This is a genomic window from Helicobacter sp. 23-1044 (genome assembly GCF_053654695.1).
Map to the genome: position 1 here is coordinate 114,643 of NZ_JBSIUQ010000003.1, position 42,953 is coordinate 157,595.

The window sequence follows — 42,953 nt, forward strand, 5'->3', positions numbered from 1 at the left end:
GCCCTATTTTTTGGGATAAAAAATGGTAATTGCGGAGAAAAAATATCCTTGTGCCGTTTGGGATAAAAAGAAAGTGGGATTTGCGATAAAAATGGACGGATTTTTTCAAATGCCTTTTGCGCTTTGCTTCGCGCTAATCGATATGTATGCGGAGAATCGCCCGTTTTATTTTGCACTAGCATTATAGAATCTATCCCCGCTTCTAGCAGTGCTTTATGAAGGCGCACACACGCCCTCCCCGCCCCACCAGAATCCGAACTACACAAATGCAAAACCCTCACACATAAACCTTCAATATTTTTTATAAAAGTGGAGATTTTACATAAAAATACTTAAATATTTTCTTAGATTCTGCAAAATCGCAGAATCTGGGATATTTTCGTCACTGCGATATTTTGCTTTGTAAAATCTCGCAATGACGATTTTTTTTAATTTTAGATTCGTGCGAAGCACGAATCTCAATCGAAGTAATGGCGGTGGTGCTTTGCGTTGTTTTGGCGCGAAATGAGCGAAATAGGACTTGGGCGTCCATTGAGCGAAATTTTGTGCCAAAACAACGCAAATGACTACCCCAGAACAAATTGCCCCTAAACAAATTGTCAGCGTTTATTTCGCAGGTGAATGTATAAGTGCAACACATCAACGCTTGCCATCGTTACGCCACTTATCGCTAGTGCTTCGCGCAAATTTTTGGGGCGAAATTTATTTAGTTTTTCGATGACTTCCGCACTCAAACCCGGGATTTTATCAAAAACAAAATCACGCGGAATCTCCACGCCAAGCGTCAAATCCAAATTTGCGATTTCATCATTTTGCTTTTTTATGTAGTGATAATATTTGCACTCAATTAGCACTTCCTTTAACGCACGGGGCGAGAGATTTGCGAATCGCGTGTCAAATTTTTGCAACTTTAATTCATCAAAACTTTTGCGCCCTACGATTTGAATCCCTTGCGTGGTGTCATTTATTTTATCCTCTCCCAAAGATTCCAAAAATGCCAAAAACTCCGCATTTGGCGTGTAAATTTTGCGCTCCAAAAATTCAATCGCGCCCTTTATCGCATTTGAATCCGCCAAAATCTCATCGATATTTTCAAACAATCCTAGCTCTTTTCCGCGATTTGATAGGCGAAAAATCGCATTATCCTCACGCAAAAGTAGCCGATACTCCGCACGGGAGGTAAAAACGCGATATGGCTCATTTGTGCCTTTGGTTACCAAATCATCAATCATCACGCCGATATAAGCCTCACTGCGCTTTAAGATAAATTCAGGTGCGCCTTTCACGCTTAAAGCCGCGTTAATCCCAGCCATAAGCCCCTGCGCTGCGGCTTCCTCATAGCCTGTCGTGCCATTGATTTGCCCTGCTAAATAGAGATTTTTGATTTTTTTGCATTCTAGCGTGTGAAAAAGCTCGGTGGGTTGGACAAAATCATACTCTATCGCATAACCAAAGCGCGTGATTTCGACATTTTCTAATCCATCAATCGTGCGAATCATCGCCTCTTGCACATCAAAAGGCAGTGAAGTAGAAAGCCCATTGACATAATATTCGTTTTGCGCCTTTGTTTGTGGCTCTAAAAATAGCTGGTGGCGGGACTTTTCGGCGAATCGATTCACCTTATCCTCAATGCTTGGGCAATATCTAGGACCCACGCTTTTAATTTGTCCGCTAAAAAGTGGCGCACGAGCGAAGTTTGCGCGGATAAACTCGTGCGTAGATTCGTTTGTGTAAGTGATGTAGCAAGGATATTGCGTGGGGTTAAAATCGCGCGTTTTGTGGCTAAAATGCGGAGGATTGCTGTCTCCATTATGTCGCTCCAAATGGCTAAAATCAATGCTTTTTCCGCTCACACGCGGACAAGTGCCCGTTTTTAGTCGCCCGACATTTAGCCCCAAACTTCGCAAACTTTGCGACAAAGCCACCGCGCTTCCTTCGCCAAATCGTCCATTTTGTGAAATCGATTCGCCGATATGGACTTTGCCATCCAAAAATGTCCCTGTGGTTAAAATGACTTTTTTGGCAAAATATTTTTTGCCGATAGCCGTGCGAATCCCACACGCCACGCCATTTTCTAGCAAAATATCAACTGCCATTTCTTGTGAAATAGTGAGATTTTTTTGCGCTAAAAGCATATTTCGCGCTGTGATTTTATATGAATCCATATCGATTTGCGCCCTTGTGCCTTGCACGGCGGGTCCTTTTGAGGCATTTAGTGTGCGAAACTGAATCCCGCTAATGTCTGTGATTTCGCCCATTACCCCGCCTAGCGCGTCAATCTCTTTTACCAAATGCCCCTTTGCAAGTCCGCCTATGGCTGGATTGCAACTAGCAAGTGCGATTGAATCTATAAGCAAAGTCAAAAGGTGCGTTTTTAGCCCCATTTTCGCACAAGCCAAACTTGCTTCAACTCCCGCGTGTCCGCCACCTACCACAATAATATCAAATGAATCCAAAAGCACTCCCTTAAAAATTTTAATGATTTTTTGCTACGATTTCGTTTTTAGAATTTGAAATTTTATGTTTTTTAGCTTAAAGGGGACAAAATGTCAAATTTTTTCAAAGACAAATTAGAAAAAATAAGTGGCGAAAACTTCGCTAGATACTACACAGGCGCGATTTTGGTGGCAATCGTAGCTTTAATCATCGTGCTAAATATCAAATTTTTGCTTTGGGCGGTGCTTGGGGGTTGCTATCTACTTGCCCTTGCTGAATCCTGCAAACTTTTTGATATTGAAGAGCGGATTCATTTATACGCGACTGCGGGGATTATGTGGATTGTAGCGTATTTTTATAAGGGTTCGCCTTTGTATATTGGGATTTTGGCATTGGCGATTTTTGCTGCGTATAACGCATTTCATAATCGCACAAAAAGCAAGGATTACGCAGTGCTAATCTATCCTACTATTCCATTTCTATGCCTTTTTGGGATTTATGATAATTTTGGCGCGATGGCAATCGTGTGGCTTATCGCAATCGTTGCTTTGAGCGATTCGTGTGCGTATTTTGGTGGCAGAGCATTTGGCAAGTCGCCACTCTCTCCCGTCTCGCCTAAAAAAACCATTGAAGGCGCGTTAATCGGGCTAATTGTCGCAAGTTTGGTAGGCACACTCATCGGCTCTATCATAACGCTCGACATAAATGCCGATAAAATCGGCTTTATAAGCGCGTTTTTTATATCAGTGTGCGTGGCGTTTATTTCGATTTTTGGCGATTTGTTTGAGAGTATGTTAAAGCGAATCGCAAAGCTCAAGGATAGTGGCAATATTTTGCCCGGACACGGCGGAGTGCTAGATAGAGTCGATGGGATTTTGTTTGGCGCGGTAATGATGATATTTTTGCTTGAATGGGTGAAATAAAATTTGATACTTTTGGGCTCTACTGGCAGTATCGGCACACAAGCCCTGCAAATCGCAAGGGCGGAGCATTTAAGCGTTGAAGTCCTTTGTGCAGGGGATAATATTGAGCTTTTAAATGCGCAAATTGCGGAGTTTCGCCCAAAAATTGTCGTAATCAAAGATAGCAAAAAAAAGCATTTGATTCGTGGCGCAAATCGTGTGCTTTGTGGCGAAAGCGGGATTTTGGAGGCGATAAATACCTCCGAATCAAAACTCGTGCTAAACGCGCTTGTGGGATTTAGTGGCGTGAATCCTAGCATTGAATCTATCAAATGTGGCAAAACCCTTGCTTTGGCAAATAAAGAGAGTTTGGTTGTAGCGGGATTTTTGATGGGGGGCGAAAATTTAGCGCGAATCTTGCCTGTGGATAGCGAGCATTTCGCGCTAAAAGAATTGCTAGATTCTGCGACAAAAAACGCAGAATCTGCACTAGATTCTGCGAATCGCACGAAAATCGCAGAATCAACCATCAAAAAACTCATCATTACCGCAAGTGGCGGGGCGTTTCGCGATTTGCCTTTGAGTGAAATCCCGCACCAAAGCGCGAAATCCGCACTAAATCACCCCACTTGGGCTATGGGGCGCAAAATCACAATCGATAGTGCGACAATGATAAATAAACTTTTTGAGATTTTGGAGGCATATTGGCTTTTTGGCGCGAATCTTGCCACGAATCACAATGTGCATTTTGGCGCGAATCTAAATGCGAATCTTGCCACAAAACAGGGCGCAAATCTAAACACAAATCACATTGACGCCGTTATTGAGCGCACTTCAACGATTCACGCACTGATTCAAACCGCTGACAACGCACTCATCGCGCATTTAAGTAGCAATGATATGCGATTGCCCATCGCAACCGCGCTACTAGGCGCAAAGGCAAAGCACAAGGCATTTATCAAAGAATTGGATTTGCTAAATCTAAACTTGCGATTTGAAAAAATTGATACAAGTCGCTATCCGCTTTGGACGCTCAAAGATTCGCTTCTAAAATGCCCCAAATTAGGCATTATTCTAAATGCGGCAAATGATATTTTGGTGGCGCAATTTTTGGAAAATAAAATCATTTTTGGCGACATTGCAACGCAGATTTTTAAGGTTGTGGAGCGATTCGGCGATGAGAGCGCACTAGATTCGCTACAAAATATCGGCGACATTGCGGAAATTAACGCAAACATTGCAGATTTTTTGCGCTAGTATTGACTTTTAAAAAAATAGCAACTAAAATTCGCACTTCTACTTTTCAAAACCACTAAAATCTTTAAGGACAAAAATGGCTACAAAAGACAATAACGGCGCAAGAGACAACGGCAAAGAGATTCGAGAAAATAGAGACAATCGCAAGAGCCACATTCCCGCAGACGCCTACAAAATCGAGGAATTAAAAACTTTAAGTTTAGCAAAGCTGATTGAAATCGCAAACAAATTAGGCGTAGAAAACCCGCAAGAATACCGCAGACAGGACTTGATGTTTGAGATTTTGAAAACGCAAGTAAATCAGGCTGGATATATTTTATTTAGCGGGATTTTGGATATTGCAAATGAAAATTACGGCTTTTTGCGCGGTGTAGATGAAAATTTCACCGATTCGCAAAATGATGCGTATGTGTCGCTGACACAGATTCGCAAATTTGCATTAAGAAATGGCGACTTGGTTACGGGGCAAGTGCGCCCACCACGCGAACAAGAGCGATATTACGCGCTTTTAAAGATTGAAGCAATCAATCATTTATCGCTTGAAGAGGCAAAAAATCGCCCACTTTTTGATAACCTAACGCCTTTATTCCCCACAGAGCAGTTGAAATTAGAGTATGATAGCTCAAAGGTTACGGGGCGAATCTTAGATTTATTCTCACCTATCGGCAAAGGGCAAAGGGCGTTGATTGTCGCGCCCCCACGCACAGGGAAAACGGAGCTTATGAAAGAACTAGCACACGGCATTAGCGCAAATCACCCCGAAGTTGAGCTAATGGTTTTGCTAGTCGATGAACGCCCAGAAGAGGTTACAGATATGCAGCGAAGCGTGAAGGGGCAGGTTTATGCTTCGACTTTTGACTTGCCAGCGTCAAATCATATCAAAGTCGCCGAGCTTGTATTGGAGCGCGCAAAAAGGCGCGTGGAGAGCGGCAAAGATGTGGTTATATTGCTTGATTCAATCACGCGTTTAGCAAGGGCATATAACGCCGCTACACCTTCAAGTGGCAAGGTTTTAAGCGGTGGCGTTGATGCAAACGCGCTTCACAAGCCAAAGCGATTTTTTGGTAGTGCGCGAAATATCGAGCAGGGCGGGAGTTTGACGATTATCGCAACGGCGTTAATTGATACAGGCAGTCGAATGGACGAAGTGATTTTTGAAGAGTTTAAAGGCACAGGCAATAGCGAAATCGTCCTAGCGCGCTCAATCGCAGATAGGCGAATCTACCCTGCGTTTGACATTTTGAAATCTGGCACAAGAAAAGATGAATTGCTTTTAGGGGCTGAAAAACTCCAAAAAGTGTGGATTTTACGCAACTTTATGCAACAATTAGGCGACATTGAGGCGTTGAATCTCATCTACTCCAAAATGAAAGATTCAAAAAGCAATGATGAATTTTTAAGCAAAATGAATGAGCAAGAGTAGATTTTGAAAATCGGCGTTTTTGATAGCGGTGTGGGCGGTTTGAGCGTCTTAAAGTCGCTTTTAGATTCAAAGCTTTTTGGCGAAATCATCTATTATGGCGATACGGCGCGAGTGCCTTATGGCAACAAGGACAAAGCCACCATTGTGCGCTTTTCGCTTGAATGCGTGGATTTTTTTATCCCACACAAAATCGATATGCTAATTGTTGGTTGCAACACTGTGAGTGCATACGCGCTAGATGAAATGCAAAAAATCGCGCCATTTCCCGTAATCGGCGTGGTTGAATCAGGCGTCCTTAGCATTAGCAATAAGATTCGTAATAAAAATGCAAAGATTTTAATCATCGCCACAAAAGCCACGATAGAGAGCGGAATCTACGAAAAACATTTGCGAAAATTGGGCTATGAAAATTTGGTGAGTTTGCAAACGGGGCTTTTTGTGCCATTAGTCGAAGAGGGGATTTTGAGTGGCGAGATTTTGGAGGCGACATTTAGGTATTATTTTGGCAATCGCTTTAAGGGCGAATCCGCGCCAGAGGCGATTATTTTGGCTTGCACGCATTTTCCGCTAATCGCAAGTGAGATTCGCGCATATTTTGATGATAAACCAATTTTGATTCACTCAGGGGAGGCGATTGTGGAGTTTTTAAAGCAAAAATATACGATTGATTCATCGCATTTGCAAAAGCCAAAAGTGCAGTTTTTTGCATCAGGCGACAAAGACGCATTAGAAAAAACCGCAAAATTGTGGTTAAAGTCGTAAAGCACAAATCTTTAATCTAACTATATTTCTTAAAAATATCCCTATGCCTGCCTATGCGCGAGAGATAGAGTGTGTCATTTTGGATTTTATACACTAGGACTAAATCAGAGCTTATGTGGCAGTCGCGGTAGCCCTTGTAGTCGCCTTTTAGCGCGTGGTCTTTGTATTTTTTATCGAGCGACTCTTGGTTTAGTAGTTTTTCAACTACAAATTCGATTTCATCTTGCACGATAATATTGCGCTTATAAAGCTTCTTTGTATCGCTTCTAAAAGAATTTTCAATATCAAGATTTAGTTTCATCGGCTAACTCTTTTTCAATCTCTTTGACAAAATCGCTGTAACTTGCATATACCTTGCCATTGCCACCCGCTTCACACTCTTGCAACGCCTTTATCGTCTCATCATTTGGCTCGTGGCTATATCCAAACTCACAAATATCAGATTCTGCGCTAAGTGTCGCATTCATTTTCTCCGCAAAGTCCCTAAACGCCGGGATATACTCTTCCTTAACATTATCTATAATAATTCGCGTCATCATAAGCTCCCAAAAATAAAATTTTGAAATTATATCATAAATCCACGCCATAACACTCAAAAATCCCCAAAAACCCAAATCTTTTAAGCGCATTCATAGCATAGATTCGCTACAATCTCCGCATAAATTTTTCGGGGGCAAATGGAGTTTTTATAAAAAATGGAGCATTTAAAAGAGATTACTTTTGTGCAAAATGTCGAAAATGTCGCTTATTTGCTAAATAAAATTAGCGCAGAGAATGGCATTGAGCGCGATGAATTGGTGGCTGAGATTCACGCGGTGAAGTCCTTTGTCAAAGGCGCAAATGGCGTTTTTGAAAAGGTTGAGGATATTAGCGATGAGGTTTTTGAGGACAAAAGTATCCAAATAAAGCAAAGTTACGATGTCGCCATTTTTCACACCAAAATCGAGCGCAAATTCTACATAGAAGTCCTGCATAACGGCGAATCTGTGGATATTATTTTCAAAGCGGGGTTTGAGATTCCTAAAAATATCGCAGAGTTTGAGACGCTTGCCTTTGCGGTGATTGCGCTAAAAGCGGAGCAGGGCATAATTTTGCGTGATTTGGATAATGGCAAAAATGTGCTTTATGAGCATTTGAAGGATTTGGATTCGCCACTGAAAAGCGATTTGCGCTTTTGTTTGCTAAAAAGTCAAAATTTCGTAGATTCAAAAGATGGCAAAATCGATTTTTTTATCGCGGGGGTTGATTTGGCAAAAAAAAATGTGATTGCGCTAAAAGAAAATACTAAAATTTGCACTTATGCGTTAGCAAAGCTAGGCAAAATCGGGCGCAATCTAAAAGGCGAAATTATAACCCCTGAGGCAAAAACTTCGCTCCCGCCAAGTTGTAGCGATGAGATTAAAAAAAGCGAAATAGATGGCATTTACGAATACACCACCGCCAAAAATGGCTTTGTGATTTTTGAGAAAAATCACTTTTCTTTTAGCAATGAAATTTCGCTTCAAAATGTCGAGTTAAAGGACAATTACAACTTTTTGGGCGATGTGGATACGAAAAGCAAAATTGTCGTTAGCTCTGGAGGCGAGTTTGAGGACGCGCTAAAAAGTGGCGTGAATCTCATCGCAAATCAAATCAGCATTAGTGGCAATCTAGCGGCAAATACGAATTTAGTCGCAAATGAAATCGAAATCAGCGGACAAACGCACAAAACCACAACTATGACTTGCAAAAAAGCGCAAATCGCCACGCATAGAGGGATTTTGGATTGTGAATGCGCAAATATCACCGCATTAGAGGGCGGAATCATAAATGGCGAAAACATAGAAATCGCAAAGGCAAATGGTGGCGAAATTTGCGCAAATAATATCAACATAATTGAGCTTTTTTCGGGCGCAAATGTGAAATTTAGCGCGAAATTGGTGATGGATTGCCTAAAAGGTAGCGACAATAAAATCATTTTCACGCCCCTTGCAAGTCGCCAGACAAAGCAAAAGATTCAATCGCTTTTAAATGAACTTGAATCAAACCAAAACAACGAGCAGATTTTAAAGAAAAGAGAAACCGCTTTAAGCTATCAATACAACAAATTTGCCAAAACTGCGCGAGAGCTAAAAGCACAAATTGAGGACAATAAGGCAAAAAACCGCGCCACGCCAGAATATGTGCTAAATAATTATAGGGCGTTTTTAGAAATCGTGCATAATTTAAAGGCGACAAAAAGCGAACTTGAAGCCATCGCAAAACAACACACAATCATCATAAACACCATTAGAGAATATCAGCAAAGCGTTTTTAGCGCGGAGTTTTTATGTAAAGATGGGTGGTTAAAATACAATGATGTGATTTTTGAGCTAATTTCACCAAAAGTCTATCAAAGCAAAACCATCATCAAAGGCATAGGCAAATATTGCTTTGATTCGGGCGAAAAGTGCATAGTTCATCACAAGATTTTTAGAAGTGAAAGTGATGAAGAAATCAACAATCAAGGATTTTAAAAAATGATAGCGGGGCTAATTGGTAGCGTGTATAAGCGCGGTGTAAGTGGCGTTTTGTTTAATGTAAATGGCGTGATTTATGAAGTATCAATGTCGCTAAATGCGCTCCCTAGCGTGAAAGAAAATGATACGCTTTTGATTACGCAGATTATCCGTGAGGATAGTATCGCGCTGTTTGGCTTTCTAAACAAGGACGAAAAGGATTTGTTTGACAATCTCATCAAAATCAACGGCATAGGACCAAAGGTGGCTTTGAGTATTTGCTCTGCGTTTAAACCTGCGGAATTTTTAAATATAACAAATTGCAATGACTTTGCCACGCTTAAAAAAGTGCCCGGCATTGGGGAAAAAATGGCAAAGCGAATCATCGTAGAGATTAGCGGAAAACTTGGAAATATCGCGCAACTAAATCTCCCGCAAAGCAAGATTGACGCGCTAAATGCGCTTGAATCGCTTGGCTTTAAAAATAGCGAGATTTTAAAAATGCTACAAAACGCAGAATCTACCACCACCGAAGGAATAATAAAAGAAATTTTACAAAAAATGAAGTAGATTCTGCGAAATTTATCAGATTCTGCGAATTTTAATGCAAACTTCAACAACGCTATAATATAATAAATTTTATTTTTTCGGAGGTTTTTATGCTATCTTCGCTTTATATTCGTATGCGGGTGCTTCACTTTGTCGGTATGGTGCTTTTAATCATAAATGCGCTATTTTTCACGGATAATCTCATCGGGCAAATCATTCAATTTATCGCGGTAGTCGCGCTAATTTTGCACGATATTGATGAGAAAATAAATGGCGTAGATAAAACAAAGGCGGTGATGAAAGAATTGCAAGAGATGAAGTTAGATTCAAAAAGCAAGATTGATACTTCGTGGTGCAAGGAAAATGGCGATGTGCTAGTTGCCATCGATGGATTCAAAGATAGAATAAATGCCACGATAAATACCATAAACAGCGAGGCAAACGCCGTCAAAGGGCATATCAATCGCCTATCGCTCATAAGCGATTCGCTCCACCAAAAAAGCAAATCGATGAATGACAAAGTCGCCCTAACTTCGCAAAATGCAGGACTTATACAAAATCTTTTAGGCGAGTTTAGCACCCAAGTCCAATCCACAAAGGACAAGCAAGAGGATATGATGAAGGTGTCAAACGAGATAAAGACGCTAATTGGCTCTCTGTCGCATTTAATCGAGCAGATTTTCTCGCAAAATGCGGAGTTACTCGCGCATTTTGAAGAGTTAGAGGGCAATACGCAGTCCATCGTAAATATCGTAGAGACCGTAAAAGGTATCGCCGAGCAAACGAATCTTTTGGCACTAAATGCCGCGATTGAGGCGGCGCGGGCGGGAGAGCACGGGAGGGGATTTGCCGTAGTCGCCGATGAAGTGCGAAAACTCGCAGAGCGGACAAATCATTCGCTTGGCGACATTACCACAAATATCGCGCTAATTACGCAAAAAGTCGATGACAACAAAAATGGATTAGAGCAGACAAAGCAAGTGGTGGGCGATTTACTCGCGCGGGGCAAAGTCGTAGAGCAAAATATCAAATCCTTTGATGATATTTTTAACGATAATTTCACCACCACAAAAAGCATTATTCAAAATTCGCACTCAATGCAAACGCACATAGAGGCGATAATCTGCGGTGTGGCGGAGATTGCGGAGTTTTCAAATAGTAATTATGAGTTATCGCAAAATATTGATAGCACTTCAAAAAATATCGAGCAAAACTTCGACAAACTCAAAGCACAAGTGGGAGTTTTGGGTGGATAGATTCTGCGATTTTGTGTAAAATTAACGCAGATTCTGCGATTTTAAACCAAAAACGCAGAATCTGAATGCGAAATTTGCAGAATCTAGCGAAAAAAAATTTCAAAACGCAGAATCTAAAAATTCGCAGAATCTAGCACAAAAAATTCGCAGAATCTAATTGCGAAAAACCCACATTTCGCAGAATCTAACTATTTTCCACGCATTTTTCAAAAATGAATTTATGAGTTGCAGGTATTGCTTTTAATACCTCATTAGCTAATTGCCTTATTTCCCACAGAGCTTGATTAGAATTCCTTAAAGCTAAGAAATTCTGTAAGCTTCTAGCATTGATAGTCCAAGTTAATTCAGTCTTATAGCATTCAGGCATAGCATATTTAGCTAAATCATTAGTTACCCTTTGATTAACTAGCAATCTTAAATTTTCTAATGCTTGAATACTAGCTATATCAACTAACTCGTCATTAGTCATCACAATGTATTTACTAGCTCTATCATAGTCATCAGTAGAAAGAAAAGGAACTTCTTTCATTAGTTCCTTTAAAGTATATCTACTTGATTTAACACTCAAAGAAGCTATTCTATGCCTTGCTAACTCTTGTAGGCAAGCTCTAGATATACCTTGTATATAAAAGCTGTAAGAAAGGTGTTCTAATGTGCTAGAATGCTTATATTTATTTCCTACTCTATCTATCAATGCTTTATCAATCTCTCCACCATTATCACTTTTATCAAAGCTTTGCCAGCAAGTTCTAATAGCGTGGGAACAAATATCTAATGGTGTGTAGTGTAGTAGTGTTATTTTCATTTAGGTTTCCTTTAATTTAGATTTACTGATGGATAGCACCATTCCTATGCAAATGCAGCTTGCCACAACAGCACTTCCACCATAGCTTAAAAACGGCACGGCAATGCCTTTTATAGGGATTATTCCCGCCACGCCAAAGGCATTTATTAGGAATGAAAAGGCAAAGCTCACGCACACGCCAATGCAAAATAGCGAATAAATATGATTTGGCGCGTGGTTTGCGATTTTTAAAATCCTATGCAAAATCAGCGCAAATACAATCACAAAAATCCCAAGCCCAATCAGCCCAAGCTCTTCGCACAGCCCCGCTAGCACGATATCGGTATGCACTTCGCTTAAAAATCCTAGCTTTATGCTCCCATCGCCTAGCCCTTTTCCAAAAATCCCGCCATTACTCACGGCAGAGAGCGAATAATACACTTGATATGGCTCAGGCGAGCTATCAACGCGGATATTTTCGGCTAGATTCTGCGGTAGGAAGCTAATTACATAATCTTGAATATTTCCCCACCACATTTTCACTCGCGCAATGCGATTTTGCGAGCTAGCCACCGCTGTGATAAAAAGTATTAGCGAGCTAAGCACAATCACACCAAATAGTTTCAAACTCCCCCCAGCAAACAACAGCATAATTCCAAAAATAATCGCCATCAAAACAACCTGCCCCAAGTCATTTTGCATAATGGCAATAAATGCGATAATAAATCCAAAAATAACCACAATATAAGGCAAAAGCGTTAAAATCTCACTCCACAAACTCTCTTTTTTCTGCCCCACAAATCGCCTAGAAAAGCTCCACGCCAAAAACATAATAAATCCAATCTTAAAATACTCGCTAGGCGCAAGAGAAAAGCCAAAAAGCCGTATCCACCGCTTCGCCCCGCCCGCACTTGTCGCAAAGCTCTCAGGCAAAAACTGCATCGCCACAAGAAGCAGTGCCGATGAAAACAGCACAAAAAATCCAAACTTTGTAATAAGCTTTTCTGCCGGTATTTGCGATAAAATCCACATTATCAAAATCCCAAAACTAACCGCTATAAACTGCCGTATAAAAAAGTGAAATGCGCCATATTCATAATAATCCACCGCATAAACACTTAGCGAATATGCCATCACCACGCTAAATGAGAGCAAAAATGTGACTAAATAAAATAATTTTCTATCCATCAACTTCTTAAATCCTTATTATTTTTCAAGCTAAAATTATTCCTTTTGTCGCTATTTGTCGCTCTGCCCTACTTCAACTCTGCCCAATTTTTGCCGACACTTATGCCACAGGTAAGCGGGATATTTAGCCTGTATGCGCCCTCCATAATCGCTTTGATTTTTTGCGCGACAGATTCTACCAAATCATCGCGCACTTCAAAAATCAGCTCATCGTGGATTTGCAACAAAAGCGCAACTTCGCCGTTTTTGTATTCTTGCGTAAAAAATTTATCGCATTCAATCATCGCTAATTTTATCAAATCCGCCGCACTGCCTTGAAAAATCGCATTTATGCCCTCGCGCAAAAACGCCGCCCTTTCATAATCCGCCGTGCGCGTAAAATCAAACTTGCGCCTATGCCCTAGCAGACTCTCCGCATAGCCATTTTGCAAAATCTCGCGCTCTTTGTCCGCCAAAAAGTCCCTAATCGTGGGAAATTTCGTAAAATAGCTATCGATATATGATTTTGCTTCATTTTGCGGGATTTTGAGATTTTGAGAGAGTTTTCGCGCACCCATACCATAAATCAGCCCAAAATTTATGCTTTTTGCAATATTGCGTTTTGCTTTCGCGCTAGTTTCATCGCCAAAAAGCTTAATTGCCGTCTCTAAATGAATATCCTTGCCACTTTCAAATGCCTCACACAGCGATGAATCGCGCGAAAAATGCGCCAAAAGTCGCAACTCAATCTGCGAATAATCCGCCGAAACAAAGCTAAATCCCTGCTTTGCGATAAATCCCTGCCGAATCTTGCGCCCTATGTCGCTACGCACGGGGATATTTTGCAAATTTGGATTTTTTGACGCAAGTCGCCCCGTGCTAGTGCCCGTCTGCACGAACGAAGTGTAAAGTTTGCGATTTTTATTTAGGCTTAAAAAAGGCGCGACATAGGTATTTAGCAACTTGCTAATCTCTCTATAATCAAGCAGTAGCGGGATTACCGCGTGTGAATCGCGCAATGATTCAAGCGTCTTTTCATCAGTGCTAAACGCGCTGTTTTTCAACGCCCTGCCCTTTTTTAGCCCGAGTTTGTCAAACAAAATTTCGCTTAATTGTTTGGGCGAGTTGAGATTAAATTCCGCTTCGCAAAGTGTGAAAATTTCCTTGCTTAAACGACTAATTTTAGATTCTAACTCATCGCGCAAACTACCAAAAAACTCCGTATCAACGCCAATTCCCGCGCCCTCCATTTTCGCCAAAATCTTAATTATAGGATACTCCAAATGCTTTGCGATGTCAAACATATCCGCGCTTAAATTTTCACAAAAATATTTATATAGCGCAAGGGTGCAAAGCGCGTCCTGCGCGGCATAATCTGTCGCCTTGTCGATTGCCACCATATCAAACGATGCCTTTTTGGGGACGACTTCATCAAACTTTATCGTGGTGTAATTTAGGTGCGTTTTTGCTAAAAAATCAAGCCCACAAGGCGAATCGCTACTATTAAGCCACGCCAAAAGCATAGTATCGATTATGCGCGAAATGTCAAGGGCAAAATTATGCCAAATAATCTTAATGTCAAATTTTGCGTTGTGTGCGATGATTTCGTGGGCGAAAAGTTTGCAAAGTGCGGCTTTTGCGTCGGTGTGAGCGATTTGACTAGGCGCACCCAAATAGCTATGGCGCAGTGGCACATAAAATCCACAATTTAACTCCCACGCAAACGAAAATCCCACGATATTTGCGGTATTCGAATCAAGCGAATCGGTTTCAGTATCAAATGCCACAAGTGCGTCTTTTGGGATTGAATCGATGATTTTAAAAAGTTTAGCTGAATCTAAAATGCAGATTTTTTGCGAATCTTTTAGGTGGGATTTTATAGTAAAATCGCTAGATTCTGCGATTTCGTGCGAGATTCTGCGATTCGCAGAATCTGCATTACTCTTCGTCATTGCGAGATTCTGCGTTAGCGAATCGTGGCAATCCATTTTGTCATTCTGAGCGAATGAAGTGAGCGAAGAATCTCTGTTTAGATTCTGCGATTCTGTGTAAGATTCTGCGTTTTTTATTTGAATTGCAGAATCTGCGATATTTTTGCCGTTTTTTAAATTAGATTCGCTAGATTCTTTTCGCAAAAAGGGCTGCACCCCCCGCCCCGCTCCCCCTACGCGCCAAAAAGCAGCCGCTTTTTCGCTTTTAGGGGGAGAGCCTCGCTTATCCGCTTCTAGCAAAAAATCGGCGGGTGGCACTACTGCACCCTTTGATTCCGATTTTTTGCACCACGAAGCGGGCGAGTTTTGGGTGCTTCGCACGGATTTATTTTCATTAGATTCTGCGATAAGTCCCCTATTTTTTGCGGAGTTTAAATCAGCTTGTCCCCCCTCCCTTGCGGAGGGGGCTAGGGGGTGGGTATTTTTTATTTTAGATTCTGCGAAAATCGCAGAATCTAACGGATTTTTTGTTTTTTTGCGAATCTTATCCAAAATATTTATGTTGTATTTTTCTAACTCAGATTCGATTAAAAATAGCGGATTTTGCGCAGGTTTCACGCATGAATCAAAGGCAAAATTTTGCAATAAATCATCACGCAATCGCACAAGTTTTTGGCTAAGATACGCGCTATCCTTACCCGCGCTAATTTTTGTCGCCATTTTGGGTGGGATTTTAGGCGTATTTTGCGCCAGATTCGCATAGAGATTATCAAGGCTACCAAATTCGCTAATAAGGCTCTGTGCGCTCTTTGCGCCGATTCCAATCACGCCTATGATATTATCGCTTGTATCACCCACCAAACTTTGATAATCCACAAACTGCGCGGGATTCACGCCAAACTTCTCGAAGCACTCGGAGGCGTGAATCTCACGCTTTTTAGCGGGGTCAAAAATGTGCGTGTTGCTATCGATTAGCTGATACAAGTCCTTATCCACGCTAACAATGCGAACAGCGAGATTTTCGCGCTTGGCAAGTCGGCAAAGCGTGGCAATCGCGTCATCTGCCTCAAAGCCATCGATTGCGATTTGGGAGAGATTCATCGCGCCTATCCAGCGAATCGCCACTTCGATTTGGGCGATTAAATCCTTATCCGCCTCTTTGCGATTCGCCTTGTATGCAGGATAAATGCTTTTGCGCCACTTTTCGCCCTGCCCTTCTAGCGCGAAAATTAAGTGCGTGGATTTGTCATCAAAAAGTTGATTGATGAGATTGACAAAGCCTAGCAAAACGCCTGTGGGGAAGCCGTCCTTGCTAGTTAGCTTTGGCAGGGCGTAAAAGTTGCGAAAAAAATATCCAAAAGTGTCAATTATGGCAAGTGTGGGCTTTGATTCGCTCATAGTTTGGATTCGCTTAATTTTTATTTGCTCATATTTGGTATTTACCCATATTTGCCCTAAAATGCGAGTGTGATACCCACAGGGCAGTGGTCGCTACCTAAAATCTCACTAAAAATTTCCGCGCTTTTTAGATTTGGCGCAAGGGCGGTTGATAGCAAAAAATAATCAATCCGCCAACCGATATTTTTTGCCCTTGCGTTGCCCATATATGACCACCAAGTGTAAGCGTTTGTTTTGTGCGGGTAAAAATGGCGGTATGAATCGATGAAGCCAGAATCCAAAAGTGCGGTGAATTTTTCGCGCTCTTCTTTTGTAAATCCTGCGTTTTTGGTGTTTTGCTTGGGATTTTTTAAGTCGATTTCTTTGTGTGCGACATTTAAATCGCCACAAACAATTACGGGCTTTTTAGATTCAAGCCCTTTAAGAAATGCGCGAAAATCGTCCTCCCAGCGCATACGATAATCAAGCCGTGCAAGTTCGCGTTGCGAATTTGGCACATAGACATTTACCAAAAAAAACTGCTGAAATTCTAACGCAATCACGCGCCCTTCGTTGTCGTGCAAATCGATTCCTATGCCATAAGATTCGGCAATGGGCGATTCGCGCGATAAAATCAAAGTGCCTGAATAGCCCTTTTTCTCCGCGCTATTCCAAAAGGCGTGATAGTTTGAAAAAGAAAAGTCGGCTTGCTGTTTTTGCATTTTGGTTTCTTGGAGGCAAAAAATATCCGCATTTTGCGCCTCAAAAAAATCCATAAAGCCCTTATTCATACAAGCGCGAAGCCCATTTACATTCCACGAAATTAGTTTCATTTTTGGGCTTTCGCGCTTTTAAGATTGTCGTTTTTCGATAATCTCTTTGGCGATGTTAGTCGGCACTTCGCCATAGTGGTCAAACTCCATACTATAAGTCGCCCTACCCTGCGTAGCCGAGCGCAAATCTGTCGAGTAGCCAAACATTTCAGCGAGTGGCACAAAGGCATTTACGATTTTTAAGCCCATTCTATCATCCATCGAGTTAATCTGTCCGCGTCTGCGATTCAAATCGCCGATGACATCGCCCATATATTCCTCCGGCACTTCGACTTCCACCTTTGCAATCGGCTCTAAAAGCACGGGCGTTGCCTTGCGACAAGCGTCCTTAAACGCCATAGAACCCGCGATTTTAAACGCCATCTCACTTGAATCCACATCGTGATAGCTACCATCATAAAGCGTAACTTTGCAATCTACCACAGGATACCCCGCCAAAATACCGCTTTGCATTGCCTCTTGAATCCCTTTATCAACAGCAGGGATATATTCTTTTGGAATAACACCACCGCTGATTTCATTGATAAATTCATAGCCACTACCTGCTTCTTTTGGCTCTAATTTGATATGGACATGTCCGTATTGTCCGCGTCCGCCCGTTTGTTTAGCGTATTTGCACTCTTGTGTAACGGAGGCGCGAATCGTCTCTCTAAATGCCACTTGCGGTGCGCCTACTTCGGCTTCAACTTTAAATTCGCGCTTCATTCTATCTACGATAATTTCTAAGTGCAATTCGCCCATACCAGAGATAATCGTCTGCCCCGTTTCTTCATCAGTCTTAACCCTAAAACTTGGGTCTTCTTCGGCTAGTTTTGCAAGTGCTAATGACATTTTCTCTTGGTCTGCCTTTGTCTTTGGCTCAACAGCGATTGAAATGACAGGCTCAGGGAACTCCATTCGCTCCAAAATCACAGGATTTTTCTCACTGCAAAGCGTATCGCCTGTGAGAGTATCTTTTAGCCCCACAAATGCGCAAATTTCACCCGCATAGATTTCTTTAATATCCTCTCTTTTGTTTGAGTGCATTTTCAAAAGTCGCCCCACGCGCTCTTTGGTGTTTTTCGTAGAATTATACACATAGCTTCCGCTTTCAATACTTCCACGATACACGCGCACGAAAGTGAGTTGCCCCACAAATGGGTCAGTCATAATCTTAAATGCTAATCCTGCAAACTCACCATCATCGCTTGACTTTACTTGGACTTCGGCGTCTGTTTTTGCGTCAATACCTTTAATATCCGCTACTTCTGTGGGTGCAGGGAGATAGTCGATAACTGCGTCAAGTAGAGTTTGAACGCCTTTATTTTTAAAGCTAGAACCGCATAGCATTGGGATAATCGCCATAGAATGACAGCCGATTTTTATGCCTTTTTTAATGTCATCTTTGCTTAATTCCTCGCCATTTAGGTATTTTTCCATCAAAACTTCATCTTGCTCGGCAGCGGATTCGATTAGCTTTTCGCGGTATTTCGCGCTAATTTCTTTCATATCATCGGGGATTTCAACTATGTCATATTTCGCGCCCATAGTTTCATCATTCCAAATATAGCCCTTCATCTCTACCAAATCAACGATTCCTTTGAAATTATCCTCTACGCCGATAGGCAAGGCAATAGGCACGGGATTTGATTTTAGTCGCTCTTTGATTTGCGATTCGACACTATAAAAATTCGCACCGATTCTATCCATTTTATTTACGAAAACAAGGCGCGGGACGCCGTATTTGTTTGCTTGTCGCCAAACGGTTTCGCTTTGTGGTTGCACTCCGCCAACTGAGCAAAATACCGCCACTGCGCCATCCAACACACGCATAGAACGCTCCACTTCGATTGTGAAATCCACGTGTCCGGGAGTGTCGATTAGATTGATTTGGTAGTTTTTCCAAAAGCAAGTCGTAGCCGCGCTTGTAATGGTAATCCCACGCTCTTTTTCCTGCTCCATCCAATCCATTGTCGCTGCGCCATCGTGCACTTCGCCGATTTTGTGGCTAACGCCTGTATAAAATAAGATTCGCTCACTTGTGGTGGTTTTCCCCGCGTCAATGTGTGCGGCAATGCCGATATTTCGTAGCATATTTAATGGAGTTTTTCTAGCCATTTTAAGTCCTTTTTTTCTAATGTAATATTGCGAATTTTACCAGCGATAATGCGCAAAGGCTTTGTTTGCCTCTGCCATTTTATGCACATCTTCTTTTTTCTTAAACGCACTGCCCTTTTCGTTTGCCGCGTCAATTAGCTCATTTGCAAGTCTATCAATCATCGTGCGCTCATTGCGTTTGCGTGTAGATTCGAGTATCCAGCGGATTGAAAGCGATTGCTGTCGCTCTACGCGCACTTCCACAGGCACTTGATAAGTCGCCCCGCCCACACGGCGTGAGCGCACTTCTACCAAAGGCTTGACATTTTCTAATGCCTTTTGAAAAATGTCAATGCCTTTTTCATTTGTCTTTTCCTCAATCTTATTTAGTGCGGCATACATAATCTTTTCCACAACGCTTTTTTTGCCATCTAACATCATTTTGTTGATGAATTTCGTAACGACTTTGTCGTTGTAAATAGGGTCGCCTAGCACTTCTCTTTTTTGAGCTCTTCGTCTTCTCATTTTAACAATCCTTTTATGTTATTTTTTAGCTTCGGTTGCTTTTGCTTTTTTCGCACCATATTTTGAGCGCGATACGCTTCGTTTTGCCACACCAGCGGTATCTAGCGCACCGCGAATGATATGATATTTCACGCCCGGCAAGTCCTTAACCCTGCCACCGCGCACAAGCACGATAGAGTGCTCTTGCAAGTTATGCCCCTCGCCGGGGATATAGCTAATGACTTCGATTTTGCTTGTGAGCTTCACTTTGGCGACTTTTCGCAACGCTGAGTTTGGCTTTTTTGGTGTGGTTGTATAAACCCTAGTGCAAACGCCCCGCCTTTGCGGACAATCCATTAGTGCAGGGGATTTGGACTTTTTGGTTAAAGATTTGCGCTCATTGCGTATGAGTTGGTTAATCGTTGGCATTTTTGTTCCTTTCTATAAATTAAAATTTGCCTTTAAAAAAGCTGAAATTGTATAGAATCTAATCTTTTATTTTGCTTAAATTAAGCAAAAATTTATGATTTTTTGCATTAGATTCTGCGAATCGCAGAATCTAAAACGCAGAATCTACGATTCAACGCCTTTGACTTTAAAGGCTTTATCTTTGTAAATGCCCGTGCCGACAGGTATCATTCTACCTAACACGACATTTTCTTTTAAATCTTTTAGCGAATCAACTTTTGCAGCAATACTTGCCTCCGTTAGGACTTTTGTAGTCTCTTGGAAAGATGCCGCAGAGATGATGCTATCGCTCGCAACAGATGCCCTTGTGATGCCTAGCAAAATCGGCTTTGCAATCGCAGGCTCGCCACCAAGCCGAATCTTGCTTTCGTTTTCAACCCTAAAAGCGCGCTTGCTTACAATATCGCCCTCAATAAAGCGCGTATCGCCACTATCGACAATCTCAACTTGGCGAAGCATTTGGCTAACGATAATTTCAATATGCTTATCGGCAATAGTCACGCCCTGACGGCGATAAACTTGCTGCACTTCGCTAACGATATATTTATGCAATTCTTTTTCGCCTAAAATTTTCAAAATATCGTGACTTGAAATTATGCCATCTGTGATATTTTCGCCCGAATGCACGAACTCGCCCTCACGCACCAAAATCTGCTTATTTTTGTCAATCAAATATTCTGCGACTCGCCCATCTTGCGAAGTGATGATAATCTTTTCTTTGCCACGCAGCGGACTGCCAAAGCTAATAACACCATCAATCTCCGCTAAAACCGCAGAATCTTTTGGCTTTCTCGCTTCAAAAAGCTCACTTACGCGCGGCAAACCGCCTGTGATGTCTTTTGATTTTGCAATCGCCTTTGGCGCACGAGCGATAATATCTGCCGTATAAACACTTGCGCCCTCACTTGCCACAATCGAAGTTTTTGGGTCGATTGGGTAGCGTTTGGATTCGCCGTTTTTGTTTGTGATGATAATGGCAGGTTTTGCGCCCTGTGGCAAGTATTCATTTACTACCAAATTGCTTTGCCCTGTGATTTCATCAACTTGCTCAGTTACGGTAAGTCCTGCGATGATATCCTCAAATCTCACCACGCCATCGATTTCAGCGATGATAGGCGTAGTGTAAGGGTCCCACTGCGCGATGATTTTTTGCTCTTCGGATTCAGGTTTGGCGATAATTGCGCCGATTTCGACATTTGCGCTGTCATTGATTTGCAAAATAGAGCCACGCGCAAGATAATGCCGTGTCGCTTCTCTGTCGTTTTCATCGGCGATTATTGCAAAAATGCCTTTTTCGGTTACTTTGAATCCTTTTTTCACATCTCTAATGCGCTCTAGCGTGTTGCCGACAAGTTTGTAAATTTTTACAATGCCTTTTTCTTTGGCAGTGATTACTTGCGCGATTGGCGCGTTGTCCTCGACATTTAGCTCGCTTGCATAAGGGATTCGGTGTGGGATATTCCACCCGTCTTTGATGATTTCAATGATACTGCCATCTTTTTTGATATTGTAACCATTGCCGTGTGCGATAAAGAGTTTGCCTTCAATTTTTCCGCTAACCCCTGCAAGCTCGTTTGGTTTTGCCACATCGCTTTTTCGCACCGCATAACGCACCGTTTCTTTTTTGCCTACAATGCTTACCACCGTTTCATCGTGGATATTTTCAACCTTTACCACGCCATCAAATGGGGCTTTGACTTTTGGCTCGATAAGCAAAATCGCGGCATTTCGGCGGTTTGCGATGATATTTTTGCCTTGTTTGTTTTTATAAGTTTTAATGTTATAAAAGCGAATGAATCCCTCTTTTTCTGCGACAACTTGGCGTTCCTCTTGCGCCCTTGATGCTGTTCCGCCCACGTGAAATGTTCGTAAAGTCAGCTGAGTGCCGGGCTCACCGATAGATTGCGCTGCGATGATACCGATAGCCTCGCCAATATGCACCATTTTGCCATCGCCTAGATTCAAGCCATAGCATTTTGCGCAGATTCCATTTTCTGCCTTGCAAGTGGTAGCCGCGCGAATCACAACGGATTTCACTTCGGCTTCTTTGATTTTTCTAGCCATTGTTTCATCAATCAAAGAGCCTTCGATGATTAAAATCTCATTTGTAATCGGGTCGATGACATTTTCAGCCAAAACACGCCCTATGATTCGCTCTTCTAATGGCTCAATTAGCTCACTACCAACGGTAATGTCTGTTAGCTCAATGCCCTCGTGTGTGCCACAATCGTGCATTGTGATTTTGACATTTTGGCTAACATCAATTAGCTTTCTAGTCAAATATCCCGCGTTTGCCGTTTTAAGCGCGGTATCGGTTAGCCCTTTTCTTGCGCCGTGCGTTGAAGTAAAGTATTCCAACACATTCAAGCCCTCTTTAAAGTTTGAAATAATTGGCGTTTCAATAATCGTGCCATCTGCCTTTGCCATAAGCCCACGCATAGCGGATAGCTGTCGAATCTGTGCCACGCTACCTCTTGCGCCCGAATCTGCCATCATATAAATGGAGTTAAATCCATCTTTGTCAGATTCGATTAGCTTCATCATATCTTTGCCCATTTTGTTGCTTGTATCTGTCCAAATGTCAATGATTTTATTGTATCGCTCTTGCTCAGTTAAAAGCCCCTTGTCAAACTGCGTTTGAATCGCGCGAACTTGCTTTTTAGCCTCATCGATAATATTTTGCTTATCATTTGGGACGATGACATCATAAGCAGAAATCGAAATCCCCGCTTTTGTGGCGTATTTGAATCCTAAATCTTTTAGATTATCCAAAAATCTAGCAATCGCAGACATTCCGCTTTCTTTATTGACATAGTCGATTAGGTTGCTAATGTCTTTCTTTTTCATCACGCGATTCCACAAATCCACAGGGATTCCGCTAGGCAAAATCGAATAAATCATCATTCTACCCACAGTGGTGTAAATAAGGCGATTATCCACATAAGTGCGGATTTTAGCATTTATATCCAACTCGCCAAAATCAAGCGCAATCATAATCTCATCAATATTGCCAAAGAGTTTGTGTTCGCCTTTGACATTGCTTTTCTCTAATGAAATATAATAAAGCCCCAAAACCATATCTTGGCTAGGTGCAACAATCGCCTTTCCACTTGCTGGGAGCAAAATATTTGTAGAGCTAAGCATTAGAATCTTGCACTCCGTAATCGCCTCTTGGGATAAGGGCACATGCACCGCCATTTGGTCGCCATCAAAGTCCGCGTTAAATGCCGAACACACAAGCGGGTGAAGCTGAATCGCCTTGCCTTCGATGAGTTTGGGGTGAAATGCTTGGATTGATTGCTTATGCAAAGTCGGCGCACGATTGAGAAGCACAGGATAGCCTTTGACAATGTCTTGCAAACATTCCCAAACCTCATCGCTTTTTTGCTCTATCATTTTGTTTGCTTGTTTCAAAGTCGTGGCGTAGCCTTTTTCCTCCAACTTCGCCAACAAATGCGGTTTGAAAAGCTCTAATGCCATATTTTTAGGCAATCCGCATTGGTCCATTCGCAGATTCGGTCCTACGACAATAACGCTTCGTCCGCTGAAATCCACGCGTTTGCCGAGTAGATTCTGCCTAAATCGCCCTTGTTTGCCTTTGATAATTTCGCTCAAAGATTTTAGTGGGCGTTTGTTTGCGCCTTTTACGGCATTTGTGTTTCGCGCATTGTCAAAGAGCGCATCGACAGCTTCTTGCAACATTCGCTTTTCATTGCGGATAATGATTTCTGGCGAATCCAACTCCAAAAGCCTTTTTAATCGCTGGTTGCGGTTAATCACACGGCGATACAAGTCATTTACATCGCTAACGGCAAATTTCCCGCCATCAAGCGCAACCAAAGGACGCAAATCAGGCGGCAAAACAGGTAGCACTGTTAGCATCATATTTTCTGGCTTGGATTTGGAATTGATGAAATTTTCAACCACCCTTAATTGCTTTGCAATCGTCTTTTTCTTTGTGTCAGATTCTGTGTTTTTAATATCATTTTTTAGTCGCATAAGCAAATCCACCAAATCAAGCTCTTCTAATAGCTCTTTCACCGCTGCGCCACCCATTTCTGCGACAAAATCCGTATGTTCAAATCGCTTATGCAATGCGTCATATTGCTCTTGATTTAGCACATCGTATTTTTGGACTTTTTTGGTGTTTTCATTGTCATAGAATGCCTCACCCGCATTTTTTACAATGTATGCTTCATAGTAAAGCACTCGCTCCAAATCTTTCATTTTCACGCCCAAAAGTGTGCCGATTCGGCTAGGCAATGAATTTACATACCAAATATGCGCCACAGGCGTTACAAGCTCGATATGTCCCATTCTAGAGCGGCGCACTTTTGAAGTGGTGATTTCAACGCCACATTTTTCGCACACCATTACGGTATCGCGAAATCGTTTCTTTTTGTATTTTCCGCAAATACATTCATAATCTCTCACAGGTCCAAAGATTTTTGCGCAAAATAGCCCATCTCGCTCTGGCTTTAATGTGCGATAATTGATAGTCTCTGGCTTTTTGACTTCGCCAAAGCTCCAAGAGCGAATCGTCTCTGGACTTGCAAGGACTAATTGTAATGACGCAAAATCTTTTCGCAACTTGCGCTCACGCGAATCGCTCTCATCTAATAATGGCATAGGCTCATTATTTTTGTCATACATTATCACATCTAACGCCAAAGATTGCAATTCTTTTGTAAGCACATAGAAAGTTTGTGGTATTTCAGATTCGCCTACGGATTTATTGCTTGTAATTGCCTTGTATGCGTTGTATCTGCCGTCAATATCATCGGATTTAATGGTAAGCATTTCTTTAAGCGTATGCGATGCACCATAAGCCTCCAACGCCCACACTTCCATTTCGCCAAATCGCTGTCCGCCAAAAAGAGCCTTTCCGCCCACAGGCTGTTGCGTTACCAAACTATAAGGTCCCGTGCTTCGTGCGTGAACTTTTTCATCAACCAAATGGTGCAATTTCAAAATATACATATAGCCCACATTTACGCGCTCACGGATTTTCTCGCCTGTTTTGCCATCATATAGCTCACTTTTGCCATCCATATCGATTTTTGCAAGTTCAAAGAGTTTGCTAAATGATTCCTCATCTACGCCATCAAACACAGGCGTTGCGAATCGCACACCTTTACTCCAATCTCTTGCATAGTTTATCAACTCATCATCGCTTAATTCTTTGATAAATTCTAGAGATTGCGTTTGCTTTGAGATTTGGGCGATTTGCGTCATTTTGGTGCGCAATTCTTTGACAAAATTTGCCTTATTTGAATCAAAAATGCTTTGAATCTGATTGCCCAAATTTTTGCCTACAAGCCCCAAGTGCATTTCCAAAATCTGCCCGATATTCATACGACTAGGCACACCAAGCGGGTTTAGCACGATTTCAATGCTTTTGCCATCCTTTGTGTAAGGCATATCCACTTCAGGCACGATAATAGAGACGATGCCCTTATTGCCGTGTCGCCCCGCCATTTTATCGCCGACTTTTAGTTTGCGTTTGGTTGCAATATAGACTTTGACTTTTTTCACAACGCCACTTGGCAAAATATCATCTTTTTCCAAAATGGAGAGTTTTTCGTTGTATTCATCATTTAGAATTTTCTTTTGTTGCAAGAAATTATTTTTAATTTGCTCAAACTCCCTTTGCAACGCCCTAGAATAGTTTTTCACAAAGGCATTTAGCGCAAAGCGATTCATAGTGGCAATGTCCTCTTTTTTGACAATGTCGCCTTTTTTGTAGCTTTTATCATTTACTTTTGTGGCAGTGCTTAATTTTTCTTTGCCTAAAAGGGTGCTGATTCGTAACATTTCCTCTCTATCTAACATTACGATTTTATCGCGGTGCTCGGCTTCAAGGCGATTTTTATCGTCCTCATAAGCCTTAATCGCCCTTGCGTCTTTTTGATAGCCTTTTTTGGTAAAGATTTTCACATCGACAACCACGCCCTCCATTGACGGCGGACAATAAAGCGATTTATTTACCACATGTCCAGCTTTTTCGCCAAAAATTGCGCGAAGCAATCTTTCTTCAGGCGTGGGTTTTACCTCGCTTTTTGGGGAGACTTTGCCTACCAAAATCATTCCAGCTTTGACATAAGTGCCGATTTTTACAATCCCGCTCACATCTAAATGCTCGATTTCCTCTTCTTTTACCTGAGGGATATCAGAGGTGATTTCCTCCGTGCCTTGCTTTAACTCACGCGCTTCAATTTCCTTTTCATAGATATGAATCGAAGTAAATGCGTCCTCGCGGATTAGCTTTTCACTTACGACAATAGCGTCCTCAAAGTTGTATCCATTCCACGGCATAAAGGCTACGCGGATATTTTTTCCCAAAGCAAGTTCGCCCATATCCATACTTGCGCCATCTGCGATAACTTGGTCTTTGACAACTTTATCGCCTTTTTTGACAATAGGATTTTGCGAAAAGCAAGTGTTTTGATTTGTGCGTAGATTTTTTTGCAATGAATAATGGTCGATAAATGCGCCATTTTCGTCCTCACCCATCACATAAATATTGCGACTATCCACTAGCTCAATCACGCCGTCTCTTTGCGCCTTAACCGCTTCATACGAATCTCTTGCCACGATATTTTCAATGCCTGTGCCAACGATTGGCGCATCAGGTTTTAGTAACGGGACAGATTGCCGCTGCATATTTGAGCCCATAAGTGCGCGGTTTGCATCATCGTGCTCCAAAAATGGTATAAGAGACGCTGCCACGCCTACAAGCATTCGTGGATTCAAGTCAATCAAATCAACTTTATTTTTTTCGCTTAAAATGATTTCGCCATCTTTTCTAGTTTCAATCAAATCTTCGATAATATTGCCATTTTCATCGACTTTTGTGCTAGCTGGCGCAATGACTAATCCTTCCTCTTGTGAAGCGGTAATATAGGTAATCTCATCGGTTACTTTCGCGCCATCGACTTTGCGATATGGTGCTTCGATGAATCCAAGCTCATTTACGCGTGTGAAAGTTGATAGCGTATTGATAAGCCCGATATTTTGCCCTTCTGGCGTTTCAATAGGACAGATTCGCCCATAATGCGTAGGATGCACATCGCGCGCTTCAAATCCCACGCGCTCTTTTACAAGCCCACCTTCGCCAAGCGCAGAGAGTCGGCGTTTGTGCGTGATTTCGCTTAATGGATTCGTTTGGTCCATAAACTGCGAAAGTTGCCCACCTGTAAAAAATTCCAAAATCGTGCTTGTAATCATTTTGGAGTTTATTAGCTCGTGGGGCATTATATTTTCGTGGTCTGTGTTCGTGCTAACAAGCTTATCACGAATCGCCTTTTGCATTTTCATTAACCCAATATGCAATTCATTTGCCAAAAGCTCACCTGTGGCGCGAATCCTGCGATTTCCCAAGTGGTCTCTATCATCGATTCGCCCCATTCCGTTTTTGACTTTGATGAGATATTTTATGCTCTCAATTATGTCTTCGCGCGTTAGAATCGTTACATAACTAGGCACTTTTAGCCCTAATTTGTGATTCATTTTCATTCGCCCGACTTTTGTCAAATCATATCGCTCAGTGTCAAAAAATAGCTGTTGAACGAAATTTCGCGCAACTTCTTTGGTAACGGGGTCGCCGGGCTTCATCACGCGATAGATTCTAATAGCGGCTAAATCATTTTCATCATCGATTTTTTCGGCTTTGCGGAGCAAATTTAGCGATTCGACATCGGTTAAAAATGAATTTATAATCGCCGAATCGCAGCCCGGTGCTTCGCTATTAACGATTTTAAATTTTGTGATTTTTAGCTCGGAGAGTTTTTTTAGCTTTATCTCATCGATTTGAGTTAGGCAATCAAAAATCACTTCGCCATTTTTATCCACAATCGGCTCGGCAAAATACTTGCCCTCCAACACTTCGCGCGGATAAGCAATCCAATCCAATCCGCCATCGCGCAATTCATTTGCTTTTTTCATCGATAATTTGGTGTTTTCTTTTAAAATCAACTTGCCTTTTTTATCCACAATATCAAAGCTAACTTTCCCGCCCACGCTATTTACCAAATCGCTTGGGTTAAATGGGATAAAATATTTGTCTTTTTCACATTTCACATCAATGAGCGGATAAAAGATTCGTATAATATCTTGCCTATTGTAGCCCAAAGCACGAAGCAAAATGGTTACTTGCACTTTGCGTCTTTTGTTGATTCGCACCACTAGCGTATCTTTTGTATCATACTCAAAATACAGCCACGAGCCTCTATCGGGGATAATTTGCCCTGTGTAGATGAGTTTGTTTGATGAAGTGGTGGATTCTTCTTCTTTGAAAATTACGCCCGGACTTCGATGAAGCTGACTTACAACAACGCGCTCAACGCCATTTATGATAAATGAAGTCTTTGGCGTCATTAGCGGAATCTCACGCACAAAAATGCTCTGCTCTTTTACATCTTGGATTCCTAATTTTTCGCCTGTTTTTTCGTCCTTTTGCCACAAAATAAGGCGCACTTTGATTTTAAGCGGGATTGCATAAGTGATTCCCCGTTCCATTGCTTCGCGCACGGTGTATTTTGGTTTGCCATATTCGCAACCGCAATACTCCAAAGTCAAGCGATTTTGCGTATCGTGAATGGGAAAAACGGATTGAAAGACTTTATTTATCCCGCTTTCCTCTGGGTGCTTCACATTGACAAATGAATCATAACTATTGCGTTGCAACTGCAATAAATCGGGTATGTCTAATCCATCTTGTGCTTCGCTAAAACCTAGTCGCAGTCTATTTCCTGATTTGATTTGTGATTGTGTTGGCATTTTTTATCCTCTTTTTGCTGTGATATTATAAAGGCTGTTTTCTATGCTAAAAAAATAGCCGTTAAAATACTAAAAATTCATAGATTCTGCGAATCTCGCAGAATCCAAATCCAAAGAGATTTACTTAATCTCTACTTTCGCGCCTGCTTCTTCAAGTTTTTTCTTGATAGATTCGGCTTCCTCTTTATTTACGCCTTCTTTTAGCGTGTGTGGCACTTGCTCGGTAGCGTCTTTTGCCTCTTTAAGCCCAAGTCCTGTTACCTCGCGCACAACTTTGATGACATTGATTTTCTTATCGCCACTATCAGTGATAATGACGCTAAATTCTGTCTTTTCCTCCGCTGCTGCCGCACCTGCTGCGCCTCCACCCGCACCTGCTACGACCGTTGGGGCTGCACTTACGCCAAATTTTTCCTCAAACTCTTTTACCAACTCTGAAAGCTCTAATACTGAAAGATTAGAGATATAATCCAAAACATCTGCTTTTGTGATAGCCATTTTTTACTCCTTAAATTTAATTTTAGCTAGCTTCTTTTTGCTTTCTTAGATTATCTAAGCCTGTTACAAAATACCTTGCTGGTGCGCTCCATACAGATAGAAGCATACCAATAAGTTCCTCTTTGCTGGGCAATTTGGATATAGCTTTGATATGATTGCTATCCACGACTGCACCATCAAAAAATCCCGCTTTTATAGTGAATTTTTCGCTATTAGTGTCCGCAAATTTTTGGACGACTTTTGAAAGCGCGATTTGGTCTTTGCCCCAAATAAAGATATTAGTATCTTTTAGCGCAATGCCTTCAATTTTGGCATTTTTAAAGGCGATTCCTGCAAGGGTATTTTTAATCACTTGCACTTTTGATTCGCCCTTCAATGCCTCGCGCCGCAAGACTTCTAACTCTTTTACGCTTAATCCCTTGTAATCGCAAACAATAATGTTTGAATCCAAAAAGTGGGAACTAAGAGCATTCACAAGCTCGATTTTACTTTGCTTTGTCATATTTCCTCCTTTCAGACCGACCTATACAAGGACTTTTGCCTTAAATCTTTTTGGATTCTAATGTCGAATCCGCAAAGATTCAAAGCCAAAGAATTAAGAAAACTCCCTTGTAGTCTCAAGTCCCAAGATAAAAAAACTTAGATTCTGCGTTTTTGTGCTAGATTCTGCGAATCGCATAAAAATCGCAGAATCTAATTAAAAAATCGCAGAATCTCACTTAATATCCGCCAACTCCAAGCAATCAATCTCCAAAGACGGGCTCATCGTTAGCGAAATAGAAGTGCGCTTGATATACTTGCCTTTCGCGCTTGTGGGCTTTAATTTGTTTATCATTTTGATTAGCTCTACAATATTGTCTTTGATTTTTGTGGCTTCAAAACTCGCTTTGCCCACAGGTGCGTGAATATTGCCCTTTTTATCCACGCGAAAATTCACTTGTCCGCTTTTGGCATTTTTCACAGCTTGGGCGACATCCATCGTAACCGTGCCGATTTTGGGGTTTGGCATAAGCCCTTTTGGTCCTAAAATTTTACCGACTTTGCCCACAAGAGCCATCATATCAGGCGTTGCGATTACCATATCAAAGTTTAATTCGCCACTTTGAATCGTAGCTACCAAATCCTCATCGCCTACAATGTCCGCCCCTGCGTTTTTTGCCTCATCTGCTTTGATACCTTTGGCAAAAACGGCAACGCGCACTTTTTTACCCGTGCCGTGTGGCAAAACAACCGCCCCGCGAATCATCTGGTCAGCGTGGCGCGGGTCTACGCCAAGCCTTATGGCAATCTCAACGGTCTCATCAAACTTAGCACTTGCCAAATCCTTAATCTTTGCAGTCGCGCTAGTCAAGTCATAAATCTTGCCTTTTTCTAATTTCGCGTTAAGATTTTGTATCCGTTTAGCTATTTTTTTCATTCACAACTCCCTAATCAATAATTTCTACGCCCATACTTCGCGCACTGCCTAAAACGATTTGCTTTGCGGCTTCTAAGTCGTTTGCGTTTAAGTCGTCCATTTTGGTTTTTGCGATGGATTCGACTTGTGCGTTAGTTAGCTTACCGATTTTGTTTTTTAGCGGATTGTCCGAGCCTTTTTTGATATTTGCTTCTTTTTTGATTAAATCCGTAACGGGCGGTTTTTTGGTGATAAATGTAAAGCTTTTATCTTGATAAACCGTGATAATCACAGGAATATTAAAATCGCCCATATCCTTTGTCTTTTCGTTAAAAGCCTTGCAAAATTCCATAATATTCACGCCTCTTTGCCCCAAAGCTGGACCTACAGGCGGGGATGGATTCGCCTTGCCTGCTGGGATTTGTAATTTTAATTCACCGACTACTTTTTTTGCCATTTTGTATCCTTTCGTTTAAATTAGATGATTTTTATATAATCTTTTCCACTTGCGAATCAGGTATTTCAATGGGCGTATTTCTGCCAAAAATCGAAATATTTAGCTTTAATTTGCGATGCTCCATATCATACTCTTCCACTGTGGCTGTAAAATTCAAAAATGCTCCATCGATAATCCGCACAAACTCGCCTTGATGAAATGAAACTTTGGGCTTTGGTGCGGCGCGATTATTGACTTTTTCTAAAATCACATCAATGTCTTGCTGACTAAGTGGTGTGGGTTTTTTTGCCTCACCTATGAATCGCCCCACGCGTGGCAGGGACTGAATCAAATGCCAAAGCTCCGTGCTTAAATCGATTTTGATAAACACATAGCCCGGATAAAGGCTTCGCGCCGTTACTTTGCGCTTGTTATTTTTAAACTCCACAATGTCCTCTGTGGGCACAACTATTTGTTCCATTTTATCAAGCATATTTGTTTCTTTTAAAAGATTTTCAATAGCCAACTTCACGGACTTTTCGCTACCTGAATAGGTTTGAATCGCATACCATTCTAATGCCATTTTGCTTCCTTATAATATGCTAGATACGATTGCATCAAGTATGACATTTACCAACGCTAGAAATAAGGTTATCACCGTTACCACTGATAGAATCGAAATGTGTGCGCTACGCATCTGCTCTTTTGTGGGGAAAATAGTCTTATCCCATTCGTCTTTTGCCAATCTCAACGCCGTAATTAGTCTTTTCATAAAAACTCCATTTTAAAATAAATAGCTATGTCCACTTAAACTCTGATATAATCTCAATCAAACAGAAAAGTGGCAGGTCAGGAGGGACTCGAACCCCCAACAGTCGGTTTTGGAGACCGATGCTCTACCATTGGAGCTACTGACCTATGAGACTTTGGCTTTTAGATTTGTGCGAATCTGGCTAGATTCGGTAAGATTCACGCCTTTAAATTAGCGCGAATCTTGCGAATCCCAAATCCAAAAAAGCCAAAAATCTCAAGTATTAACTCTTTAATTTTACCTCTTTATGAATCGTGTGCTTATTCAATCTAGGGCAAAACTTTTTGAGCTCCAGTTTTTCTGTATTTGTTTTTGCGTTCTTTGTGGTGGAGTAATTTATATCGCCACACTCAGAACACTTCAACCCGATTTTAATTACATTTCCCTTAGCCATTTTCTAAAAACCTTTATTTGATGATTTTTGTAACCACACCTGCGCCAACGGTTCTACCACCCTCGCGAATCGCAAATCGTGTGCCTTCTTCAAGCGCGATTGGGTTGATTAGCTCAACGGTAATTTTTACATTGTCGCCGGGCATTACCATTTCAACGCCATCAGGCAAAGTGATTGAGCCTGTAACATCGGTAGTTCGCACATAGAATTGTGGGCGATAACCTTTGAAAAATGGTGTGTGGCGTCCGCCTTCGTCTTTTGATAGGACATAAACTTCGCCTTCAAAATTCGTGTGCGGAGTGATTGAGCCGGGTTTGCAAAGCACCATACCGCGCTCAACTTCCTCTTTTTTAGTGCCTCGCAAAAGAACGCCGACATTATCGCCAGCTTCGCCTTTGTCCAGCTCTTTTCTAAACATTTCTACGCCTGTAACTGTCGTCTTTTGAGTGTCGCGAATCCCTACGATTTCGATTTCATCGCCCACTTTTACCACACCGCGTTCGATTCGCCCTGTAACGACCGTCCCGCGTCCAGCGATTGAAAACACATCTTCGACAGGCATTAGGAATGATTTTTCAGTATCCCTTTGTGGAGTTGGGATAAATTTATCCACTTCTTCCATAAGTTTTAGGATTTTTTCGCCCCATTCGCCAACTTTGCCTGTTTTTGCTTCTTCTAATGCTTTTAGCGCAGAACCAGCTACGATAGGCGTATCATCGCCGGGAAATTCGTATTTGCTAAGCAACTCACGCACTTCCATTTCTACTAGCTCTAACAACTCTGCATCATCTAGCATATCTTGTTTGTTTAAGAAAACCACGATATACGGAACGCCTACTTGACGCGAAAGCAAAATATGTTCGCGTGTTTGTGGCATAGGACCATCGGCAGCTGATACCACCAAAATCGCGCCGTCCATTTGCGCCGCACCTGTAATCATATTTTTTACATAGTCGGCGTGTCCGGGGCAATCCACATGCGCATAGTGACGGTTTTCTGTCTCATACTCAATATGCGAAGTCGCAATGGTAATCCCGCGCTCTTTTTCCTCAGGGGCGTTGTCGATATTGTCGTAATCTTTCAACTCTGCCAAGCCTTTTAGCGATAGCACAGCAGAAATCGCAGCACTAAGCGTAGTCTTGCCGTGGTCGACATGCCCGATTGTGCCCACATTTACATGGGGCTTACTTCTGTTAAACTTCTCTTTTGCCATAACATTTCTCCTTATGTTTGAATTAAATCGTTACCGAAAATCTGGAGCCCACAAGCGGGATTGAACCGCCGACCTCTTCCTTACCAAGGAAGTGCTCTGCCACTGAGCTATATGGGCGCAATTTGCAAGGATAATATTATATTTGTGAGAATCTAAACAGCTCCCAAATATAATTTTAGCCTTTTGGAGCGGGAAACGGGGCTCGAACCCGCGACCCTCAGCTTGGAAGGCTGATGCTCTAGCCAACTGAGCTATTCCCGCAAATCCATTTCATAAAAATGGTGGTGAGTCGTGGATTCGAACCACGGAAGGCGAAAGCCAGCAGATTTACAGTCTGCCCTCGTTGGCCACTTGAGTAACTCACCCAAAAACACTAAAAATTGGTCCTAACACTGCATTTTGTATGCTTAAAGTAATGGAGCTGGCTAAGGGACTTGAACCCCCGACCCTCTGCTTACAAGGCAGATGCTCTACCAACTGAGCTAAGCCAGCAAAAATTCAAAATTTTTAGGATTTTTAAAAATAAAAGTCGCAATTCTATCGAAATAAATTCCATTATGTCAAGTGAAAGTTTAAAATTTTACATTAGATTCTGCGAATTTTGATTTTTTTCGTGCGAGATTCTGCGAATTTTTCGCAGAATCTATTATGATTTTGTGATTTTTGCGCGCAGATTCTGCGAATTGCGTGAAAAACGCAGAATCTACTCCAAATTCGCCGAATCTAATCGCATTTTTGCTACAATCACAATTTTTAATTTTATATTTCAAGGATTCACACAAATGAAAATTTCATCAAAACCTTATAAATCCCCCCCCCACCGTTAGCACCCAAAAATAGCGACTTACAACCCATCTCAACCAAAATCACCCTTGCAATTTGCCTATCCATCTTTGCATTTTTATTCGCGCTCAACGCACTTGTGCCACTCATAGGCGATGATTTCGTTTTGCTAAATCAAAGCAACGGCATTCAATCGCTAATATATTCATATCACAGCTGGAATGCGCGAATTTATGAAATGCTCTATGGCGCGTATATCGTGCGATTAAATCCATATATTTTTGATTTTTTAAACGCGATTTTTGGCGCAAGTTTTGTGGTGGGATTATTTGCGCTTTTATTTTGGGATTTTAGGCGAAAATTTAATTTACAAGATATTTTTTTGCTTTGCACTCTATTATTTTTACTTTGCGGTGCAAGTGCATTTGAAGCAATCTTTTTGTGGGGCGATGGGAGCGTAAATTACCTTTGGGGCGCACTTGGCATTGTGCTAATAATGCTTCATATAAAAATATTTTTATTGCAAAATCGTAGCGCAAAAATCACGCGATTTGCAGAATCTAAAATCACAATTTTTGCCCTTTTGCTTTTAAGTCTAATTAGTGCGGCAAGCAACGAAACCCTTGCCATCTTTGGCATATTTGCCTATATCGCGCTATTTTGCGCTTGCAAGAGCACAAAACTGCCAATTTATTACAAAATCTCATTTGTGCTATTCGCGCTAGGATTGCTGTATTTAATCACCGCACCGGGCACAAATGCGCGAATCGCAACCGAAATTACAAGATATGATTATTTGAGTTTGGGCGAACTTTGGGGATTAGACTTTGGAGAAAAACTTCGCAGAATCTATTTAGTGCTAGGCAATTTTGCCAATCAAACGCCACTAATTGCGCTACTTTTGATATTTTCTTGCGCATTTTTTCAAATATATAATGCCAAAGTTTTATACAAAAATATCACGCTTTTTGTGCTGTCACTCTGCCTATTTTGCGTGGTTTTAGCAGAAAATGCGATGGGTGGAATTATCATTTTAATCGCAATGCAATGTTATATTTTTCGCATAAATCCCACCGCCACAAACAAAAATCATTTTAATCGCGCTTTGCGTGTGGATTGCGTTAGCATTCACGCAGTTGCAATTTGCCAAAAATCTGCCACTTCGCGCTAGAAGTGCGGATTTGATTTTGCTAATTTGCATTTGCGCGTTAAGTCTCAAAACTTATATTTTTTCTAAAAAAATTATGGTGATTTTGTGTGGTGCGATGATTGTATTTTTTGCCTACACGATTTATCAATACGCCGATTTGCGCGTGAAATGGAATGCGCTAGTTGAATTTGTGGAGGCGCAGAAAAAGATTTATGGAGAAAACGCGGAAATCGTGTATAGTGCGGAAAAATTTAAGATTGATTATTTTATGATAGGCACATTTTTCAAGCCAAATTATCAGCAAAAAGAGCTAGAATATTTTGATTACAAATATGTCTTTGGCGTGAAAAGCGTGGAGTTTAGGTAATCTCGCGCTAGTTTAACTTAAATAATGCCTCGCCAAAGCGAATCTTTTCGCCTTGTTTGAAAATTGTGATTTGTGGCGCAGAATCTGCTTCATTCGCAGAATCTGATGATTTTTCGCTAGATTCTGCGATTTTGTTGCTTTTCGCAGAATCTAATGGATTGCCACGATTTTGCTTCGCAGAATCTCGCAATGACAAATCATTTGTATCCTCCGCAATTCTAGTATCTTGCGCGAGATTGGATAAAGAAACTTCGGCTTCGCCTTGTTTTGTGGGTTGTGCCGAAAAATTCGAGCGAGATAGAACTGATGGTTTATCGAGCGAGAATTTTTCAAACTCCCGCGCAAAAGGTAAAATAGGTCGCGTAAGAGACGAATTGCCACTAGATTCGCCACTAGCTTCCACAAATAGCACAATCGTAGAGCCCATTTTAAACATTCCTAATTCCTCGCCCTTGCGGACAAATTTTGGCTCTTTGTAGAAAAATTCTCTCTTTTTTTCGCTAAATTTTTCTTGCAATTTTGGCTCGACATAAAAGACGATTTGCCCCACATTTAGCGCACCCACCGCGACAAAATAAATTTTCGCGCCATTTTTCATTCGCCCGCTCACAACCACGCGCTCATTGCGAATAAAGAGATTTTGATTTTTGTTTAGCGATTTTTGATGCACAGGCAAGAGTTTGCCCCTAAAATGCACGATAGATTCTACAAACATATCGCAAGGCGCGTGATAGCGGTGATAATCACGAGGGGACAGGTAGAGATTCGCATAGTAGAGATTTGGGGGCAAATCTCTTGCACTCACGCCCAAAAGTGGCGCGACTTCATAAGAAAAGCCCTTGATTTGCAATGCCCTGCCCTGCGCGACTTTGCCACTCTCAATCACAAGGCTATCGCTAGGCGAAATGATGATATTGTCCTGTTTGTCAAAATCGCGCATTTTGCGTAAGCCACGAGTGAAAAGCTCATTTAGGCTTTTATACGATTCAAGTGGCGGAAATTCGCTCAAAGAGATATTGAAAAACGCCACATATTTTGCGTTGATAAAGCTCTGCATCGTGGCTGGGAAGCGGAGATTTGCCACTGCGCCAAAGCAAAGTGAGATGATTTTGCTCCAATTTAGGGCGTAGATTGCCACGCAAAATAGGGCGGTGATTAGAAAAATTACGATAAATTTTGCCATTTTTAATCCTTACAGCTGATTTGCAAAATTGCCTTTTTGGGATTCTAATTACTTGCGATTTAAGTTTAGCTTAAAAATTTGTGTTTTTTGTGATTTTTTTGAAGTGGATTTTTTGGATTTTTTAGATTGCTTTGTGCGAATCTTGCACTAGATTCGCCCCGTCCGTCATTGCGAGATTTTATGATTCGCAAAATCTAAGCAATCCACACAAAATTTGTCATATTGAGCGCGACAGCGCGAAGTATCCAAATCCTGCAAATCTAAAAAATCCGAATTTATAACAGATAAGCGAATCAAAGGGCAAAAATAAAAATAAAGTGCTTGTGTTTAAGTGTCTTTTAAGTTTAATTTTTGGTAATATTTCAGCAACAAAGTAAATCAAAGGCTTTGGAGCTTTGAGAATTTTTAAGGTTTTTGAAAATTTTAGGGATTGTTATGGCTTTGAGAGTATTTAGCATTGTGCTGTAAATTTTACGATATAATTCAAAATATTTGGCGTGTAAGGATTTTTGATGAGTAAAAAGGACAAAGTCAAAGAAAAAATCATTGGTTTAAGATTTTGGCTTGGTATCGCCGTAGCCACGCTATTAGCGATTATAGGATGGGCTGCCACAAGCTATCAAAATGTGGAGTTTTGGTTGTTATTAGTGTCATTTATATGCGCCATAGCTTGTTTATGCTCGGCGTGGTGGCTTGTGCGAAAGATTGATAAAAGAGTCGATGAATTGGAGGATTTGTAAATGAAAACCTTTATTGTTGCGTGTATGGTGGCAATGCTGCTATTTATTCCTGCTATGGCTATAAGAGAAATTTTAAATAGCGACAAAGAATCTAATTAGCCATAAATCCACATCAAATCTATATGGATTTGTGTGGATTTATTTGGTTTTTTTAGCATTGTAGCGTAGATTTGGCAATGCAATGTTTCAAGCAAATCTTATGAATCTAACAAATCTAATTTAGATTCGTGTGATTTGGATGGCTGCTTCGCTTCGCTCGCAAAACGAAGTTTCTTTAGTAAATCCTACGGATTGTTTCGATTCACTATGCGAATCTCGCAATAATAGAAAAAGGCAAATGGATTCGTGCCGAATCCCACAAATGACGGGGAGTATTTGGATTCTTCGCTCAACTCTCGTTTCGCGTTAGAATGACGAATGGGGATATTTTCGCCACTCTGGCATTTCATAGAGATTTGGGCGATTTATCAAATATTCAAATGGCTTAAATCGCTCTTTGTAGCCTAGTGAGCGATGATTTTTAATCCAATATCCCGGATAGAGATATTTTACGCCCAAATCCTTTGCGATTTCAAATTGTTTCAAAAGCGAAAATGTCCCAAGCGAGAGATTCGCATAATCGTGGTCGTAGAAAAAATAAATCGCGCTCATCGCCTTGTGTGCGCTCAAAATATCCACTAACGCCACCGCAACAAGCCTCCCATCGTCCAAAAAGCAGATTTCCCTGCCAAAACTCCCGCGCCCATCGACAAACATATAGTTATATTTGTCCCTATCGATTTGATTGTATTCCCAGCCCTTTTTGATATTCATTTGGCTGTGATATTTGTTGTAGAGTGCGACTTTGTCGGCGTTATAAGTGGGCGATTGAAATTCGATGCGAATGTGGGCGTTTTTGCGTAAGATTCGCTTGTGGTTTTGTGAGAGTGCAAAATCGCCCACAAGATAGCGAATCGACACACATTTATCGCAAAAATCACAAAACGGCGCGAAAAACATTTCGCCAAATCGCCGCCACCCGCGCTCTAAAAGCGCATTGTAAAATTCCTCTTTGCATTGCTCAATCGCAGCATAATGAAAGCGCGTATCCAACCCCTCAATATACGCGCAATCGCTAAATGAGTAGTAAAAAAAGGCGTTTTTGTAGCTTCTATCCAAAGTAATCCTCTATCATCGCTAGGGCTTCATCTAGCAAGGGTTTCGCGCCCTTTTGTTCGCAAATGGCAAATAATTTTTGCGCAAGGGCTTTGGCGTTTTGAATGCTTGAAGTTGCGTCTAATTCGTGCGAATCAAAAATAGATTCGCGCAAAATTTTTGTCCCATTTGGCAGTCCTAAAATCGCGTGAATTTCAAGCGATTCGCCACTTAACTTCGCATTTACGCCAATAGGCACTTGACAGCCACCATTGCAAAGGCGCACAAATTCTCTCTCTGCCTCGCATTCTATGCGCGTGGGCGTGTGATTTAGCTTCGCTAAAATATCCGCAATCTCATCATTTTCTCTACACTCTAACCCTAGCGCACCTTGCCCCATAGCGGGTATCATCGCGCTCACTTCAAATGGCACGATGAATCGCACTTCATTTGTCGCAATATCCAGCCGATTCACGCCTGCCTTTGCCAAAATGATTGCATCAAATTCGCCACTTTTTAGCTTATTTAGGCGCGTTTGCACATTGCCTCGAAGGCTCAATGTCTCTAAATCAGCGCGAATAGCTTTGATTTGCATTGCCCTGCGCAGTGAAGTCGTGCCGACTTTTGCGCCTTGTGGGAGCGATTCAATCTCCGCAAATCTATCGCTTAAAAAGCAGTCGCGGACATCTTCGCGCTTGGTAATTGCGACAAGTTGCAAACCGCTTGGCAAAATCACAGGCACATCTTTTAGCGAATGCACGGCTAAATCAATGTCGCCATTTAGCAATTTCTCCTCTAATTCTTTGGTAAAAAGTCCCTTGCCACCGATTTTTGATAACGGTGCGTCCAAAATTTTGTCGCCTGTGGTTTTGATGATTTTTAGCTCAGCGCACACGCCCAGATTTGCTAACTCATCTTTGATAAAATTCGCTTGCCACAGGGCTAGGACGCTTCCCCTTGTGCCGATTGTGATTGTTTTCATTTATGCCCTTTTAGATTCGCGCAAGATTCGCATTAGATTTGTGATTTGCATTAGATTCGCGCCAAAATCGCGCTAGATTCGCAATAGATTCGCCCATTTTACGCTCTCAAAAGTTCGATTGCTTTTAAAAGTGAAATGCTATTCATCTGCATTCCGCTTGTCATATTTTTTAGCGTTATGCCGTTGCTTTTGATTTCATCATCGCCGATAACTGCGACAAATTCGTGTCCTTTGGAGTTCGCATAAGAAAAGGGCTTTTTGATTTTGGCGATGTCAGGATAGACTTCGCTAGGGATTTTGCTGCGGCGAAAAGATTCGGCGATTTTGTAGGCGTAGTTGAAGTTTTTTTCATCAAGGCAGATTATTAAAACTCGTGCGGAGGGCTGTTTTTTGACTTTGCCAAGTGCTACAAGCAGCCTATCTATGCCGATACTCGCGCCCACGCCACTAATTTTTTCTTTTGAAAAAGTCGCCGTTAGATTGTCATATCTTCCCCCGCTACACACGCTTCCCAAATCCTTGTGGCGATTTAGCGTGGTTTCATAAACGATGCCTGTGTAGTATCCTAACCCTCGCGCGATGGCAAAATTCACGCGGTAGCAGTCTCTATCCATATTTAACCCGCTTAAAATCTCATACACACGCTCAATCTCTTCAATGCCATTTTTTAGCTCATCATTCCACGCCTTTAAATGCGCAATTTCGCCAAAAAATTCCTCAGCATTGCCTATTTGCTTAATGCTTGTGGTCTCAATCAAATCTTTTGCAATTTTTGGCGGGATAATCTTTGATAGCTCATCGCACACGGATTCGCGCCCGATTTTGTCGATTTTGTCAATCACACGCAAAATCGCATTTATTTCGCCCTTCACGCCAAAATGAGCGCAGATTCCATTCAAAATCTTGCGATTATTTAGCCAAATGGTAAATTCATCAATCCCCAAAGCGCACAATGACGCATAAATCACTTGCACGACTTCCGCATCACAGGCGATTGAATCGCTACCGATAAAGTCAAAATCACATTGCGTAAATTCTCTATATCGCCCTTTTTGTGCGCGCTCACCGCGAAAAACATTGCCGATTGCATAGCGTTTGAATGGCAATTCTAATTCACTTCTATGCTGTGAGATAAACCTTGCTAGTGGCACGGTTTGGTCAAATCGCAACGCCACATCGCGCCCTCCGTGGTCTTTGAAGCGGTAGAGTTCTTTTTGAATCTCATCGCTGCCCTGCTTTACCAAAATGTCCGCATACTCCAAATGTGGCGTCTCAATCGGCATAAAGCCAAAGTTTTCAAACTCCGCGCTTAAAAGTCGCAAAAGTTTGTATTTGGCAAACGCCTCATTTGGCAGTCTATCTTTGAATCCGCTCAAAACTCGCGGGGTGATAATCGCAGAATCTACACTAGATTCTGCGTTTTTAGTAGTTTTATTTGTCATAAAAATCCTATTTTGCAAACTTAAAAATTGCGGATTTTAGCTAAAATATCTTTAAAAAATGTGGAGAAAATGATGAAAAACGCAGAATCTAAAATGATTTTGTTGCGATTGCCAAATTGGCTTGGGGACGCGGTTATGATAAGTCCAGCCTTTGAATTGATGAAAGCTCATTTTAAAAATGCAAAGTTTATTTTAGTCGGCACGGAGGCAAGTTGCGGGATTTATAGTAGAGATTTGCGCGTGAAGAAAATCTTTATAGATTCGACAAAAAAGGCACAAAATGGACGCAAAAATGGGTTAAAAGATAGATTTTTAGCGACAAAAAATTTTGCAAGAGAGATTCGCGACAATATCGGTGCAATCGACATTGCGGTGGATTTTACAAATCACTTTTTTTCGGCAATTTTGATTTATCTAACAGGCGCAAAGATTCGCGTGGGTTATGCGAAAAATATCCGCACAATCTTACTAAATAAGCGCGTTAGATTCGTTAAAAAACTTCATCAAGTGGCAAGTTATATGAATCTTGCAAATGAAATCTGTGGCAAAAAAATTATAAAAAATATGAGCGAAATTTCGCACAAATCTACGCCTTTAAAACTCCAAAATCGCGCGATTAAGGGCTTTAAAAGCGATGATTTGCTTTGCATTGGCATAAATCCGGGCGCGGCGTATGGGAGCGCGAAGCGGTGGGAAGAGCGGTATTTTGTGGAGATTATCTTGCATTTTTTGAAAAATGACTGCGCGGTATTTGTTTTTGGCAATGATAGTGTGAATCTCCCTGCGAATCTAGCGCAAAATCCGCATTTTCATAGCCTAATCGGACAGACTACAATTACCGAGCTAGTCGATTATATCGCGTCTATGGATATTTTTATAAGCAATGATAGCGGTCCTATGCACATCGCAGCGGCGTTTCGTGTACCACTCATTGCGATTTTTGGTGCGACTGATTCGCGTGAGACTTCGCCGTGGGTGGATAATGCGGTGATTTTGGATAAGCATTTGCCCTGTGCGCCGTGCAAAAAGCGCGAATGTCCGCTAAAACATCATAATTGTATGAAGTTAATAACGCCTGATGAAGTGATAGAGCGCGTGAATAAAATAATGCGTTAAAGGGCAGATTCTGCGAAAATTATGCGATTCGCAGAATCTGCGGTGGATTCTGCAATTTTTGTTTGTTTCGCAGAATCTAGCGTTTTTGTTTTCTCGTCATTACGAACGAGCGAAGCGAGTGTGGCAATCCATTTTTTTAATTTTTATTATGGATTGCTTCGTTGTTTTCGCTTCGCTCAAACTGCCTCGCAATGACGGATTATTAGATTCTACGAATTTCGTGCGAGATTCTGCGATTTGTGTCTTTCAAACAATCGAAGTAATGGCGGTGGTGCTTTGGATTATTTTTGCGTGAAACAAGCGAAGTAATGGCGGTGGTGCTTTTCAA

42 protein-coding genes and 5 tRNA genes (1 of these 47 running past the window's edge) are annotated in these 42,953 nt (G+C 41.6%); 12 read left to right on the forward strand and 35 right to left on the reverse strand.

Annotated features, from left to right (window positions below; genetic code table 11):
• From ACWIUD_RS04375 to mnmG, 3 genes are all read right to left on the reverse strand, one after another.
• Positions 1–281, reverse strand: the start of a protein-coding gene (locus ACWIUD_RS04375; protein ID WP_454147083.1) for a glycosyltransferase. Its footprint begins 994 nt before the window's first position; only the first 281 of its 1,275 coding nucleotides appear in the window; it begins with the start codon at positions 279–281; its stop codon lies off the left edge, out of view.
• 101 nt (positions 282–382) lie between these two features.
• Positions 383–580 (reverse strand): hypothetical protein, encoded by a 198-nt coding sequence (locus tag ACWIUD_RS04380; RefSeq protein ID WP_454147085.1) that lies wholly within the window; start codon positions 578–580, stop codon positions 383–385.
• Positions 581–599: 19 nt separating this feature from the next.
• On the reverse strand, positions 600–2,456 hold the full coding sequence (gene mnmG / locus ACWIUD_RS04385) for a tRNA uridine-5-carboxymethylaminomethyl(34) synthesis enzyme MnmG (RefSeq protein WP_454147087.1): 1,857 nt from the start codon (positions 2,454–2,456) through the stop codon (positions 600–602).
• A gap of 90 nt (positions 2,457–2,546) precedes the next feature.
• Here mnmG and ACWIUD_RS04390 point away from each other — a divergent pair, with 90 nt between their 5' ends.
• From ACWIUD_RS04390 to murI, 4 genes are all read left to right on the forward strand, one after another.
• A complete protein-coding gene (locus ACWIUD_RS04390; protein WP_454147089.1) occupies positions 2,547–3,359 on the forward strand; it encodes a phosphatidate cytidylyltransferase in 813 nt (270 codons plus the stop codon).
• A 3-nt stretch (positions 3,360–3,362) separates the two neighbouring features.
• A complete protein-coding gene (locus ACWIUD_RS04395; RefSeq protein WP_454147091.1) occupies positions 3,363–4,595 on the forward strand; it encodes a 1-deoxy-D-xylulose-5-phosphate reductoisomerase in 1,233 nt (410 codons plus the stop codon).
• A gap of 76 nt (positions 4,596–4,671) precedes the next feature.
• Complete coding sequence (rho, locus tag ACWIUD_RS04400) at positions 4,672–6,018, forward strand: transcription termination factor Rho (RefSeq protein WP_454147093.1); 1,347 nt, start codon at positions 4,672–4,674, stop codon at positions 6,016–6,018.
• A 3-nt stretch (positions 6,019–6,021) separates the two neighbouring features.
• On the forward strand, positions 6,022–6,780 hold the full coding sequence (murI, locus tag ACWIUD_RS04405) for a glutamate racemase (RefSeq protein WP_454147095.1): 759 nt from the start codon (positions 6,022–6,024) through the stop codon (positions 6,778–6,780).
• Between the two features lie 16 nt (positions 6,781–6,796).
• Here the strand turns inward: murI and ACWIUD_RS04410 are convergent, their stop codons facing one another.
• Both ACWIUD_RS04410 and ACWIUD_RS04415 read right to left on the reverse strand, forming a co-directional pair.
• Positions 6,797–7,081, reverse strand: a complete 285-nt coding sequence (locus tag ACWIUD_RS04410; protein WP_454147097.1) for a type II toxin-antitoxin system YafQ family toxin — start codon at positions 7,079–7,081, stop codon at positions 6,797–6,799.
• Positions 7,065–7,376: a hypothetical protein gene (locus ACWIUD_RS04415; RefSeq protein WP_454147099.1), complete on the reverse strand. Its 312-nt coding sequence runs from the start codon at positions 7,374–7,376 to the stop codon at positions 7,065–7,067. Before ACWIUD_RS04415 ends, ACWIUD_RS04410 begins: the two co-directional genes overlap by 17 nt.
• A 99-nt stretch (positions 7,377–7,475) precedes the next feature.
• Here ACWIUD_RS04415 and ACWIUD_RS04420 point away from each other — a divergent pair, with 99 nt between their 5' ends.
• The 3 genes from ACWIUD_RS04420 (at position 7,476) to ACWIUD_RS04430 (ending at position 11,062) form a co-directional block, all read left to right on the forward strand.
• Positions 7,476–9,275 (forward strand): hypothetical protein, encoded by a 1,800-nt coding sequence (locus ACWIUD_RS04420; RefSeq protein WP_454147101.1) that lies wholly within the window; start codon positions 7,476–7,478, stop codon positions 9,273–9,275.
• A 3-nt stretch (positions 9,276–9,278) separates the two neighbouring features.
• Positions 9,279–9,827: a Holliday junction branch migration protein RuvA gene (ruvA, locus tag ACWIUD_RS04425; protein WP_454147103.1), complete on the forward strand. Its 549-nt coding sequence runs from the start codon at positions 9,279–9,281 to the stop codon at positions 9,825–9,827.
• An 89-nt stretch (positions 9,828–9,916) separates the two neighbouring features.
• A complete protein-coding gene (locus ACWIUD_RS04430; protein WP_454147105.1) occupies positions 9,917–11,062 on the forward strand; it encodes a methyl-accepting chemotaxis protein in 1,146 nt (381 codons plus the stop codon).
• Here ACWIUD_RS04430 and ACWIUD_RS04435 read toward each other — a convergent pair.
• The 24 genes from ACWIUD_RS04435 to ACWIUD_RS04550 form a co-directional block, all read right to left on the reverse strand.
• Positions 11,031–11,165 (reverse strand): hypothetical protein, encoded by a 135-nt coding sequence (locus tag ACWIUD_RS04435; protein ID WP_454134051.1) that lies wholly within the window; start codon positions 11,163–11,165, stop codon positions 11,031–11,033. The two genes, ACWIUD_RS04430 and ACWIUD_RS04435, sit on opposite strands and share 32 nt — an antisense overlap.
• 81 nt (positions 11,166–11,246) lie before the next feature.
• Positions 11,247–11,867 carry an FAD-dependent thymidylate synthase gene (gene thyX / locus ACWIUD_RS04440; RefSeq protein WP_454147107.1) on the reverse strand — a complete coding sequence of 207 codons (621 nt, stop codon included), beginning with the start codon at positions 11,865–11,867 and terminating at the stop codon, positions 11,247–11,249.
• On the reverse strand, positions 11,868–13,034 hold the full coding sequence (locus ACWIUD_RS04445) for an FtsW/RodA/SpoVE family cell cycle protein (RefSeq protein WP_454147109.1): 1,167 nt from the start codon (positions 13,032–13,034) through the stop codon (positions 11,868–11,870). It abuts the gene before it with no gap.
• Between the two features lie 68 nt (positions 13,035–13,102).
• Positions 13,103–16,342, reverse strand: coding sequence for a DNA polymerase I (polA, locus tag ACWIUD_RS04450; RefSeq protein ID WP_454147111.1), 3,240 nt, complete (start codon positions 16,340–16,342; stop codon positions 13,103–13,105).
• Between the two features lie 56 nt (positions 16,343–16,398).
• Positions 16,399–17,154: an exodeoxyribonuclease III gene (locus ACWIUD_RS04455; RefSeq protein WP_454147113.1), complete on the reverse strand. Its 756-nt coding sequence runs from the start codon at positions 17,152–17,154 to the stop codon at positions 16,399–16,401.
• An 18-nt stretch (positions 17,155–17,172) separates the two neighbouring features.
• A complete protein-coding gene (gene fusA / locus ACWIUD_RS04460; protein ID WP_454147115.1) occupies positions 17,173–19,251 on the reverse strand; it encodes an elongation factor G in 2,079 nt (692 codons plus the stop codon).
• Between the two features lie 36 nt (positions 19,252–19,287).
• Positions 19,288–19,755, reverse strand: a complete 468-nt coding sequence (rpsG, locus tag ACWIUD_RS04465) for a 30S ribosomal protein S7 (RefSeq protein ID WP_454134041.1) — start codon at positions 19,753–19,755, stop codon at positions 19,288–19,290.
• Between the two features lie 18 nt (positions 19,756–19,773).
• Positions 19,774–20,163 (reverse strand): 30S ribosomal protein S12, encoded by a 390-nt coding sequence (gene rpsL, locus ACWIUD_RS04470; protein WP_454134039.1) that lies wholly within the window; start codon positions 20,161–20,163, stop codon positions 19,774–19,776.
• 144 nt (positions 20,164–20,307) lie between these two features.
• Positions 20,308–28,980, reverse strand: a complete 8,673-nt coding sequence (locus tag ACWIUD_RS04475; protein WP_454147117.1) for a DNA-directed RNA polymerase subunit beta/beta' — start codon at positions 28,978–28,980, stop codon at positions 20,308–20,310.
• Between the two features lie 120 nt (positions 28,981–29,100).
• Entirely contained in the window at positions 29,101–29,478 is a 378-nt protein-coding gene (gene rplL, locus ACWIUD_RS04480) for a 50S ribosomal protein L7/L12 (RefSeq protein ID WP_454134036.1), read from the reverse strand.
• A 22-nt stretch (positions 29,479–29,500) separates the two neighbouring features.
• Complete coding sequence (gene rplJ / locus ACWIUD_RS04485) at positions 29,501–29,980, reverse strand: 50S ribosomal protein L10 (RefSeq protein WP_454134034.1); 480 nt, start codon at positions 29,978–29,980, stop codon at positions 29,501–29,503.
• 213 nt (positions 29,981–30,193) lie between these two features.
• Positions 30,194–30,895: a 50S ribosomal protein L1 gene (rplA, locus tag ACWIUD_RS04490; RefSeq protein WP_454147119.1), complete on the reverse strand. Its 702-nt coding sequence runs from the start codon at positions 30,893–30,895 to the stop codon at positions 30,194–30,196.
• Between the two features lie 10 nt (positions 30,896–30,905).
• Positions 30,906–31,331: a 50S ribosomal protein L11 gene (rplK, locus tag ACWIUD_RS04495; protein ID WP_454134030.1), complete on the reverse strand. Its 426-nt coding sequence runs from the start codon at positions 31,329–31,331 to the stop codon at positions 30,906–30,908.
• 31 nt (positions 31,332–31,362) lie between these two features.
• Positions 31,363–31,893, reverse strand: a complete 531-nt coding sequence (gene nusG / locus ACWIUD_RS04500) for a transcription termination/antitermination protein NusG (RefSeq protein ID WP_454134028.1) — start codon at positions 31,891–31,893, stop codon at positions 31,363–31,365.
• 9 nt (positions 31,894–31,902) lie between these two features.
• Complete coding sequence (gene secE / locus ACWIUD_RS04505) at positions 31,903–32,082, reverse strand: preprotein translocase subunit SecE (protein WP_454134026.1); 180 nt, start codon at positions 32,080–32,082, stop codon at positions 31,903–31,905.
• A gap of 70 nt (positions 32,083–32,152) precedes the next feature.
• Positions 32,153–32,228: transfer RNA gene (locus tag ACWIUD_RS04510), tRNA-Trp, on the reverse strand.
• A gap of 116 nt (positions 32,229–32,344) precedes the next feature.
• Positions 32,345–32,515, reverse strand: coding sequence for a 50S ribosomal protein L33 (gene rpmG, locus ACWIUD_RS04515; protein WP_454134024.1), 171 nt, complete (start codon positions 32,513–32,515; stop codon positions 32,345–32,347).
• A 13-nt stretch (positions 32,516–32,528) separates the two neighbouring features.
• Positions 32,529–33,728 (reverse strand): elongation factor Tu, encoded by a 1,200-nt coding sequence (gene tuf / locus ACWIUD_RS04520; protein ID WP_454147121.1) that lies wholly within the window; start codon positions 33,726–33,728, stop codon positions 32,529–32,531.
• A 42-nt stretch (positions 33,729–33,770) separates the two neighbouring features.
• Positions 33,771–33,845 (reverse strand) — tRNA-Thr (locus tag ACWIUD_RS04525).
• Between the two features lie 67 nt (positions 33,846–33,912).
• A tRNA-Gly gene (locus ACWIUD_RS04530) sits at positions 33,913–33,989 on the reverse strand.
• Positions 33,990–34,007: 18 nt separating this feature from the next.
• Positions 34,008–34,093, reverse strand: a tRNA-Tyr gene (locus tag ACWIUD_RS04535).
• A gap of 51 nt (positions 34,094–34,144) precedes the next feature.
• Positions 34,145–34,220, reverse strand: a tRNA-Thr gene (locus ACWIUD_RS04540).
• An 80-nt stretch (positions 34,221–34,300) separates the two neighbouring features.
• A complete protein-coding gene (locus ACWIUD_RS04545) occupies positions 34,301–34,498 on the reverse strand; it encodes a hypothetical protein (protein ID WP_454147123.1) in 198 nt (65 codons plus the stop codon).
• Between the two features lie 4 nt (positions 34,499–34,502).
• A complete protein-coding gene (locus tag ACWIUD_RS04550) occupies positions 34,503–34,661 on the reverse strand; it encodes a hypothetical protein (RefSeq protein ID WP_454147125.1) in 159 nt (52 codons plus the stop codon).
• Between ACWIUD_RS04550 and ACWIUD_RS04555 the strand changes: the two genes are divergently transcribed.
• Positions 34,618–35,682: a DUF6056 family protein gene (locus tag ACWIUD_RS04555; protein WP_454147150.1), complete on the forward strand. Its 1,065-nt coding sequence runs from the start codon at positions 34,618–34,620 to the stop codon at positions 35,680–35,682. The two genes, ACWIUD_RS04550 and ACWIUD_RS04555, sit on opposite strands and share 44 nt — an antisense overlap.
• On the forward strand, positions 35,648–36,028 hold the full coding sequence (locus ACWIUD_RS04560) for a hypothetical protein (RefSeq protein ID WP_454147127.1): 381 nt from the start codon (positions 35,648–35,650) through the stop codon (positions 36,026–36,028). The genes ACWIUD_RS04555 and ACWIUD_RS04560 overlap by 35 nt, the downstream gene beginning before the upstream one ends.
• Positions 36,029–36,035: 7 nt before the next feature.
• Here the strand turns inward: ACWIUD_RS04560 and ACWIUD_RS04565 are convergent, their stop codons facing one another.
• Together ACWIUD_RS04565 and ACWIUD_RS04570 are read right to left on the reverse strand one after the other, a co-directional pair.
• Positions 36,036–37,211, reverse strand: coding sequence for a phosphatidylserine decarboxylase (locus ACWIUD_RS04565; RefSeq protein ID WP_454147129.1), 1,176 nt, complete (start codon positions 37,209–37,211; stop codon positions 36,036–36,038).
• Between the two features lie 65 nt (positions 37,212–37,276).
• Entirely contained in the window at positions 37,277–37,402 is a 126-nt protein-coding gene (locus ACWIUD_RS04570) for a hypothetical protein (RefSeq protein ID WP_454147131.1), read from the reverse strand.
• Positions 37,403–37,723: 321 nt separating this feature from the next.
• Between ACWIUD_RS04570 and ACWIUD_RS04575 the strand changes: the two genes are divergently transcribed.
• Positions 37,724–37,951 (forward strand): hypothetical protein, encoded by a 228-nt coding sequence (locus ACWIUD_RS04575; RefSeq protein WP_454147133.1) that lies wholly within the window; start codon positions 37,724–37,726, stop codon positions 37,949–37,951.
• A 284-nt stretch (positions 37,952–38,235) separates the two neighbouring features.
• Here the strand turns inward: ACWIUD_RS04575 and ACWIUD_RS04580 are convergent, their stop codons facing one another.
• From ACWIUD_RS04580 to hisS, 4 genes are all read right to left on the reverse strand, one after another.
• The gene (locus ACWIUD_RS04580; protein WP_454147135.1) at positions 38,236–38,400 is read right to left on the reverse strand and encodes a hypothetical protein; all 165 of its coding nucleotides are present in this window, start codon (positions 38,398–38,400) and stop codon (positions 38,236–38,238) included.
• Positions 38,357–39,109, reverse strand: a complete 753-nt coding sequence (locus ACWIUD_RS04585; RefSeq protein ID WP_454147137.1) for an arginyltransferase — start codon at positions 39,107–39,109, stop codon at positions 38,357–38,359. The genes ACWIUD_RS04580 and ACWIUD_RS04585 overlap by 44 nt, the downstream gene beginning before the upstream one ends.
• Positions 39,102–40,067: a hydroxymethylbilane synthase gene (gene hemC, locus ACWIUD_RS04590; RefSeq protein ID WP_454147139.1), complete on the reverse strand. Its 966-nt coding sequence runs from the start codon at positions 40,065–40,067 to the stop codon at positions 39,102–39,104. Before hemC ends, ACWIUD_RS04585 begins: the two co-directional genes overlap by 8 nt.
• Before the next feature lie 98 nt (positions 40,068–40,165).
• The gene (gene hisS, locus ACWIUD_RS04595; RefSeq protein ID WP_454147152.1) at positions 40,166–41,461 is read right to left on the reverse strand and encodes a histidine--tRNA ligase; all 1,296 of its coding nucleotides are present in this window, start codon (positions 41,459–41,461) and stop codon (positions 40,166–40,168) included.
• A gap of 117 nt (positions 41,462–41,578) precedes the next feature.
• Between hisS and waaF the strand changes: the two genes are divergently transcribed.
• Positions 41,579–42,625, forward strand: a complete 1,047-nt coding sequence (waaF, locus tag ACWIUD_RS04600; RefSeq protein ID WP_454147141.1) for a lipopolysaccharide heptosyltransferase II — start codon at positions 41,579–41,581, stop codon at positions 42,623–42,625.
• Positions 42,626–42,683: 58 nt separating this feature from the next.
• Entirely contained in the window at positions 42,684–42,920 is a 237-nt protein-coding gene (locus ACWIUD_RS04605) for a hypothetical protein (RefSeq protein ID WP_454147143.1), read from the forward strand.
• Positions 42,921–42,953 lie beyond the last annotated feature (33 nt).

Excerpts from the sequence above, each read along its gene's own strand:
- ACWIUD_RS04390 (WP_454147089.1), top strand. The coding sequence starts at position 2,547 with ATGTCAAATTTTTTCAAAGACAAATTAGAAAAAATAAGTGGCGAAAAC.
- rho (WP_454147093.1), top strand. The coding sequence starts at position 4,672 with ATGGCTACAAAAGACAATAACGGCGCAAGAGACAACGGCAAAGAGATT.
- ACWIUD_RS04410 (WP_454147097.1), bottom strand. The coding sequence starts at position 7,081 with ATGAAACTAAATCTTGATATTGAAAATTCTTTTAGAAGCGATACAAAG.
- ACWIUD_RS04420 (WP_454147101.1), top strand. The coding sequence starts at position 7,476 with ATGGAGCATTTAAAAGAGATTACTTTTGTGCAAAATGTCGAAAATGTC.
- ruvA (WP_454147103.1), top strand. The coding sequence starts at position 9,279 with ATGATAGCGGGGCTAATTGGTAGCGTGTATAAGCGCGGTGTAAGTGGC.
- ACWIUD_RS04430 (WP_454147105.1), top strand. The coding sequence starts at position 9,917 with ATGCTATCTTCGCTTTATATTCGTATGCGGGTGCTTCACTTTGTCGGT.
- thyX (WP_454147107.1), bottom strand. The coding sequence starts at position 11,867 with ATGAAAATAACACTACTACACTACACACCATTAGATATTTGTTCCCAC.
- ACWIUD_RS04445 (WP_454147109.1), bottom strand. The coding sequence starts at position 13,034 with ATGGATAGAAAATTATTTTATTTAGTCACATTTTTGCTCTCATTTAGC.
- polA (WP_454147111.1), bottom strand. The coding sequence starts at position 16,342 with ATGAGCGAATCAAAGCCCACACTTGCCATAATTGACACTTTTGGATAT.
- ACWIUD_RS04455 (WP_454147113.1), bottom strand. The coding sequence starts at position 17,154 with ATGAAACTAATTTCGTGGAATGTAAATGGGCTTCGCGCTTGTATGAAT.
- fusA (WP_454147115.1), bottom strand. The coding sequence starts at position 19,251 with ATGGCTAGAAAAACTCCATTAAATATGCTACGAAATATCGGCATTGCC.
- rpsG (WP_454134041.1), bottom strand. The coding sequence starts at position 19,755 with ATGAGAAGACGAAGAGCTCAAAAAAGAGAAGTGCTAGGCGACCCTATT.
- rpsL (WP_454134039.1), bottom strand. The coding sequence starts at position 20,163 with ATGCCAACGATTAACCAACTCATACGCAATGAGCGCAAATCTTTAACC.
- ACWIUD_RS04475 (WP_454147117.1), bottom strand. The coding sequence starts at position 28,980 with ATGCCAACACAATCACAAATCAAATCAGGAAATAGACTGCGACTAGGT.
- rplL (WP_454134036.1), bottom strand. The coding sequence starts at position 29,478 with ATGGCTATCACAAAAGCAGATGTTTTGGATTATATCTCTAATCTTTCA.
- rplJ (WP_454134034.1), bottom strand. The coding sequence starts at position 29,980 with ATGACAAAGCAAAGTAAAATCGAGCTTGTGAATGCTCTTAGTTCCCAC.
- rplA (WP_454147119.1), bottom strand. The coding sequence starts at position 30,895 with ATGAAAAAAATAGCTAAACGGATACAAAATCTTAACGCGAAATTAGAA.
- rplK (WP_454134030.1), bottom strand. The coding sequence starts at position 31,331 with ATGGCAAAAAAAGTAGTCGGTGAATTAAAATTACAAATCCCAGCAGGC.
- nusG (WP_454134028.1), bottom strand. The coding sequence starts at position 31,893 with ATGGCATTAGAATGGTATGCGATTCAAACCTATTCAGGTAGCGAAAAG.
- secE (WP_454134026.1), bottom strand. The coding sequence starts at position 32,082 with ATGAAAAGACTAATTACGGCGTTGAGATTGGCAAAAGACGAATGGGAT.
- rpmG (WP_454134024.1), bottom strand. The coding sequence starts at position 32,515 with ATGGCTAAGGGAAATGTAATTAAAATCGGGTTGAAGTGTTCTGAGTGT.
- tuf (WP_454147121.1), bottom strand. The coding sequence starts at position 33,728 with ATGGCAAAAGAGAAGTTTAACAGAAGTAAGCCCCATGTAAATGTGGGC.
- ACWIUD_RS04550 (WP_454147125.1), bottom strand. The coding sequence starts at position 34,661 with ATGAGTGGCACAAGTGCGTTGAGCGCGAATAAAAATGCAAAGATGGAT.
- ACWIUD_RS04565 (WP_454147129.1), bottom strand. The coding sequence starts at position 37,211 with ATGGCAAAATTTATCGTAATTTTTCTAATCACCGCCCTATTTTGCGTG.
- ACWIUD_RS04575 (WP_454147133.1), top strand. The coding sequence starts at position 37,724 with ATGAGTAAAAAGGACAAAGTCAAAGAAAAAATCATTGGTTTAAGATTT.
- ACWIUD_RS04580 (WP_454147135.1), bottom strand. The coding sequence starts at position 38,400 with ATGAAATGCCAGAGTGGCGAAAATATCCCCATTCGTCATTCTAACGCG.
- hemC (WP_454147139.1), bottom strand. The coding sequence starts at position 40,067 with ATGAAAACAATCACAATCGGCACAAGGGGAAGCGTCCTAGCCCTGTGG.
- waaF (WP_454147141.1), top strand. The coding sequence starts at position 41,579 with ATGATGAAAAACGCAGAATCTAAAATGATTTTGTTGCGATTGCCAAAT.